Annotated in this window: 46 protein-coding genes, 1 tRNA gene and 1 pseudogene; 31 read left to right on the forward strand and 17 right to left on the reverse strand. The window is 62.3% G+C overall.

Going from position 1 to position 49,723, the window contains the following annotated elements; genetic code table 11:
- From WEB61_RS13770 to WEB61_RS13785, 4 genes are all read left to right on the forward strand, one after another.
- A partial coding sequence (locus WEB61_RS13770; protein ID WP_368064911.1) for a crotonase/enoyl-CoA hydratase family protein occupies positions 1-700 on the forward strand: 700 nt, incomplete at its 5' end.
- A 130-nt stretch (positions 701-830) separates the two neighbouring features.
- Positions 831-1,124 (forward strand): putative quinol monooxygenase, encoded by a 294-nt coding sequence (locus WEB61_RS13775; RefSeq protein ID WP_368064912.1) that lies wholly within the window; start codon positions 831-833, stop codon positions 1,122-1,124.
- Between the two features lie 12 nt (positions 1,125-1,136).
- A complete protein-coding gene (locus WEB61_RS13780; protein WP_368064913.1) occupies positions 1,137-2,345 on the forward strand; it encodes an acyl-CoA dehydrogenase family protein in 1,209 nt (402 codons plus the stop codon).
- Positions 2,342-2,827: an N-acetyltransferase family protein gene (locus WEB61_RS13785; protein WP_368064914.1), complete on the forward strand. Its 486-nt coding sequence runs from the start codon at positions 2,342-2,344 to the stop codon at positions 2,825-2,827. The genes WEB61_RS13780 and WEB61_RS13785 overlap by 4 nt, the downstream gene beginning before the upstream one ends.
- Here the strand turns inward: WEB61_RS13785 and WEB61_RS13790 are convergent.
- The 3 genes and pseudogenes from WEB61_RS13790 to WEB61_RS13800 form a co-directional block, all read right to left on the reverse strand.
- On the reverse strand, positions 2,824-3,633 hold the full coding sequence (locus WEB61_RS13790) for an ABC transporter permease (RefSeq protein WP_368064955.1): 810 nt from the start codon (positions 3,631-3,633) through the stop codon (positions 2,824-2,826). The two genes, WEB61_RS13785 and WEB61_RS13790, sit on opposite strands and share 4 nt — an antisense overlap.
- A 144-nt stretch (positions 3,634-3,777) precedes the next feature.
- Positions 3,778-4,875, reverse strand: a pseudogene (locus WEB61_RS13795) (ABC transporter substrate-binding protein); the annotation flags it as partial.
- Positions 4,805-5,710 carry an SDR family oxidoreductase gene (locus WEB61_RS13800; RefSeq protein WP_368064915.1) on the reverse strand — a complete coding sequence of 302 codons (906 nt, stop codon included), beginning with the start codon at positions 5,708-5,710 and terminating at the stop codon, positions 4,805-4,807. The pseudogene WEB61_RS13795 and the gene WEB61_RS13800, both read right to left, overlap by 71 nt.
- Positions 5,711-5,936: 226 nt before the next feature.
- On the opposite strand from WEB61_RS13800, the gene WEB61_RS13805 reads away from it, so the two are divergent.
- From WEB61_RS13805 to WEB61_RS13860, 12 genes are all read left to right on the forward strand, one after another.
- Positions 5,937-7,229, forward strand: coding sequence for a NupC/NupG family nucleoside CNT transporter (locus WEB61_RS13805; protein ID WP_368064956.1), 1,293 nt, complete (start codon positions 5,937-5,939; stop codon positions 7,227-7,229).
- A 36-nt stretch (positions 7,230-7,265) separates the two neighbouring features.
- Complete coding sequence (locus tag WEB61_RS13810) at positions 7,266-7,877, forward strand: glutathione S-transferase family protein (protein WP_368064916.1); 612 nt, start codon at positions 7,266-7,268, stop codon at positions 7,875-7,877.
- A 240-nt stretch (positions 7,878-8,117) separates the two neighbouring features.
- The gene (locus WEB61_RS13815) at positions 8,118-9,542 is read left to right on the forward strand and encodes an MFS transporter (RefSeq protein WP_368064917.1); all 1,425 of its coding nucleotides are present in this window, start codon (positions 8,118-8,120) and stop codon (positions 9,540-9,542) included.
- Between the two features lie 94 nt (positions 9,543-9,636).
- Positions 9,637-11,124: a flavin-containing monooxygenase gene (locus WEB61_RS13820; RefSeq protein ID WP_368064918.1), complete on the forward strand. Its 1,488-nt coding sequence runs from the start codon at positions 9,637-9,639 to the stop codon at positions 11,122-11,124.
- A gap of 191 nt (positions 11,125-11,315) precedes the next feature.
- Positions 11,316-11,702, forward strand: a complete 387-nt coding sequence (locus WEB61_RS13825) for an ArsR/SmtB family transcription factor (RefSeq protein WP_368064919.1) — start codon at positions 11,316-11,318, stop codon at positions 11,700-11,702.
- Positions 11,699-12,040 carry an SRPBCC domain-containing protein gene (locus WEB61_RS13830; protein ID WP_368064920.1) on the forward strand — a complete coding sequence of 114 codons (342 nt, stop codon included), beginning with the start codon at positions 11,699-11,701 and terminating at the stop codon, positions 12,038-12,040. The genes WEB61_RS13825 and WEB61_RS13830 overlap by 4 nt, the downstream gene beginning before the upstream one ends.
- Before the next feature lie 89 nt (positions 12,041-12,129).
- A complete protein-coding gene (locus WEB61_RS13835; protein WP_368064921.1) occupies positions 12,130-12,480 on the forward strand; it encodes a DUF1428 domain-containing protein in 351 nt (116 codons plus the stop codon).
- Between the two features lie 56 nt (positions 12,481-12,536).
- Positions 12,537-12,770, forward strand: a complete 234-nt coding sequence (locus WEB61_RS13840) for a hypothetical protein (protein WP_368064922.1) — start codon at positions 12,537-12,539, stop codon at positions 12,768-12,770.
- A 32-nt stretch (positions 12,771-12,802) separates the two neighbouring features.
- Complete coding sequence (locus tag WEB61_RS13845; RefSeq protein WP_368064923.1) at positions 12,803-13,561, forward strand: DUF899 domain-containing protein; 759 nt, start codon at positions 12,803-12,805, stop codon at positions 13,559-13,561.
- Between the two features lie 45 nt (positions 13,562-13,606).
- Positions 13,607-14,101, forward strand: coding sequence for a VOC family protein (locus WEB61_RS13850; RefSeq protein WP_368064924.1), 495 nt, complete (start codon positions 13,607-13,609; stop codon positions 14,099-14,101).
- A gap of 111 nt (positions 14,102-14,212) precedes the next feature.
- On the forward strand, positions 14,213-15,139 hold the full coding sequence (locus tag WEB61_RS13855; RefSeq protein ID WP_368064925.1) for an ABC transporter ATP-binding protein: 927 nt from the start codon (positions 14,213-14,215) through the stop codon (positions 15,137-15,139).
- Positions 15,136-15,897, forward strand: a complete 762-nt coding sequence (locus WEB61_RS13860) for an ABC transporter permease (protein WP_368064926.1) — start codon at positions 15,136-15,138, stop codon at positions 15,895-15,897. Before WEB61_RS13855 ends, WEB61_RS13860 begins: the two co-directional genes overlap by 4 nt.
- 13 nt (positions 15,898-15,910) lie before the next feature.
- Here the strand turns inward: WEB61_RS13860 and WEB61_RS13865 are convergent, their stop codons facing one another.
- The 4 genes from WEB61_RS13865 to WEB61_RS13880 form a co-directional block, all read right to left on the reverse strand.
- Positions 15,911-17,788 carry an SLC13 family permease gene (locus tag WEB61_RS13865; RefSeq protein WP_368064927.1) on the reverse strand — a complete coding sequence of 626 codons (1,878 nt, stop codon included), beginning with the start codon at positions 17,786-17,788 and terminating at the stop codon, positions 15,911-15,913.
- A 49-nt stretch (positions 17,789-17,837) separates the two neighbouring features.
- Positions 17,838-20,069 (reverse strand): acyl-CoA dehydrogenase, encoded by a 2,232-nt coding sequence (locus tag WEB61_RS13870; RefSeq protein WP_368064928.1) that lies wholly within the window; start codon positions 20,067-20,069, stop codon positions 17,838-17,840.
- A gap of 103 nt (positions 20,070-20,172) precedes the next feature.
- Positions 20,173-21,561, reverse strand: a complete 1,389-nt coding sequence (locus tag WEB61_RS13875) for a mechanosensitive ion channel family protein (protein WP_368064929.1) — start codon at positions 21,559-21,561, stop codon at positions 20,173-20,175.
- 100 nt (positions 21,562-21,661) lie between these two features.
- The gene (locus WEB61_RS13880) at positions 21,662-22,699 is read right to left on the reverse strand and encodes an LLM class flavin-dependent oxidoreductase (RefSeq protein WP_368064930.1); all 1,038 of its coding nucleotides are present in this window, start codon (positions 22,697-22,699) and stop codon (positions 21,662-21,664) included.
- A gap of 210 nt (positions 22,700-22,909) precedes the next feature.
- On the opposite strand from WEB61_RS13880, the gene WEB61_RS13885 reads away from it, so the two are divergent.
- Positions 22,910-23,470: a PAS domain-containing protein gene (locus WEB61_RS13885; protein ID WP_368064931.1), complete on the forward strand. Its 561-nt coding sequence runs from the start codon at positions 22,910-22,912 to the stop codon at positions 23,468-23,470.
- Positions 23,471-23,479: 9 nt separating this feature from the next.
- Here WEB61_RS13885 and WEB61_RS13890 read toward each other — a convergent pair whose 3' ends face one another.
- Positions 23,480-23,923, reverse strand: coding sequence for a PaaI family thioesterase (locus WEB61_RS13890; RefSeq protein WP_368064932.1), 444 nt, complete (start codon positions 23,921-23,923; stop codon positions 23,480-23,482).
- 170 nt (positions 23,924-24,093) lie between these two features.
- Between WEB61_RS13890 and WEB61_RS13895 the strand changes: the two genes are divergently transcribed.
- Positions 24,094-24,618 carry a PAS domain-containing protein gene (locus WEB61_RS13895; protein WP_368064933.1) on the forward strand — a complete coding sequence of 175 codons (525 nt, stop codon included), beginning with the start codon at positions 24,094-24,096 and terminating at the stop codon, positions 24,616-24,618.
- Between the two features lie 67 nt (positions 24,619-24,685).
- Positions 24,686-25,837 carry an acyl-CoA dehydrogenase family protein gene (locus tag WEB61_RS13900; protein ID WP_368064934.1) on the forward strand — a complete coding sequence of 384 codons (1,152 nt, stop codon included), beginning with the start codon at positions 24,686-24,688 and terminating at the stop codon, positions 25,835-25,837.
- On the opposite strand, the gene WEB61_RS13905 is transcribed toward WEB61_RS13900, so the two are convergent.
- On the reverse strand, positions 25,803-26,375 hold the full coding sequence (locus WEB61_RS13905) for a TetR/AcrR family transcriptional regulator (RefSeq protein WP_368064935.1): 573 nt from the start codon (positions 26,373-26,375) through the stop codon (positions 25,803-25,805). The genes WEB61_RS13900 and WEB61_RS13905 overlap by 35 nt on opposite strands.
- Before the next feature lie 194 nt (positions 26,376-26,569).
- Between WEB61_RS13905 and WEB61_RS13910 the strand changes: the two genes are divergently transcribed.
- From WEB61_RS13910 to WEB61_RS13920, 3 genes are read left to right on the forward strand one after another with little or no spacing between them, the layout of a single operon-like run.
- Positions 26,570-27,298 (forward strand): CPBP family intramembrane glutamic endopeptidase, encoded by a 729-nt coding sequence (locus WEB61_RS13910; protein ID WP_368064936.1) that lies wholly within the window; start codon positions 26,570-26,572, stop codon positions 27,296-27,298.
- 37 nt (positions 27,299-27,335) lie between these two features.
- Positions 27,336-27,944: a uracil-DNA glycosylase family protein gene (locus tag WEB61_RS13915; protein WP_368064937.1), complete on the forward strand. Its 609-nt coding sequence runs from the start codon at positions 27,336-27,338 to the stop codon at positions 27,942-27,944.
- Positions 27,941-28,948, forward strand: coding sequence for a lysophospholipase (locus tag WEB61_RS13920; RefSeq protein WP_368064938.1), 1,008 nt, complete (start codon positions 27,941-27,943; stop codon positions 28,946-28,948). Before WEB61_RS13915 ends, WEB61_RS13920 begins: the two co-directional genes overlap by 4 nt.
- A 3-nt stretch (positions 28,949-28,951) precedes the next feature.
- Here the strand turns inward: WEB61_RS13920 and WEB61_RS13925 are convergent, their stop codons facing one another.
- Positions 28,952-31,462, reverse strand: coding sequence for a patatin-like protein (locus WEB61_RS13925; protein WP_368064939.1), 2,511 nt, complete (start codon positions 31,460-31,462; stop codon positions 28,952-28,954).
- 237 nt (positions 31,463-31,699) lie between these two features.
- Positions 31,700-31,775, reverse strand: a tRNA-Val gene (locus WEB61_RS13930).
- A 142-nt stretch (positions 31,776-31,917) separates the two neighbouring features.
- Between WEB61_RS13930 and WEB61_RS13935 the strand changes: the two genes are divergently transcribed.
- Positions 31,918-33,117: a DUF3047 domain-containing protein gene (locus WEB61_RS13935; protein WP_368064940.1), complete on the forward strand. Its 1,200-nt coding sequence runs from the start codon at positions 31,918-31,920 to the stop codon at positions 33,115-33,117.
- On the opposite strand, the gene gph is transcribed toward WEB61_RS13935, so the two are convergent.
- Both gph and WEB61_RS13945 read right to left on the reverse strand, forming a co-directional pair.
- Positions 33,086-33,766: a phosphoglycolate phosphatase gene (gene gph, locus WEB61_RS13940; RefSeq protein WP_368064941.1), complete on the reverse strand. Its 681-nt coding sequence runs from the start codon at positions 33,764-33,766 to the stop codon at positions 33,086-33,088. The genes WEB61_RS13935 and gph overlap by 32 nt on opposite strands.
- Before the next feature lie 43 nt (positions 33,767-33,809).
- A complete protein-coding gene (locus WEB61_RS13945) occupies positions 33,810-34,406 on the reverse strand; it encodes a GNAT family N-acetyltransferase (protein WP_368064942.1) in 597 nt (198 codons plus the stop codon).
- Between the two features lie 134 nt (positions 34,407-34,540).
- Here WEB61_RS13945 and WEB61_RS13950 point away from each other — a divergent pair, with 134 nt between their 5' ends.
- On the forward strand, positions 34,541-35,002 hold the full coding sequence (locus WEB61_RS13950; RefSeq protein ID WP_368064943.1) for a GNAT family N-acetyltransferase: 462 nt from the start codon (positions 34,541-34,543) through the stop codon (positions 35,000-35,002).
- A gap of 1 nt (position 35,003) precedes the next feature.
- On the opposite strand, the gene WEB61_RS13955 is transcribed toward WEB61_RS13950, so the two are convergent.
- On the reverse strand, positions 35,004-36,146 hold the full coding sequence (locus tag WEB61_RS13955) for a M14 family metallopeptidase (protein ID WP_368064944.1): 1,143 nt from the start codon (positions 36,144-36,146) through the stop codon (positions 35,004-35,006).
- Between the two features lie 95 nt (positions 36,147-36,241).
- Here WEB61_RS13955 and WEB61_RS13960 point away from each other — a divergent pair, with 95 nt between their 5' ends.
- From WEB61_RS13960 to WEB61_RS13975, 4 genes are all read left to right on the forward strand, one after another.
- Positions 36,242-37,702 (forward strand): NAD-dependent succinate-semialdehyde dehydrogenase, encoded by a 1,461-nt coding sequence (locus WEB61_RS13960; protein WP_368064945.1) that lies wholly within the window; start codon positions 36,242-36,244, stop codon positions 37,700-37,702.
- 3 nt (positions 37,703-37,705) lie between these two features.
- Positions 37,706-38,404 carry a ribose-5-phosphate isomerase RpiA gene (gene rpiA, locus WEB61_RS13965; protein ID WP_368064946.1) on the forward strand — a complete coding sequence of 233 codons (699 nt, stop codon included), beginning with the start codon at positions 37,706-37,708 and terminating at the stop codon, positions 38,402-38,404.
- A 17-nt stretch (positions 38,405-38,421) separates the two neighbouring features.
- Positions 38,422-39,807 carry a glutathione-disulfide reductase gene (gene gor / locus WEB61_RS13970; RefSeq protein ID WP_368064947.1) on the forward strand — a complete coding sequence of 462 codons (1,386 nt, stop codon included), beginning with the start codon at positions 38,422-38,424 and terminating at the stop codon, positions 39,805-39,807.
- Positions 39,808-39,962: 155 nt separating this feature from the next.
- Entirely contained in the window at positions 39,963-41,357 is a 1,395-nt protein-coding gene (locus tag WEB61_RS13975; protein WP_368064948.1) for a class II 3-deoxy-7-phosphoheptulonate synthase, read from the forward strand.
- Between the two features lie 59 nt (positions 41,358-41,416).
- Here the strand turns inward: WEB61_RS13975 and WEB61_RS13980 are convergent, their stop codons facing one another.
- From WEB61_RS13980 to WEB61_RS13990, 3 genes are all read right to left on the reverse strand, one after another.
- Positions 41,417-42,430, reverse strand: coding sequence for an NADP-dependent oxidoreductase (locus WEB61_RS13980; protein WP_368064949.1), 1,014 nt, complete (start codon positions 42,428-42,430; stop codon positions 41,417-41,419).
- A gap of 126 nt (positions 42,431-42,556) precedes the next feature.
- Complete coding sequence (locus tag WEB61_RS13985) at positions 42,557-43,582, reverse strand: NADP-dependent oxidoreductase (protein WP_368064950.1); 1,026 nt, start codon at positions 43,580-43,582, stop codon at positions 42,557-42,559.
- Positions 43,583-43,731: 149 nt separating this feature from the next.
- The gene (locus WEB61_RS13990; RefSeq protein ID WP_368064951.1) at positions 43,732-44,730 is read right to left on the reverse strand and encodes an NADP-dependent oxidoreductase; all 999 of its coding nucleotides are present in this window, start codon (positions 44,728-44,730) and stop codon (positions 43,732-43,734) included.
- 173 nt (positions 44,731-44,903) lie between these two features.
- Between WEB61_RS13990 and WEB61_RS13995 the strand changes: the two genes are divergently transcribed.
- The 3 genes from WEB61_RS13995 to cimA all read left to right on the forward strand — a co-directional run.
- Positions 44,904-46,568 (forward strand): NAD+ synthase, encoded by a 1,665-nt coding sequence (locus WEB61_RS13995; RefSeq protein ID WP_368064952.1) that lies wholly within the window; start codon positions 44,904-44,906, stop codon positions 46,566-46,568.
- The gene (gene gltX / locus WEB61_RS14000; protein WP_368064953.1) at positions 46,565-47,926 is read left to right on the forward strand and encodes a glutamate--tRNA ligase; all 1,362 of its coding nucleotides are present in this window, start codon (positions 46,565-46,567) and stop codon (positions 47,924-47,926) included. The genes WEB61_RS13995 and gltX overlap by 4 nt, the downstream gene beginning before the upstream one ends.
- A gap of 208 nt (positions 47,927-48,134) precedes the next feature.
- Positions 48,135-49,723, forward strand: a 1,589-nt coding sequence (cimA, locus tag WEB61_RS14005) for a citramalate synthase (RefSeq protein ID WP_368064954.1), incomplete at its 3' end; no start/stop codon positions are given.

Here is a 49,723-nt window from a genome sequence, read left to right on the forward strand (position 1 = left end):
TAACTTCACCGCCGCCGCCGCCCGCATCAATGCCGACAGGGGCGTGCGCTGCGTGATCCTGACCGGTGCCGGCAAGGCCTTCTCGGCCGGCGGCAATGTCAAAGCCATGCGCGAAGGCGGCGACGGTTTCGGCGGTCCGGGGGTCCATATCCGCGAACGGTACCGGAACGGCATCCACCGCATCGTCAAATCGGTATGGAATATCGAGGTGCCGGTGATCGCTGCCGTCAACGGCCCGGCCATCGGGCTGGGCAACGATGTCGCCTGCCTCGCCGACACGCGGATCGCTGCTGACAGCGCCATTTTCGGCGCGACCTTCCTGAAGATCGGCCTGATCCCCGGTGACGGCGGCGCCTGGCTCCTGCCGCGCATTATCGGTATGGCCCGCGCCTCGGAGCTTCTCTACACCGGCGACACCATCGACGCAGCAACGGCGAAGGATTGGGGCCTCGTATCCGAAGTGGTTCCAGCCGCTTCCTTGATGGACAGGTCCAGGGAAGTCGCCGCGAAAATCTGCAACCAGCCGCCCGACGTGCTGCGCATGACCAAGCAATTGCTGCGGCAGGGCATGCTGACCTCCTTCGACACCGTGATGGAGCTCTCGGCCTCGATGCAGGCACTCGCCCACCACACCAAGGACCATCGCGAGGCGCTGGATGCCTTTTTCGACAAGCGGGCGCCGAACTACACGGGCGAGTGAAAGGTTCGATTTTGAACAGGAACGGCTCGCTAGCCGAACAGGGGACGGCCGGGTGACGATTGATGCAGCCGGGCTTTACCCCTAAAGTCCCGGCAACAACAAGGCAGACAATCTGAAACGGGAGCGGAACATGAGTGTCATCGGCGTCGTGGCGACCCTGAAAGTGCAGCCGGGCAAGGAAGCCGAATTCGAAAAGGTTTTCGGCGCCCTGCGCGACAAGGTGAAGTCCAACGAGAAGGGCTGCCTGCAATATGATTTCTTCAAGTCGAAATCCGAAGCCTCGACCTATGTCGTGATGGAGCAATACGCCTCCCAGGCCGACCTCGACGCGCATGGCAAGACGGAATATTTCCGCGCCGCCGGCCCGTCGCTGGGCGCGGTGATGGGTGGCGCGCCGACGCTGCTCTTCCTCGACAAGGTGTAAGCGGGAAACATCATGGATCTGTCGTTCAGCAAGGAAGACGAAGCGTTCCGCAAGGAAGTCCGTCAGTTCATCGAAGAGAGCTACACACCCGTAATGCGCGCGAAACATGCGCGCTCCAAGCATGGCTATATCGACAAGGAAAGCCATGTGCAGTGGCAGAAGGCACTGGCAAAGAAGGGCTGGCTGGCGCCCAACTGGCCGGTCGAATATGGCGGCCCGGGCTTCACCCATTCGCAGAAATACATCTTCGACGTCGAGATGGGCCGCGCCGGCGTGCCGCACACGGTTCCCTTCGGGCCGACCATGGTGGCGCCCGTCATCATGAAGTTCGGTACGCCCGAACAGAAGAAGCGTTTTCTGCCCGATATCCTCGAAACCAACGTCCTCTGGTGCCAGGGCTATTCGGAACCGGGCGCGGGCTCGGATCTCGCCTCGCTGCAGACCAAGGCCGAGAACAAGGGCGACCACTATCTGGTCAACGGTTCGAAAATCTGGACTTCTGTCGCGCAATGGGCCGACTGGATTTTCTGCCTTGTGCGCACCTCGAAGGAAGGCAAGCCGCAGGAAGGCATCTCGTTCCTCCTCATCGACATGAAGACGCCGGGCGTCAAGGTCGAGCCGCTGGTGCTGCTCGACGGCACGCCGGCGCCGCATCAGGAAGTCAATCAGGTCTTCTTCACCGATGTGAAGGTGCCGATCGAAAACCGCGTCGGTGAGGAAAACAAGGGCTGGACCTACGCCAAGTATCTGCTCGAATTCGAGCGCGGCAATCCCTATTCGGCCGGCCTCACCCGCGCCATCGGCAAGGTCAGGAAGATCGCCGCCGACACGGAAGCGGGCGGCAGGACGCTGGCCGAGGATCCGGGTTTCCGCGCGAAGATTGCCGAAATTGAAGCACAAATCACCGCGCTGGAATTCACTGAACTGCGCATCTTCTCGGCGCTATCGACCGGCGGCAATGTCGGTCCGGAATCCTCGCTGCTGAAGTGCCGAGGCACGGAGTTGCAGCAGGCGATCTCGGAGCTCGCGGTCGAGGCGGTCGGCTTCTACACCATGCCCTTCGTCGAGGACGGCATGGTCGAGACCAACGAACCCAATATCGGCCCCGACTACGCGATGACGACGGCGCCTTATTATTTCTCGCTGCGCAAGGCATCGATCTATGCGGGGTCGAACGAGGTTCAGCGCAACATCATGGCAAAAGCCGTGCTCGGCCTTTGAGCACCGCCAACGACATAACGATCAGACGGGCGGGCGCCGGAGACATTCCGGCGCTCGCGCGCGTTTGGCACGACGCCTGGCACGCGGGCCACGCGCATCTCGATCCGGAGATAGCGGTGGGGCGGCCTTTCCCGTTTTTCGAACAGCGCATGGGCAGCACGCTCGAACGCTGCATCGCCGCGCTTGTCGGCGATGAGATCGTCGGCTTCGCGGGCTGGGAAGGGGATGGCATCGGACAGGTCTTCGTCCTGCCCGCATGGCACGGCCGCGGCGTTGCGGCGCCATTGCTCAAGGCGGCGGAGGATGTGCTGCGTGCGGATGGCCATGTCCGTATCTGGCTCCAATGCCGCGTCGGCAACGATCGCGCACGGGCTTTCTACGAAAAGCACGGCTGGTCCATCGCCGCGGTGGTCGACGCCGATATCGGCACCGTCGCCGGCCGGGAACCGATCCTGGTCTGGCGCATGGAGAAAGCGCTCTAGCGCGGCATCGCTGCATCTTTGCGGTTCACGCGGCCATAAGCCTGCGTGATCCGGTCGAACACGATGGCAAGCGCAACGATCGCGATCCCCGCTGCCAGCCCGCGCCCGATATCGAGCCGCTGGATGCCGAGCAGTACTTCCTCGCCGAGTCCCCGTGCGCCGATCATCGAGGCGATGACGACCATGGAGAGCGCCATCATCGTCGTCTGGTTGACGCCTGCCATGATGTTCGGCAGCGCCAGCGGCAGTTTGATGTCGACGAGCTGCCGCCACTTGTCGGCGCCCAGATCGGCCGCCATCTCCACCAGTTGCCGGTCCACGCTCCGCAAGCCCAGATCGACCAGCCGGATCAGCGGCGGCGTCGCGTAGATGACGGTCGCGAAGAGAGCCGGCACCTTGCCGAGCCCGAACAGCATCAGCGCCGGAATGAGATAGACGAAGCTCGGCAGCGTCTGCATCGCGTCAAGCACCGGCAGCACGATTCGTCGCGCAAGATCGCTGGCAGCAATCGCGATGCCCGAAGGCAGTCCGATCAGCACAGCGAAAAACACCGACACGAGCATCAGCGCCAGCGTCTGGATCGCAAGCTCCCAGAGGCCGAGAGCACCGATCAGGAACAAGAGGGCCGCCAATGCGACGGGCAGCACGATCCGCCGCGAAGCGTGCCAGGCGGCACCGGCCACCGCGAGGATGATTAGCCACCAGGGCAGGGCGCCGAGGCCTGCCTCCAGCGCCACGATGACGGTGAGGAGCCAGCTGCTGGCTGCGTGGAAGGCGTTGCCGTAGTCCGCGACAAAATTCTTCATCGCGCGATTGACCCATGCCTCGACGGGAAATTCGAGCACCACCGGAAAGCTTCGGGCTTCTGCCTCCCGTTCGCCGGTCACCCGCTCCGCGATCTCGGGCGTCACCCATTGCCGCCAGACATCGGATCGGGTCTCGATGAAATGAAGCGCGGCGTCACGCGCCGATGCCTCCTTGTGCGCCTGCATATAGGCGAGCGCTTCGCTCACCATCTGCCCGGTGGTTTCGTAAGCCCGCAGGAAGGCGGCGATTTCCGGCGCCCTCTCCACGAAGTTTGCATTCGCGCCGACGATGACCTCGACGGTCGGGAAGGCGACGGGCGGGTGGCGCTCGGGGTCGGCGTTAAAGGCGTTCCATGCTTCTTCCGAGTAGGGCGGTTCCCTGAGCATCACAAGGTCGAACGCGCCCAGAACCCATGTCGGTCCCCAGTAATAGGCGACGACAGGCTCGCCGCGCTCATAGGCGGAAGCGATAGCAGCGGCGAGCGCCGCGCCGGTTCCGGGCCGGAAGTTCGTATAGAAACGGTCGAGCCTGTATCCCTTGAGCTTGCGCGTACTCTGCTCCTCGCAGCTCCAGCCGAGAATGCAATTGTAGAACCGCCCCTTGCCCGGCTGCTCCGGGTCGCGAAAGAGTGGCGCGTGCCGCTTGAGGTCGGCCACGGAGCGGAGATCGGGCGCCATCGGCTCAATGCCGCGCGTGGCGTCCCCCTCGATCACGTAGCGCGGCACATACCAGCCTTGCACGGCATCCGGAAAATTCGTGCCGAGCGAAACCACGGTCCCCGCTTCCAGCGCCTCGTTCCACGGCTCGGTGACATTATCGCGCCAGACTTCCATCAGTACGTCGATGTCGCCCTGTCCGAGCCCGGTGACGAGCGGAAGCGTCGAGCCCGGCAACACGTCCGTTTCGCAGCCATAGCCGCGTTCGAGGATGATGCGCGCGAGTTCGGTGTGAAAGGCGTTGGAGTCCCAGTCGAGCCCGCCGAACATCACCGGCCGGTCGATCTCGCATGCTTGCGCGGCCGCTGGGCCGGAAAAGATGCCGCAGGTCGAAATGAGAAGCGTCGCGAAAGCGAAAAGGGCGCGGGTCAGCATCGCAGCACTATAGGCGGCGCCAAAGAAAAAGGGGAACCCGGAAGGTTCCCCTTTTTGTTTTCCCCTCCGGCGGAGAGGCTTACTTGCCGCCGGTCGCCAGCTTGAAGAATTTGCCGGTCTGCTCGCCGCCCATGAAATAGGGCGTGGCATTCGAGAAGTCGGAAATCTTCGCCCAGTTCTCGGCGACCTTTTCCGCCGTGAGGCCTTCCCGGCCGAGGAAGATGCCTTCGGCTTCTTCCATGCGTGCCGCGGCAAAGACGCCGGCGCCCGCGCAAAGGATCATACCCGTCGGCGCGTCTTCCGAGACGAGGAACATGACGCCCGGCGACACGCTGTCCGGTGTCAGCATCTGTTCGGCTTCCGGCGGCATCAGGTCCGACGTCATGCGCGTATAGGCGACGGGCGCCAGCGCGTTGCAGTGAATGTTGTTCTTCTGACCTTCGAGCTTCAGCGTATTGATGAATCCGACGACCGCGAGCTTCGCCGCGCCGTAATTGGTCTGGCCGAAATTGCCGTAGAGGCCTGTCGAGGACGCGGTGACCATGATGCGGCCGTAGTTCTGCTCTTTCATGATCTCCCAGACGGCTTTGGTCGGCTTGACGGTGCCCATCAGATGCACGTCGACGACAAGCTGGAAGTCTTCCATCGTCATCTTCGAGAACGACTTGTCGCGCAGGATGCCGGCATTGTTGATCAGGATGTCGATGCGGCCGAACTTGTCCATGGTCTGCTTGACCATGTTCTGGACGCCCTGATCGTCCGTCACCGACGAACCATTGGCGATTGCCTCGCCGCCCAGCGCCTTGATTTCCTCGACCACCTTGTTGGCCGCATCGGACGAGCCGCCGGCGCCGGTCCGGTCGCCGCCGAGGTCGTTGACCACCACTTTGGCGCCGCGGCGCGCAAGCTCCAGCGCATGGGAGCGGCCGAGTCCGCCGCCTGCGCCGGTGACAATGGCAACCTTGCCGTCAAATCGAATGCTCATCGGTAATTCTCCAGTTGAACTGCCGGCCGTCGAATGGGGCCGGAAGGGAAGGGGCCGCAGCCGCCCGCGCCGCTCTTTCGGAGGGGGAAATGGGCCGTCCTTGCGGAAACTGGGAGGACTTTGTGCATGAGAGGGGGGCAGGGGTCAAGGGAGCGAAGTGTCGCCGAAAGACGACCCGGCCCGTTGCGTGCGGACCCGTCGCCCCTATGATGGCCGCACCCGCCGGATCCCCGCCCTAGAGACCGTTTCATGCCCTTTTTTATCCCTGCAGAGCGCCCTTGGGCTCGCCGCGATAGTCGGCCTCGCCTGGATCCTGAGCGAGAACCGTCGCGCCGCACGCAGCTCCATCCTGAAGGACGCCGCCGTCGCCATTGCGCTGCAACTCGTGCTTGCTCTGGCGCTGCTGAAACTGCCCCTGGCGCGCGACGCCATGCTGGGCCTCAACAGCGTCGTCGAGGCCTTGATGGCGGCAACGGGCACTGGCACAGGCTTCGTCTTTGGCTATGTCGGTGGCGGCGATGCGCCTTACGAAATCGCCCATCCGCAGAACAGTTTCGTGCTGGCCTTTCAGGCGCTGCCATTGGTGCTGTTCATGTCGGCTCTATCCGCGCTTCTCTGGTACTGGCGCATCCTTCCGGCTGTCACGCGCGGCTTCGCCTTTCTCTTGCGCAAAACCATGGGCATCGGCGGAGCGGTCGGCCTGTCGTCGGCCGCCAACATTTTTGTCGGCATGGTCGAGGCGCCGCTCCTCGTTAAACCCTATCTCGAAAAACTCTCGCGCTCCGAACTCTTCGCGGTGATGACGGTCGGCCTCGCTACCGTCGCAGGTACCGTGCTCTTTCTTTATGCGAGCATCATCGCTTCCGTCGTGTCGGGCTCGCTCGGACAGATCATCACGGCCTCCCTGATCTCGCTGCCCGCCGCGCTGCTGATCGCGCGCCTGATGGTGCCGGAAGAGCATGGCAGGATCCCGACCGGCGTCGGCGACGACGTGCCCGCCGTCGAATACGAAAACAGCATGGATGCCTTGACGCGCGGCACCTTCGATGGCCTGAACCTGTTGCTCAACATCATCGCCATGCTGATCGTGATGGTGGCGCTGGTGGCTCTCGTCAATATTCTGCTCGCGTTGCTGCCCGACATATTGGGCACGCCGCTGAGCTTGCAGCGCATTTTCGGCTGGGTCTTCGCGCCACTGGTCTGGCTGATGGGCGTGCCGGCATCGGAAGCGGCTGCTGCTGGCCAGATCATGGGGATAAAGACGATCCTCAACGAACTGCTCGCCTACATTGCGCTGGCGGGCGAGGCGGGCGCAGGCTTGAGCGACCGTTCGCGCCTCATCATGGTTTATGCGCTGTGCGGCTTCGCCAATCCGGCCAGCGTCGGCATCATGATCGGTGGTCTTGCCGCCATCGTCCCTTCGCGCCGTTCGGAGATTGTCGAGCTGGCGCCGCGCGCGCTCATCTCCGGCACGCTGGCGACCTCGATGACCGGCGCGGTGATCGGCCTCATTACCTGAATTCGAAAACGGGAAAACAGAACGGAAGGGAATCCGATGAAGCTCTTCAATTCGGCCATGCCGGCGCCCAATCCGCGCCGCGTGCGTATTTTCGCTGCCGAAAAAGGCATCGACCTCCCGCTTGAGGAGGTGTCGCTGATCAAGCGCGAACACAAGTCCGACGAATACCGGCAAAAGAATTCGCTCGGCCAGACGCCGGTACTTGAACTCGACGACGGCACGACCATTTCAGAGAGCGTCTCCATCTGCCGCTACCTGGAGGAGACGCACCCGGAAAAGCCGCTCTTCGGACGCACCGCCCTCGAGCGCGCACAGGTCGACATGTGGCTCCGCCGGGTCGAGTTCGTGCTGATGGGCCCGATCGGGAATTTTTGGCGCCATGCCCATCCCTACACAGCAAAGATCGTGAAACAGTTCAACGATTTCGGCGAATCGAACCGCGAACAGACCGAGGCCGCCTTCCGTTGGCTTGATCGGGAACTGGCGGACCGCAATTTCATTGCCGGCGCCGACTTCTCGGTTGCGGACATCACGGCTCTCTGCACGGTCGATTTTGCGGATTTCGCGGGGCTGAAAATGCCGGAAGATGCCGCGCATCTGCGTGCCTGGCATGCGCGCATCTCGGCGCGGCCGAGCGCGGCGGCCTGAAAAAAGAAAGGCGGCGTCCACGGGGTACGGAATGGACGCCGCCCAACGTTTTCCCGTACTCGACAAAGTCTGGGTGAAACGTGACCGATGGCCTCTCGAACCATCGGCTGAGAACGAGAATGACGTTTTCAACCTGAACGCAGGCTGAACCGGGAAAAGTGCAAATTGAGCCTATGCGTCGCGCCATTAACTCGTAAAATGAATTTACTAAGTGACGACGGAGAACCCGGGGAGGGGTGAATGGAGACGAAGGACGGCGAGACACCGCGGCTGACGCCATGGCAGCTCATCGCCTATGGCCAGCTGGTGATGCCGCTCGCCGTTATCGGCCTGCCGGTTGCCGTCTACATCCCGCCTTTTTATTCGAGCACACTCGGTCTCGATCTGGCGGCGGTTGGCTTCATCTTGATGCTGGCGCGGATCACCGATGTCATCACCGATCCGCTGATCGGCCGCCTGTCGGATCGGACGCATACGCGCTGGGGCCGCCGTCGCCCCTGGGTCGCGATGGGTGTGCCGCTGATGGTCGTCTCCGCACTGATGCTTTTCGTGCCGCAGGGGGAGGTGACCAACCTCTATCTGTTGATCTGGATCGCCGCGATCTATTTTGGCTACACGCTGATCACCATTCCCTATGGTGCCTGGGGTGCGGAGCTTTCGGGCGACTACAAGGAACGCAACCGCATTTCCGGCAGCCGCGAAATCTTTCTGTTGATCGGCCTGCTCGTCGCCATCACGGCGCCCATTGTCGGCGCCTATATGAGCGGTGAGGCGGCCGACGGCGAGAGCGGCGCGGCGAGCCGCAGCGCTGTCGGCGTCCTGGGCTGGCTCACCGCCGGTTTGCTGCCGCTTTGCGCGCTCGTGATGTTTACATCGGTGCCGGAGCCGAAGGTGCCTCTGACCGGGATGATTCCGTTCCGGCGCGGCCTGCGCGTTGCGATGAAGAACGGACCGTTTCGTATCGTGTTGTTCAGCTCTGCGCTCGGCGCGCTGGCAGGCTCGATCAATATCGGCGTCGTCATCTTCTTCTTCGACCATGTGGCAGGCATCGGCGCCGCGGGCACAATCCTGATTTTTGTGCTTTTTCTGGCCGGCGTCGTCGGCTCGCCCTTCTGGGTCTGGATGGGCGGGCGGATCGGCAAGCACAAGGCCATCGCGGTTGCGGGCTTCGCCTCGATGTTTGCCTTCACGCTGGTGCCTGCCGTCATCTATCTCGTCAAGCCGGTCGCGCCCGACGCCGTCTTCTGGTGCCTCCTGGCGATCAATCTGGTGCAGGGTCTTGCGCTGGGCGCCGCACCCATTCTCGGTCCTTCGATCATGGCCGACGTCGTTGATCTCGACACGATCAAGAGCGGCGAACCGCGGGCGGCCTTCCTGTTTGCCTTTCTCGGCATGGTCCGCAAGACCTTCGAGGCGATGGGCGTCGGCCTCGCGCTGCCGCTCCTCGCCTGGGCGGGCTTCAATGCCCAATCGAAGGACAACTCGCCCGAGGCGCTTTTTGCGCTGTTGGCCATGTACTGCCTGGTGCCGCTTGTCCTCTGGCTGATTTCGATCGCCATAATACTGCGCTACCCGATCACCCACGCGCGGCAACGCCGTTTGCGGGCAGGACTGGAGCGGCGGACCGCCCGCAGACGGGAGATCCGGACCCAAACGGCCGACTGACGCAGCGGCCGGTTGGCCGGAAATGCCTGCTGGATTGATACCCTGAAGACTGATAAATTGTCAGCAATAACAAAATTTGTGAGGACGCGGGTCAATGACCATGGAACATTTCGACGTGCTGGTCGTCGGTGCGGGCATATCGGGTATCGGCGCGGGGTATCACCTGCAAACCTATAGCCCGAAGCGGAGCTACGCCATTCTCGAAGGCCGCGCGCGGCTTGGCGGGACATGGGATCTCTTCCGCTATCCAGGTATCCGTTCCGACAGCGACATGTATACGCTCGGCTATTCGTTCCGCCCCTGGAAAGAGGCCAAGGCAATTGCCGACGGGCCGTCGATCCTCAACTATCTGGAACAAACGGCGCGCGATCATGGTATCGACAAGCACATCCGCTACCACCATCAGGTGAAGCGGGCCGCCTGGTCGACCGACACGGCGACATGGACGGTCGACATCGAGCGTGGACCCGAGAAGGAACTGGTGCAGTACAGCTGCAACTTCCTTTTCATGTGCAGCGGTTACTACAACTACGCCGAAGGCTACACGCCTGAATTCGCCGGCGCCGATCGTTTCAAGGGCGACATCGTCCATCCCCAGTTCTGGCCGGAAAATCTCGACTACAGCGGCAAGCGCGTCGTTGTGATCGGCAGCGGTGCCACCGCTGTAACGCTGGTCCCGGAGATGGCCAGGGAGGCCGCGCATGTCGTCATGCTGCAGCGCTCACCGACATATGTCGTCTCGCGTCCAGCCGAAGACCGCATCGCCAATTGGCTGCGCCGCCGCCTGCCGGCGATGATGGCCTACGGCATTACACGCTGGAAAAATGTCCTTCTCGGCATGTATTTCTTCAACATGTGCCGCAAGAAGCCGGAGCGCGCCAAGGAATTCATTCTGAAAGGTGTGCGCGAGCAGTTGGGACCCGACTACGACGTCGACACGCATTTCACGCCGAAATACAACCCGTGGGACCAGCGCCTTTGCCTGGTGCCGAACGGCGACCTGTTCGAGTCGATCAAGAAAGGCGAGGCATCGGTTGTCACCGACCATATCGACACCTTCACCGAAACCGGCATCAAGCTGAAGTCGGGCAAGGAGCTCGAAGCCGATGTCATCGTCACCGCCACCGGCCTCAAGCTGCAGCTTCTGAGCGGCCTCGAAGTGACGGTCGACGGCAAGCGGATGGATCTGTCGAAGACCTTTGCCTACAAGGGCATGATGTACAGCGACGTGCCGAACCTCGCTTCCGCCTTCGGTTACACCAATGCCTCATGGACGCTGAAAGCCGATCTGACTTCTGCCTATCTCTGCCGCCTGCTCAACCACATGGACAAGACGGGGATGCGTCAGGCGACGCCGCGCGTCGCCGATCCGTCGCTTGAAGAAGAGCCGTGGCTGGATTTCACCTCGGGTTATGTGCAGCGCTCGATCAACGAGTTCCCGAAGCAGGGCACCAAAGCGCCGTGGAAACTTTACCAGAACTACGCGCTCGACATCGTGTCGCTGAAGTTCGGCAGCATCGAAGACAGCGCGATGGAATTCACGAACCCCGCGCCGGAACAGCCGTTGAAATTGGCGAGCTGACCCGCGCGACATAACGCCTGAGAACAAAGAGCAGGGGACGGAGACGTCCCCTGTTTCTTTTTTTGAATGTTCGCGCATTGAAGTGCTTGACAAAGCGACGTCGCGCTTCAATACTTTACTACATGGTTAAGTATCAAGAAGCTGTTCTCGACCGGACTTTCGCGGCATTGGCCGATCCGACGCGGCGCGCGTTGCTGGCGCGGCTCGAGGGAGAAGACGCCCTGTCGGTGAGCGAACTTGCCAGGCCGTTCAAGATGTCCTTGCCGGCTGTGATGAAGCATCTCGATGTGCTGTCGGATGCTGGTTTGATCGAGAAAACCAAAACAGGGCGCACCGTCACCTGCGAAATAAACGCGGCGCCCATGGAGGAAGCGATGCAGTGGCTTATCCGCTATCAGCGCTTCTGGTCCGGCGCGCTCGACAGGCTCGCCGCTTTTCTGGAGGAAGACGAATGTCCGCCAACGCCAACATCCAAGATCATTCAGCTCCCGCGGCGCGACCGAGCCTCACCATCAAAAAGCGGCTCCGGGCGTCGCCCGCCCGCGTCTACGCCGCCTGGACGGACGCCGCGCAAATGATGCAGTGGTTCGGCCCGGAGAATGTGGTCACGAAAGAGGCCGAATGCGATCCGCGCGTCGGCGGCCACTTCCGTGCTGTGATGATCGAGAACACCGGCGATCGGCACGAGGTGAGCGGCGTCTATCGCGAGGTCGTGCCGAACGAAAAGCTTGTTTTCAGTTGGGCCTGGATCACCACACCGGAGCGCGAGTCGCAGGTCACCGTGACGCTGAAGGCCGACGGCGATGAAACGATCCTGACATTGCATCACGAGCAGTTGTTCGACGAGGCCTCCCGCGCCGGCCACGAACACGGCTGGACCGGTTCGCTCAACAAGCTCGAGGAATTCTTCGCCTGAGGCAGGGGAGAGCGAAACCCGCCCCGCGCATCTTTTCCGATTTCTTGACATCGGCCTATCAGGCTATCGACGACTGAAGGAGAGACGAAATGACCTATGTGGATGGATTTGTTGTGCCGATCCCGAAGAAGAATGTCGAGGCCTACAGGCGCATGTCGCGCAAGGCCGGCAAGATATGGATGGAATACGGCGCGCTCGACTATAAGGAATGTGCCGGCGACGACCTCAACATCAAGGGTGTTCTGACCTTTCCGAAGGGCATCGGGATCAAGTCCAGTGAAACCGTGATCTTCGCTTTCATCACCTACAAGTCTCGCGCGCATCGCGACAAGGTGAACGCCAAGGTGATGGCTGACCCGCGCCTTCAGATGCCATCCTCCATGCCGTTCGATCCGAAACGCATGATGTATGGCGGCTTCAAGGCGATTGTCGATCTGTGAAACGGTCCCAAACCCGCAGGTGACCCATGTTGTGCTGTGTCGCGAGCATATTGGCGATGACCGCTCTTCCAGCGTGGTGGAGCCACATTCGCGGCGTGCTGGGCCTGTTCGGTGTCGCCGCCGTCGCGGTTGGCCTTTCGGTGCTCGTCGGACAGCATCTCGATCACTACCTGACGCGGGCAAATGAAAACGGCCGCACCGTCATTGCGGAAATTCTGGCCCAGCCGCTTTGCACCGGCACACCGCCACCCGTAACGACCGCGAAACGCGAAATATTCGCGCACCTGTGAACCCGCAATCTCTCAATCTGGAGGAAGCAGTCATGACAAATCTCGCTGGAAGCATGCAAATGGCACAACACCGCGTCGTCTCCCGCGAAAAATGGTTGGACGCGCGAAAGGCGTTACTGGTCGAGGAACGGGCCCTGACGCATGCACGCGACAGGGTCGCCGCGCTTCGCCGCGATCTGCCCTGGGTGAAGATCGAAAAGGACTATGTGTTCGAGGGCGCGCGCGGCAAGGTGCGGCTCGCCGACCTCTTCGGGCCACGCAGCCAACTCGTCGTCCAGCATTTCATGCTGACGCCGGGCTCCGATCATATCTGTCCGGGCTGCTCGCTCGGCGCCGATCATGTCGATGCGGCGCGGCAACACTTCGAACAGGCCGATCTGTCGTTCGTCGCGGTTTCGCGCGCCACGCTGCCTGAGATCGAAGTCGTGAAGAAGCGCATGGGTTGGTGCTTCGACTGGGTGTCGTCGCACGGAACATCGTTCAATTACGACTTCGGCGTTTCTTTCACACCTGAGCAGGTGGCGCGCGGCGACGTTGGTTACAACTACGGCACAACCCCCTATGTCGCTGAAGAGTTGCACGGCATGAGCATCTTTGCGCGCAATGACGCGGGTGAGGTCTTCCATACCTACTCGACCTATGCGCGTGGCTCGGAAACCACCGTTGCCGCTTTCGCCTATCTCGACATGGTGCCGAAAGGCCGCAACGAGAACGGCACCATGAGCTGGGTCAAGCTTCACGACGAATATGAAAACGTCAGCGACGCCGGGTCCTGCTGCGCGGCGGAATAGCGTCCACGCTTTCACTGTATTCATGCGTATCGAAGGAGAAATCCGATGAAACTGCCCGCTCGAGAGATCACCTCGTGCCTCTGGTACGATTCCGAGGCCGAAGAGGCCGTGAACTTCTATATGTCGGTCTTCAAAGACGCGAAAATCGGCAACATCACGCGCTATGGCGAGGAAGGACACGATATCCACGGCCGGGAGGCCGGCTCGGTCATGTCGGTCGATTTCGAAATCGCCGGCCGGAAATTCGTCGCCATCAATGGCGGTCCGATTTTCAAGTTCGATGAGGCGATCTCGTTCCAGATACATTGCGACACGCAGGAAGAGATCGACTATTTCTGGTCGAAGCTTTCCGAAGGCGGCGAAGAGAGCGTTTGCGGCTGGCTGAAGGACAAATTCGGATTGTCCTGGCAGGTGGTACCGGCCGTTCTGCCCGAAATGCTGCTCGATGCCGACACCGCGAAGTCGCAGCGCGTCACCAAGGCCTTCATGCAGATGAAGAAGTTCGACATTGAGGCGCTGAAACAAGCCTACGCCGCATAGGGTTTTCCCGCCCAACAGCGTCTGCGAAAACCTTCGTTGAAAATCAAATCCGGAGGGCCCATCTTCCAGGGCTCACCGGAAACAGGTCTTGTGAGTCGGAACCGGCGCCCCATGCAGCCCATCATTTCCATCGCCAATCTCTCGAAAATCTATGCCGGCGGCTTCCAGGCGTTGAAGAACGTCGATCTGGAAATCCGCAAGGGCGAAATCTTCGCGTTGCTGGGCCCGAACGGCGCCGGCAAGACGACGCTCATCAGCATCGTTTGCGGCATCGTCAATCCGGGCGGCGGCCGGGTGCTGGCGGGCGGTCACGATATTGTCCGCGAATTTCGTGCCGCGCGTTCGCTGATCGGCCTTGTGCCGCAAGAGCTGACGACGGATGGTTTCGAGAGCGTCTGGGCGACGGTAACCTTCAGCCGTGGTCTGTTCGGCAAACCGCCAAATCCCGCCTATATCGAGAAACTGCTGCGCGATCTCTCGCTCTGGGACAAGAAGGACAACCGCATCATGACGCTGTCCGGCGGCATGAAGCGCCGCGTGATGATCGCCAAGGCCCTCAGCCATGAACCCGAGATCCTGTTCCTCGATGAGCCAACGGCCGGCGTCGATGTCGAGCTCAGGCGCGACATGTGGCAGATGGTCCGTCGCCTGCGCGAAAACGGCACCACGATCATTCTGACGACCCACTACATCGAAGAGGCGGAGGAGATGGCCGACCGCATCGGCGTCATCAGCAACGGTGAGATCGTTCTGGTGGAAGAGAAGGACGCGCTGATGGCGAAGCTCGGCAAGAAGCAGCTGACGCTGCAACTCCAATCGCCGCTGGAAAGCGTGCCCGACGGATTGAACGGCTATCGCCTTGATCTCGCGGAAGACGGCGGCTCTCTTGTCTACACATTCGATGCGCAGAGCGAACATACCGGTATTCCGGCGCTGCTGAAGCGCCTGGGTGATCTCGGCGTCGATTTCAAGGACTTGCAGACAAGTCAGAGTTCGCTTGAGGATATCTTCGTGAGTCTGGTGAGGGCGAGACCATGAACCTTTATGCCATTCGCGCGATCTACGTTTTCGAAATGTCGCGTACGTTTCGCACGCTCCTTCAAAGCATCGTGTCGCCGGTCATCTCGACATCGCTCTATTTCATCGTCTTCGGCGCGGCCATCGGCTCACGCATCACCGAGATCGACGGAATCCCCTACGGCGCCTTCATCATCCCCGGCCTGCTGATGCTGACCATGCTGACCGAGAGCATTTCCAACGCCTCCTTCGGCATCTACATGCCGAAGTATTCAGGCACGATCTACGAGGTGCTCTCCGCGCCAGTCTCCGGCCTCGAGATTGTCATCGGGTATGTCGGTGCGGCGGCCTCCAAGTCGATTATCCTCGGTGTCATTATTCTGATCACGGCGAGAGCTTTCGTGGACTATGAGATTGCGCACCCCTTCTGGATGCTGTCGTTCCTTGTGCTCACGGCGCTGACATTCAGCCTGTTCGGCTTCATTCTGGGCGTGTGGGCTGACAGTTTCGAGCGGTTGCAGCTGGTACCGATGTTGATCGTCCTGCCTCTGACGTTCCTCGGCGGCAGCTTCTATTCGATCACGATGCTGCCACCCTTCTGGCAGACGGTGACCCTGTTCAACCCGGTCGTTTATCTGATCAGCGGCTTCCGCTGGGCCTTTTACGGCAGCGGCGATGTCGGCCTTGGAATCAGTCTTGGCATGACGTTCGGCTTCCTCGCGCTTTGCATCGCGGCGCTGGTTTACATCTTCAAGACCGGTTACCGGTTGAAGGTTTGAGCGTTTTGCCGTCTCAGAGCGGCCAGATCAGAAGCAACATCGGCACGCCGACGGCAACGACAATCAGCTCAAGCGGCAAGCCAAGGCGCCAGTAGTCCCCGAAGGCAAAGCCGCCGGGACCGAGGATCAGCGTGTTGTTCTGATGTCCGATCGGCGTCAGGAAGGCGCAGGAAGCACCGACGGCGACCGCCATCAGAAATGGGTCGGCACTGGCGCCGAGCCGGTCGGCCGTGCCGATCGCAATCGGACACATGACCGCGGCGGTCGCCGCGTTGTTCATGAAATCGGACAATGTCATTGTGACGATCAGGATAAGCGTCAGCGCGACGACGGCATGACCCTGCGCAAGCGTATCCAGCAGGACGCGCGCGACAAGGCCGGCGGCACCGGTCGTCGCCATCGCACCGGCAACCGGAATGAGGGCTGCCAGCAGAACGATCACAGGCCAGTCGACCGCATTGTAGATGGTTCGCGGCGATGTTGCGCGCAGGACCATCGAGGCCAGAACACCGCCGGCAAAGGAAACCGCGGCAGGAACGAGTCCAAAGGCGGCACCGCCGACAGCCGCGGCCATGATGCCGCTGGCGGTCAGGGCCTGGCGGGGGTCGGGAATGCGCAACGCTCGCTCTGCCAATGGTACGCAGCCAAATTGCGAGGCGAATTCGTTCAACGTTTCCGGCCGGCCCTGCATCAGCAACACGTCGCCGGGCTGAACCATCATGGTGCGCAGTCGCGCCATCGACCGTTGACCCTGGCGCGAAATGGCGAGCAGGTTGATGTCGTAACGCGTGCGTAGACGAATACCGGTGGCCGATCGTCCGACAAAGGAAGAGTCGGGCAGTACCGCCAGCTCCATCAAGACAACTTCGTCTGACTGGATTGCCTTTCGATTGTCTTCGACGGCGGCGTTGTTTTCGTCCGCATGGGCGTCGTCGCCCTCTGTCGGGGTATCGTCGGTCGCGGCCGGTGCTTCATCCTCGCTTTCCGTCTTCTCGTCGCCGCGAACGTCTTCTTCCAGCTTGAGACCGAGCGCGGACAAGGCGGAAACGAGGCCCTCGGGTTCCACTTCGATAACAAGGATATCGCCTGCTTGGACCTCGCGGAAAGGGCTCGGAGCCGGTATGCGCGCCTCGTTGCGCACAAGCCCGATGACCTGCGCATCTGCTTTTTCCAGCAGATTGTCGATCTCGCGCAAGGTCATGCCGACGGCCTTGCTTTTTGCAGGAACGCGCGCCTCCGTGAGGTAAGCGCCGGTTTCGAAGCCTTCCGCGCCGGCGCGCTCACGTGTTGGAACGAGCCAGCGGCTGAAGATGATGACAAAGATCAATCCGGAAATCGCAACCGCAATGCCGACCGGCGTGAAGTCGAACATGCCGAAGCTGCCGGCGTCGGTCCCGGCCCGGAAACCTGAGACGATCAGATTGGGCGGCGTACCAATCAGCGTCGTCATGCCGCCCAGGATCGACCCGAAGGCAAGCGGCATAAGGACCTTGCCGGGCGGTAGACCCTGACGTGCGGCGATCTGCACGGCAACCGGCATCAGCAGCGCCAGCGCGCCGACATTGTTCATGAACGCCGAAAGCACCGCGGCAAGTCCCGTCAGCGCCGCGATCGTCACCAGGGCGCCGGCGGATTGTGGCAAGGCAACGCGAGCGAACGCATCAACGGCGCCCGACTGCTGCAAGCTACGGCTGAGGATCAGCACGCAGGCAACAGTGATGACCGCCGGATGTCCGAATCCGGCAAAAGCCGCCGCGCTCGGTACAAGGTCGGCGAGCACACAGGCCAGCAGCGACCCCATCGCCACCATGTCATGGCGCCAGCGGCCCCACACGAACATCGCGATAGTGCCCGCCAGTATGGCGAGAATGACAACCTGGTCCTGAGTCATGCGTGGGGCGTCCAATGAGAAGGCCGGAAGAACGATTCTCCTGGAAAGCCTACACGACCCTGCGTTGCTGCGTCGCCCCCGGTGGCGTCTCCGCATGCTGCGGTGGTGAGAGTTCCTCGGCGTCAAAATCGTCGACCCCGATGACGATGCGCACCAGCCGATCGGCCTCGGCGAGCGTTCGTTCATCAGCCGCGCTCAGGGCCTCGCTCTTGCGCTGCCGCTCGCGCGCCCCGGCGGCCTCGTGAACCTGGTGGAAGGTGCGTGCGAGCAGAGCAACTTCGTCGTCGCCGCGCGGCTCATAGATGCCGCGGGTCAGGCGGTCGCGCGTTGCCGAGGGCGCCAGCAACAATTCGGCGCATTCGCGGGCAAGCGCATCCGGCGCCGGCCGCCGCCGCACGCCATAGGGGAAGACCGTCATCCGCATGAAAGCCGCCAGGAACCGGTTCGGGAAGTTCGCCAGAAATCCGTCGAGGCTTTGTTCGATCCGGTGGAACGAGCTGTCCAGCGACAGACGCGCGAGCGGAAGGTCGGCCTCGGGACGTCCGTCGTGCTCGAAGCGCGCTATGACGGCCGACGAGATATAGAGTTCGCTCAACACATCGCCGAGCCGCGCCGACAGGCTTTCCATTCGCTTCAGCGCGCCGCCGAGCGATATGAGCGTGACTTCGCTCACCAGCGCCAGCGCCGCTGAGTACCTCGACAATCGTTTCACATCCGCAGTCAGCGGTCCGGCGTCCGGCGTGGATGCCGAACCGCCCGCCGTCAGCGCCCGCAGCATCGCCCTGCCGAATGTCGCAAATACATGACCGATATGTCCGAAAATGGCTTTGTCGAAAGCCGCAAGGCCCCGCGCCTTGTCCTCGTCCTGTGCGGCCTCCATCTCGGTCAGCAGATAGGGGTGGCAGCGAATGGCGCCCTGTCCGAACACGATCAGGCTGCGCGTCAGGATATTGGCGCCCTCAACAGTGATGCCGATGGGAATGGCGCGATACGCCGATCCGAGATAATTCTTCGGCCCCTCGCAAATTCCCTTGCCGCCGTGCACATCCATCGCGTCGTTGACGGCATCGCGCATGCGCTCCGTCGCGTGATACTTCATGATCGCCGAAATCACCGCAGGCTTTTCGCCGGCATCGATCGCTTGGCAGGTCAACCGCCGCGCCGCTTCGAGTTCGTAGGCGATGCGCGCAATCCGCGCCAGTGCTTCCTGCACACCCTCGAACTTGCCGACCGGTAGGCCGAATTGCTCGCGGATACGCGCGTAGGCGCCTGTCGTATACGCCGCAAACTGTGCCCCACCCGTCGAGAGGGCAGGCAGCGAAATGCCGCGTCCCGCCGCCAGCGCGCCCATCAGCATGCGCCATCCGTCGCCGATGCGGTCACGCCCGCCGATCACGGCGTCCAGCGGAACGAAAACGTCCTTGCCCTCGATCGGACCGTTTGCGAAGGCGAGCATGCTCGGCAGGTGGCGCCGACCGATCGTCACACCTTTGGTGTCGGTGGGAATGAGTGCAACCGTAATACCGCGATCTTCCGCGCCGCCGAGCAGCCCATCCGGGTCGCGCAGCTTGAAGGCGAGCCCCATCACGGTCGCAACGGGTGCGAGCGTGATGTAACGCTTGGAAAATGTCAGACGTATGCCGAGCACCTGCTCACCGTCGATTTCGCGGCGGCAGACGATGCCCTCATCTTCCATGGATGCGGCGTCGGAGCCGGCAACCGGACTGGTGAGCGCAAAACAGGGTATCTCCTCGCCGCGCGCCAGCGGCTCCAGATAGCGTTTCTTCTGGGCATCCGTTCCATACATCAGCAGAAGCTCGCCGGGCCCGAGCGAGTTGGGCACCATCACGGTAACGGCAGCAGTTATGCTGCGCGTCGACAATTTCGCGACGATGGCCGATTGCGCTGCAGCCGAAAAGCCGAGACCGCCATGTTCCTTCGGGATGATCATTCCGAAGAAGCCCTTGGTCTTCATGAAGTCGAAGGCGTCTTCCGGCAGCTCGAACGCGCTCGAGATACGCCAGTCGTCAAGCATCGTGCAGAGCTCGTCGGTCGTATCGTCCAGAAAGCGTTGCTCTTCGTCGCTAAGCCCGGCAGGCGCGGTGTCGAGGATCGTCCGCCAGTCGGGGTTTCCGGAAAAGAGGGCGGCGTCCCACCAGACCGTCCCGGCGTCGAGTGCGGCCTGCTCGGTTTCGGATATGGCCGGGAGAACGCGCTTCACGAAAGACAGAAGCGGTGCGGCAACAAGGTGTTTACGAAGCGAAACCAGAGCGTTGGCCATGATGCATCTCCTTCTGTGCCGCGCGGAGCAATCTCCAAAGGCAGATAGGGCGCCGGGGGCCGAGGGCGAGCTTTCGTCTCGCCTGCCTCGGTGTCAAGTTGGCTCAGTCGCCCGAACGCCCCGAGCCGGTCGGGTCGAGGCTGCCGGCATCCCCGGCTTTTTCCAGCCTTTTCGCCAGGTCCTCCAGACCTTTGGCCGAGGAAATATGGAGATCGCGCTGCGGAAACGGGAATTCGATGTCATTGGCGTGAAACGCGTCCCAAATGGCGAGGCGAATGTCGCTGGTGACGTTCACAACGCCCTTTTCCGGGTCCAGCACCCAGATGCGGAGCTCGAGATCGACGGAGGAGTCCCCGAACTCGACCAGACGCGCCTGTGGTTTATGCACCTCGTCTTGCAACACGCGCGGCAGCGCCGATGTCGCCTCGACCATCAGGTCCATCGCCTTGCGCACATCCGACCGGTAGGAAACGCCGACGCCGATCCGGATGCGGACGGCACGGTTGCTGTACGACCAGTTGACGACCTGTTGCGTAATGATGTCTTCGTTGGGGATCAGATATTCCTTGCCGTCGCGTGTCGCGACCGTGATATAGCGCGCGCCCATCCGCTCGATCCAGCCATAGGCGTCGCCGACCTCAATGACATCGCCGGGCTTGAGAGAGCGGTCGAGCAGCAGCATGATCCCGCTCAGCAGGTTGGAGACGACCTTCTGCAAGCCGAATCCGACGCCGACACCGACCGCGCCGGAGAATATGGCGATGGCCGTGAGGTCGACGCCGACGGAAGTGAGCGCGAAGATTATCGCGGCAATGATGAAGGCGATGCGCAGTATTTTGACGATCAGGACACGCGCCGCTGCTGAAACGCCTTCCAGCCGCGCCATGCGGTCCTCGGTAAGGCGCAGCAGAAAATTGGCGGCCAGTATGAATATACCGAAGAGAATGATGCTGTTGATGATGCCAAGCAGCGAGATGCGGAACGCGCCGATGCTGAACGCGGCCGAGTCGAGAAGTGCATAGAGGGGTTGCAGCAGGTCCAGCAATGCGAGGGCCGTTATGCTCCAGACGATAGCTGCGACGAGCGACGCCCAGCCGGGCTGGCGGATAAGGCTTGTCGCGAGCCGTATAACGACCCATGCGGTCAGCAGATTGGCTGCAATCCGGAGAATCTCACCCGGAAGGCCGACCGAGCGTGCCAATGCATAGACGAGCCACACGGCCAGCGCAGCCACCAGCGCCGGCACGACAAGCCGCAGCCGCGCCAATGGGCGGTTGAGAACAGGGCTATGGACGGTCCGCTCGGTGAACCGGTCGAACGACGGAGCAATTCGCCGCTGGACGATAAAGGCGGCGAAGAGAATGCCGGCAAGCACGGCCGCTTGCGCGAAAGCAGACCACGTGAACATGTGCAACAACGCCCAACCCTCGAGAGAGGAGACCATGCTGCTGAAATCCAGCGTTGCTTGTGGAGTGTTTGCTGCGCCGTTCATTCTGAACCGCTTCGTTGCTCGGCGATTGAGCGCCTATACTAGGCGTGCACCTCCGCTGCGGCCAGTATCATCCTGCGGGCACTGAAGAATAGATCGCCGCTCAGACGGTTTTCGATACCATGGTCTCCGCCAGCAGCTCGTAGGAGCGCTCCCGGTCCTTCTGGTCGTAGGTGATGGTAAGAACGACAAAATCGTCGACGCCATGGGCTTCACCCATTGCCAGCAAGCGCCCGCGCACCTGTTCGGGCGCGCCGGTGATGCCCCGCTGTTCGATCGTGCGCAGCATGGCGCGGTCCTGGTCCGTATAAGGGTAGGCGAGCGCTTCCTCGATCGAGGGGAAGGGACCGGCACGGTTCTGCAGGAGCTGCATGACCCAGAGATTGCGCGAAGCGGAGATGCGCTTGGCCTCCTCCTCGGTTTCGGCCACGGTGACGGAAACGGCCAGTGATCCGCGCGGCGAGGAAAGATGCCGCGAAGCGCGAAAGTTGCGGCGATAGAGTTCCAGCGGTTGTGTGCCGGCATCCTGATTGATGAAATGGGCAAAACAGTAGGCCATGCCGAATTGCGCGGCGATGATTGCGCCGTCGCCGCCTGAACCCAGCATCCAGAGATCGGGCATGCCGGGTCCGCGCGGTGTTGCATGAAGGCCGACGTAAGGGTGATCGGTTGGAAAGCCACCGGCCTCGCCGGCGAGTCCTTGCGAGTCTTCGAGGAACTGTGCCAGCAACTCGACCTGCTGCGGAAAGACGCCGACGTCATAGGCCTGCGGCCCCGGCTGCAATGCGCGCGTTGTGCGCATGTCGCCGCCGGGCGCGCGTCCAAGGCCGAGATCGATACGGCCCGGATAGAGCGTTTCGAGAACACGGAAGCACTCGGCTACCTTGAGCGGGCTGTAATGCGGCAGCATGACGCCGCCCGAGCCGACGCGGATACGCGATGTCGCGGCGGCGACCGCGCCGATCAGCACTTCCGGCGCCGAACCCGCAAAGGACGATGTGTTGTGATGCTCCGCCAGCCAGTAGCGGCTGTAACCGAGCCGCTCGGCATGGCGCGCGAGGGCGATCGTGTTGGCGATGGCTTCGGCTGCTGTGCCGCCTTTTCGGATCGGCGATTGATCGAGAACGCTCAGCGTAACCATGGGAAAAATTTCCTCGCGCCGCGATTGTCGTCCGGGGACATGCCCCTTGCGCGCGCGGTTGTAGCAGGCGGAGAGGCCTTTCCAAGAGGAAATAGGCTGATTCGCGGTCGGCCTGCACCTTCGCCTCGTTAAAGGCGCGTTAATTCTCCACCCACATCATGCAGAATGACGGGAGAAGGCGCGAACGCCCGCCCGCGGAAGGAACTATTCATGGCAACCAAAGAGGAGATGATCAAGGCCGCGCGTGCGACGACGACGCGATTCATTCGGCTGTCCGAGCTTGAAGATCCGATGACGAAATTCATGCTGAATTACTGGACGGAGAAAAAAGGCGACCGTCTGATGCCCGCGCCAGCGGACATGAACCTCGGTGAATTTGCGCGCCACGCATCGAAGATTTTCGTGGTCCAGGTCGATCGCGATCCCTTCGACTTGTCCTTCAGGCTCGTCGGCGAGGATGTGATTTCCAATTTCGGTTTCAATCCCAAAGGCCGCACCTTGCTATCGCTCAACACGGAGCTTCCTGGGCTCGGAACTCTCCTGCATGAGTTTTTCACCTGGATGGTATCGGAGCGCAGGGCTGTCGGTACCGGCGGAACGCAGGACATGGTCGACAAGAGCTACAACAATTACGAAGCAATATATCTGCCTTTGTCGCAAGATGGTGAGCAGGTCGATCGGATTCTGGCGGCGACAGTTTACTATTCCAATTCGGCAAGGGAGGAGCGACCGACAACCGCCGCACAGCCGCGATTTTTATCGGGGGCATAGCGGGCCGCGTTAGTCCGCGAGTGGCCTTTTCTTCACGCGCTTCACGATACCCGAGAAGTTGAGGAGGACACGCTCGTCGGCGTCATGTCCGGTAAAAACCTGCCCGCGCAGGAAAACCATGCTTCCTGTATTTCGTACAATATCGCCACGCGCTTCGATGAATTCGCCGGCGCCCGCTGCCGCAGTGAACTCGCCATTGAGTGAGAGCGTTACAGATGGCCCCTGAAGGACGGAGCGGCCGATCGCAAAAAGCGAGAAATCGGCGAAGGTCAGCAAGAGCCCGCCATGCAGAAAGCCCCCGCCATTGCAATGTTGTGCTTTGGCCTCGAAGGCGCAGGTGACCCGCCCGTCGGCATGTTCACGGAAGAAAAAGGGCCCGGCATGATCCTCGAAAGGGTCGTGCCCCTCCCATGTCTGGTAGCCGGAAAGCCGATTCGGCGCTTCGATATTCATGAACGAATCCGCATGTTTTGATTTTCGAATGCGCGTTTCTATCAGGAAGGCTGCGTACTCCAAATCCGTTCCTTTATCCACAGCGTTCCGATGGAGATTCATATTCTGTTAGCAGCTTGGGCGCATTCTGCTTCTGGGCGCGGCGAGAGCTGCAGGCAGGGCGCGGACCAATGACGCAATCGACCGAAGACTACAGGGACGTCGTTGAACTGGCGGGCGCGGAAACGGTCGCGTTCCGTCGCCTGAAAGATCTGCGGGAGCCGCTCTGCATCCACATGCTCGAATACTGGAAGAGCGTGCGGGGCGCGCGTGCCATGCCGCGGCCCGACGAGATGGACCCGATTAAGTTTGCCCGTTTCATGCCCAATCTGCTGATGCTGCAGGTCAACTGGGAACCCTTTGATCTGACCTATCGCCTGCTGGGTGAGGATATTGTCTCTGCACATGGCGCCAATTTCCGCGGCCGGCGCGTGGTCGAAGTCGATGAGCACAAGCAGGGCTTCGGAACGATTCTCTTCGATTTCTACAAATTCGTGGCCGAGGCCGGCCGCCCCTATGCCGCCGCCGGCAGCATGGAATATGCAGGGCGAGGCCATGTGACATTCGAGGGCGTTTATATGCCGCTCTCGATCGGCGGCGAGCGCACGGACCGCATTCTCGGCGCCTCGGTTGCCCGACCCGTCGCAGGCGCCTGATGTTTTGACCCGCTGGCCTCGTATGGCCTAAATTCCCGCAGCCTTGTCACTGACCAGCGGGAATCCCATGGCCCTCGACGCCGAAACACGCGAACAGCTCATTTCCTCCGTCCGCCGCTTTGTCGATGAGCGGCTGCGTCCGATCGAGGACAAGGTGTCGGAAACCGATCAGGTACCGGACGAGATTGTGCAGGAAATGCGCGATCTCGGCCTCTTCGGCATATCTGTGCCCGTCGAATATGGCGGTCTCGGCCTCACCATGGAGGAAGAGTGCCTGCTGATGTTCGAACTTGGCCGCACTTCGCCGGCCTTTCGCTCGGTCATCGGCACCAATGTGGGCATCGGCAGCCAGGGCATTGTCATGCATGGCCGCCAGGACCAGAAGGAATACTGGCTGCCGAAGATTGCCAGCGGCGAAGTCATCGTCAGCTTCGCGTTGACGGAGCCTGAAGCGGGATCGGACGCCGCCTCGCTGAAGGCGACCGCCATTCGCGACGGCGACCACTACATCGTCAATGGCACCAAGCGTTACATCACCAACGCCAACAAGGCCCATGCCTTCACGCTGATGGCGCGCACCGATCCGAAGACACCGGGTGCGAAAGGCGTCTCTGCCTTTGTCGTGCCGCGCGATATTCCGGGCATTCATGTTGGCAAGCCGGAAAAGAAAATGGGTCAGCAGGGCGCACATATCTGCGACGTGATTTTCGAGGATGCGCGCATCCCCGCCGATTGCCTTCTCGGCGCGGAGGAGGGCAAAGGCTTCGTCACCGCCATGCAGGTGCTGGAGCGCGGCCGGCTCCACATCTCCGCCGTCTGCATCGGCGTCGCCGACCGTCTCGTCGAGGATTCGGTGAAATATGCCGCTGAGCGCAAGCAATTCGGCGCGCCGATCGGAAACCTGCAACTGGTGCAGGCGATGCTGGCGGACTCGAAAATGGAAGCCTATGCGGGGCGCTGCATGGTACTCGATGCCGCGCGCCGCCGCGATTCTGGCGAGGATGTCGCGACTGAAAGCTCCTGCTGCAAGCTCTTCTGCTCCGAAGCCGTCGGCCGCATCGCCGACCGCGCGGTGCAGGTGCATGGCGGTGCGGGCTATGTCGCCGATTACGGCATCGAACGCTTCTACCGCGACGTCCGCATCTTCCGCATCTACGAAGGCACCAGCCAGGTCCAGCAGGTCATTATCGCTCGGAACCTGTTGAAGGCGGTGAACTGAGCGCCATTTCGCGCATCACCAGAGCCGTCAGGTGATCGGCGAAGGCTTGCGGCTCCATCGGCCGTTCGGACGCGGTCACATAGCGGTGCACCATGCTCTCCACAAGCGTCGTCGCCACATACGCGCTGCGCGTCGGATCGGCACAGACACTGTGCGGGAAGTCGCGCAACATCGCCTCCAGCGCCGTCCGCATCCGGCGCTCAACCCGTTCCAGCGTCGCGCGGACATGGGGCGGGCGGGGGCAGTCCTCGAAAATGATCCGGTGAAGCTCGGGATCGGTGACATGCAGGTCGAGCGTCGCCTTCACAAGCGCGCCAACGCGCGCGCGTGGCGGCGCGGCGGCGGTCGCTTCCATGACGCTGCTTAGCGTCGTCACCGACTCGTCGATATGCTTTTCCATCAGCGCGACGAGAAGCGATTCCTTGTTGGGAAAATACTGATAGATCGAGCCGACCGAGACGCCCGCGCGTTCCGCGATCCGGTTGGTCGTCGCACCTTTTGCCCCATGCGCCCGGAAAATCTGAGCCGCCGCTTCCAAAATGGTATCGACCGTTGCCGCCGAACGGCGCTGAACGGGCCGTCTGACAGCCGTTTTTGACGATCGGCGGGCCACGGATTCGTCTCCTTGCGAACGCGAGTTGGGCGGGGCTTTCCCGAACATATAATCGGCGGTCATCCTGACGGTGCTGCTTCGGCGCTGTCAACGGGCCGGTTCGAAGGGAAGATATCGCGATGGACGACACATTTTCGATTCTGCTGGACTACAACGCGCGTATGGCGCCGGGAATGCTGGTTTTCACCCTTTGCCTTGTGCTTCTCCCCTTGCGCGCCGTCGGCATCCGCATTGCCCTCTACATCGCGATCTTCATCCTGGTCCGCGATGCCATGACGCCGGTCGGACTCTGGAATGTCGAAGGTCTGCGCATCGGCTTCTATTCCGACGGCGCCGTGCTTGCTCTGCTCGGCATATCGTCTGTCCTGGGCGTTGCCTTTCTCTGGTTCGTTGAGCGAGACATGCGCGCCCTCCTCGTCTGGCAAAAGGGAAATCTCGGGGCCGGCCTGGCCGCGGGCCTTGGTGCGGGCCTCGTCATCGGTCTCGGCGCCATGTCCCTCTCGGGCTTCTCCCCGCGCCTTACCGATTTTGCACCGGGCTTTGTCGCCGGGTTGGTCGTACTGGTCTATGGCGGCAATCTGCTCGAAGAAGTGCTCTTCCGCGGCTATTTGCAGGGTCGCCTCGAAACATATGTGACGCCCGTTCGAGCTGCATTGCTGAGCGGCCTCATCTTCGCCGCGTGTCATTCCTACCTCGCGCTCACGGTCACCGATGCGGGCTGGTCCATCCTCGCCTTCACCGCCGTCGAGGGTATCGCCTGCGGCTTCGTGCGCTTGCGCTATGGCATCTGGGCAGCCGCGCTGACGCACGGCACGGCGATCCTGCTGATTGCTATGCCGATGATGTGAATTGGCGTGCAGGCGGCGGCAATGCCACAATGCCCGGATGAGGAAGCTCGATCGTCTCGTCTGCGACATTCGCGCCTGTCGCATCTGTATAGAAACGCCGCGCAACAAACCCTTGCCGCATGAGCCGCGCCCTGTCTTGCGCGTATCGCGTACCGCGCGTCTCTGCATCGTGGGGCAGGCGCCGGGCACCCGCGTTCATGCTTCCGGCACGCCCTTTACCGATCCGAGCGGCGACCGGTTGCGCGACTGGATGGGCGTGACGCCGGACGAGTTCTACGACGTCTCCCGCATCGCCATCGTGCCCATGGGTTTCTGCTTTCCGGGCCTTGATGCCAAAGGCGGCGATCTGCCGCCGCGCCGCGAATGCGCCGACCGCTGGCGTCACGAGCTTTTCGAATTGATGCCGCAATTGGAGCTGACATTGCTTGTCGGTCAATATGCACAAGCTTGGCATCTCGAAAAGACCCGGAAAGAAAATCTCACCGCCACCGTTGCCGCATGGAAGGAATACCTTCCCCGCGCCCTTCCTTTGCCCCATCCTTCATGGCGCAACAATACGTGGATCAAGAAGAATCCATGGTTTGAGGCGGAGCTGCTGCCAATGCTGAAACGCGAAATACGACGCCTCGTTGGAGATGCCGCATGAGGCGGGCAGGGCGGCTTCTCCTCTCCGCGGCGATAGTGGTTGCCGGCATTGCCGCCTGCGCACCGCGCCTGATGGCGGTCGGCGATCCCGTTTACAATGCGCGTCTCGACATCGTCGCGGCATCGACCACGGCGATCATGGCGGACGGCGCCTCGCTCCCCATGCGCGTCTTCCTCGCGGACGAGCCCCACGCAGCCGTCGTCGCGTTGCACGGATTCAACGATTATTCCAATGCTTTCTCGGAACCAGGCCCCGGACCGTGGCTTGCGGAGCGCGGCATTGTCGTCTACGCGATCGACCAACGCGGCTTCGGTCGCGCACCGGGACGCGGGCTTTGGGCGGGCGACAACCGCATGGCGGAGGATGCGGCAAGCGTCGTGAAGCTCGTGCGTACCCGTCATCCGGATCTGCCGGTCTATCTTCTCGGGGTAAGCATGGGCGGCGCCGTCGCCATGCGCACCATGATGCTGCCGGAGCCGCCGGAGATCGACGGCCTCATTTTGGCGGCGCCTGCCGTCTGGGGCTGGCGGGTGATGAATGATTTCTACAGCGTCGTTCTCTGGGCCTCGGCCCACATCGCGCCGTCCTACACGCTGACGGGCCGCGGCCTTGAGATCATGCCGTCGGACAATATCGAAATGCTCCGCGCCCTCGGTCGCGATCCGCTCGTCATCAAGGAAACGCGGATCGATACGATCTACGGCCTCGTCAATCTGATGGACAGCGCCTATGCCGTTGCGCCCGATCTCGGCGTGCCGGTGCTGCTGCTCTATGGCGCGAACGACCGGATCGTCCCTGCGCCCCCTCTGGCCGATGCGCTCGCCGCCATGCGATCGGGCGCGGCGCCGGTGACGGCCCTGTGTTATCCGGAAGGCTGGCATATGCTGCTTCGCGATCTGCAGCGCGAGGCGGTCTGGCGCGATATCACGGCATGGATTTCCGGCGACGCAATCGTCTCGGGCCATGCCGACCTGCAGCCTTGCGGCGCGCTTGCAGGCGGCTGATGCTCAGGCCCGTTGCGGCACGGGCTGGTCCCGGTCGTCGTCATCGTCCTCTGTCGCCGGCAACTCTGCGGCAGGCGCCTTCTCTTTTGCAATCTCTTCGCCAAAACGGATCCCGATTTCACGCTCGAGATCGTCGAAAAGATCGGGAACGTTTTCGAGGAACGGTCGCTCGGCTTTGAGGATCGCACGGAACAGGCGCGCCTTCAGCTGGTGGAGATCGAGGTCGGAGGCATGAAGGGCAGCGGGTGCGGCGCTCGCGACGATATCGACCAGCCGATCTGCGGCATGAAGCCGGCCCCACAGATAGTCGTTCTCCCGTGCTCGACGGCTGAAAAATGCGGCGAAATAGCCGAGATCGCGTCCCATCAGCGTTGCCGGTGCACCGCCTTCGCGCAGCGCCTTGGCGTCTTCCGGGCTGATGCGGTCGACCAGCACCGTATCCACATCGTCCAGATCCTGCCACTTGTTCAGCGGCAGCGTCAGTACGTCGAAAAAGGGAAAGCCGACATAGGCCTGCACCAATTCGATTCGGGCCTCGGGCGGCAGGCAGGTTGCGGCCATAAGTGCGAATGTTTCGTCGGTTTCGCGGTCGAGCCCCACGAGATCGAGCTTCGGTGCGACGAAGGAAGCAAAGCGGTTGACCTCGTGCGGTTCCGCTACACCATCCTCGTAGATTGCCTTGCAGATGGCGCGTACTTCGTCGGTTCTCAGCCGCAGCGCCGATTCCGACTGCAAACGTTCGAGACTTTTGTAGAGGCTCGCCTTGAAGTCGTCGAGCGCGTCCGGATCGCAGTCGTTGCCTTCAGCTTCGCCATTGCGCGCATATAGCTCATTGAGACGGCGTATAACGAAGCGCAGCCGGCGCACGCGGAAATTAACATCGAACTCGCGCAGAAACCGAACCCAGGAATCTTCCTTGCTGGGTTCGGCGCCTTCGCTCGCATGCTGTGCCCATAGCACCGGGAAAATATGACGATCCTTCGCCCATGTCTCGACGGCGCGCGACAGCGCCAGCCGGTCGCTGGGGTGATGCACTGCTTCCGACAGATCGGCGACGACGTCCGTGATCTGGTCGAGCACTGAGCTGACCTTGAGCTGGATATAGGCGTCGTAGGCATAGCCGGCCTCTACAGCCGATTGCGCGTTGGCCTTGTTGCGCAGTTTGGCGAGAAGTTCCGGGGTCGGTGGCGTCTCGGCGTCGCCGTTGAAGAGTTGTCGCACGCGCTCGGTGACATGCGGACGCGTCGCCGTGACGATCTGCCGGTAGCGGCGCACACGCTCGGAAAAGTCGTGCAGGGATTCCAGTTCGTCCCGCACCGGCTGGTTGCGCGGAATGTCGGACAGCGCGCCGCGAATGGTCTGGAAGAAGCCCGGGGCCATGCCACCCGCTTCCACATGCCCGCCTTTCGGATCCGGGTCGATATAGACGACGCGGCGATCGACTTCGCGATAGGCGGGGCGCCCGCGAATGGAGGCTATGGCTTCGGCGAAGGGCTTGTTGTTGAGAACGCTGCCGTCGATGAACGACGACTTCGCAGGATCGGCGCCGGCGGCGATCAGGGGTTTGAAGTTTCCATGCAGGAATTCGTCGCGCGTTTGCCAGGTCTCGCCGCGCGCCTTCAGAACCTTGTCGATCTCGCCGATTTGCACCGCCGGAAAGGCGCCCGGAAACGACGATGTTGCGCGGGCGGCGAAGACAAGACCCGGAACATGGCTGTGGTCGAAATCGCTTTCCACCAATCCGCTCGGATGTCGGAAATAGCTGAACTTCAGGATATGTCGATGCTCGCGCTCGCGGATCGATGATGGATCGTGCAGGGGAATGTTCTGGCTGTAGCCGTGAAAATCGGTCACCGACACCATCAGGTCGAGCCGGTGCCCTCCGGGAAGCAGCGAATTTTTCGGTGCGGTATTCTTCTCCATCGCCATACAGGCGTCGAGCAACATGCCGCTCATGATCTCACCCGAAAAGGGCGGTTTGAACCAGCGCGAACGCGTGAAGAGCTGAAGTTTCTGGCGCATCTCGACATCGGGCGCATAGCGGGCGAGCCATTTGTCGGTGATGCCCCAGAAGAGCGGCTTCATGAAAAGCTTGTCCCAGCGCTTGGCCAGATGCGCTTCGTCCATCAGCGCGACGATGTCGGCCTGCTCAAGCCACATCTTGCGATGCGAATCCATCGGCAGATCGTGAGCGAGCGCGCGGGCGAGCAGCACGCCGTTGATGCCGCCCGCGGACGCACCGGCTATCGTGTCGACGAATATTCTGAGTTCGACGGTTTCGCCGATCGCCTGAATGAGCTCAAAGTAAAGTTCTTCGGTGTCCGTCTCGCGTGCGTCGCCATGGTCGATGTCGCTGTACGATGCCGATGGTCGGTGCGAGTGGGCGAGATCCTGATGATAGACGCGCGAGGCGCGCACAAGCTTCAGGATTTCCTTGGTCACGCCATGCATATAGACGGCGAGCGAAACGCCGCCGTAGCAGACCAGCGCGATCCTGAGTTCCTTTTCTTTCATCGTCCTTCGGTCCGTCGGGCGGTCCGGCACCGGAGCGGCGACAGGACCTTGTGTGGCAGTCTAGGGTCGCACTTCCTCACGACCAATTAACGATGTTGTGGACGGCCTCCGTTGCTTTATTAACACATATTTGTTGTGAATTTTAAGAATGACCTTCCCCGCCTGTGCGGCTGACCTTTCCATGAAGGGCAGGCTGATCCCCTGGCGGGCTGGAAGGCGGAAATTTTGGGGAAGTCATGGTGGACGGTACTGGACTCGAACCAGTGACCCCTGCGATGTGAACACAGTGCTCTACCAACTGAGCTAACCGTCCGTCCGAGGTGCCCGTCTATAGGCTTTGCCCTCGCGCCAAGTCAAGCGGCAGTAAGCCCGGCTTTCATGGTTGTCCGTGCGCGTTATGCTCTGATGCAAGGTACCCCGGCGCACCGAAAAACAAGAACAGTGGAGAGACAATCATGGCGGAAAAGCTGGGCCTGCGGGCTGTGACCACACTGACGCGTCTGGCCGTTCGCAGTCTCGTCCGTGGTCTGAAGCCGCATCTGCTCGGGCCCGAGGCGGGCCGGCCCTTCGAGCAGGCGCTGTCGGCATTGCTGGCCGACCCCGCTGTTGCGGGATCCTTCCGCGAAGCGCGCTTCATCACGCTCGCCCCCGATGGCGGTTGGCTTCCCGCGGGCCTTGAAGTCGCGCCGGGCGACGAAGTGACGGTGCTGGCAGCTGGCGGCTTCTGGGCGTCGAAGTTGCTCAATCTCGGCTTCGGGGCGCGGATCGGCGTCTGGCTCCGTGCCGGGGGGGCGGGCACGATCCTGAAAACCCCCTCCAATACCTCGACGGTGAGACTTGACGAGGGCGGCCCGCTCCATGTCGTTGCGAAGCCGCCGGGTGAATGGGTGGATGATCGAGGTACCTTCGATCCTGCGTTCCCGCGCGGCGGCGTCAAGGGAGAGATCGGCGTCTGCCTGATCGTCTGGAAGGGCGGGGCGCTTTCCGGCCTTGAGGCTTTGGCGCGCGCCGGCGATTACGAGGGGCTCGTCGCGCAGGCACTCCGCCGCACGCGCGATCCTGTGCCCGCGCCTTCGGGCTGGCGCTATCTCTGGCGCCTCGGCGACGGCGAGATTTTTCGCGATGCGAAAGCGGGAGAGGGGCACACCATATGCTGCCACACGCGAGAAGACGTCGGCATCTTGCAATTCCCGGTGGATTTTCCTCTGACGGAGACTGCGCGCCTCCGCTGGCGCTGGAAAGTGGAGACGCTTCCCTGTGACTTGCCGGAAGATATCCAGCCGACGCATGACTATCTTTCCATCGCGGTCGAATTCGAGAACGGTCAGGACCTGACCTATATGTGGTCCTCCTCACTGGCGGAAGGCACGATCTTTCGCTGCCCCTTGCCCTTCTGGGACAAGGTGGAGACGCATTGGGTCCTGCGCTCCGATCCGGCCGCCCTCGGCCGCTGGCTTGCCGAGGACCAGCCGCTGAAGGCGGATTATGAGAAGGCAATTGGCGCGCCGCCGCAGCGTGTCGTGAAGGTCTGGCTCATCGCCGTCAGTATTTTTCAGCGCAAGGAAGGCATTTGCGAATATGCCGATATCGAGCTCGTCGATGGCGATCGGGTGCTGAAGTGCTCTAGCCGAAGTGATGCGGAAGCAGCGCCTTGAGCGCCTCCGGAAACTCGTCGAAATGGTCGATCACCAGATCGGCCCCGAGTTCCATCACAGGCACCCGCGTGTAGCCAAAGCTGACACAGATCGACGGCATCCGCGCGTTTTTCGCAGCCTCGATATCGGCCTCCGAGTCGCCCACCATTAGGGCATGGCCGGCATCGCCGCCCAGCCGGCGGACCGCTTCGAACAAATGTTCGGGATCGGGTTTCTTGACCGGCAGCGTGTCGCCACCGATGACGACCGGGAAATAGCGATCGATGCCGAGCAGCGTCAGCAATTGCCGCGACAGGTGTTCAGGCTTGTTGGTGCAGACGCCGAGCAACACGTCGCGCTCGGCAAGTCGATCGAGCTGGTTGCGAACGCCCGGCCACAGCTTCGTGTGGTCGGCGATGTGATTGCTGTAATAATTCAGAAATTCCTCGAAGCTGCGATCGAGCAGTGCTGCGTCCGCCGGCTCGCCCGTTTCGCGAAAGCCACGCTCCATCAGCAGCCGCGCACCGCCGCCGACGAGATGCCGGACGCGCTCCTGCGATACGCGACCCCGTCCGTGCAATTCCAGTATGACGTTCATCGTCTCGCAGAGATCCGCCGCTGTGTCGGCCAGCGTACCGTCGAGATCGAAAAGCAGGGTGGGGCTGGGCATGATCGTCCGGGTAAATATGGGCCCGGTCTGTCTCGCACGGCCCTCACGCGCTGGCAAGCCTCTCCTCGAGCCGTGCCTTTACGACGGGCCACTCGTCGCGAATGATCGAGAAATAGACCGAATCGCGGATATGCCCGTCGTGCAAAACCATATGGCGGCGAAAAACGCCCTCCCGCGTCGCGCCGAGCTTGGCGATGGCGGCCTGTGAGCGGGTATTGCGCGCGTCGGTCTTGAATTCGATCCTGTTGAGGCCGAGCGTTTCGAAGCCATGGGCGAGCAGCATCAGCTTGCATGCCGGATTGATATGACTGCCCCAAACGATGGGTGCATACCACGTGCTGCCGATTTCGACGCGCCGGTCACGCGGCGCGATGTTCAGATAACGGGTAGTGCCGACAATCGCGCCGTCGGCAAGGTTGCGGACGACCCACACCGCTTCCCGGTTCTCGGCATTCAAATTGAGAGACCAATCGAAAAACCGATCGAAGCCCGGTCCCCTGCCGTCGAACGGCATGTAGTCCCATATTTCCGAAGCGCTGGCGGCGGCGGCGAGTCCCGCACGGTGCGTTTCATCAAGCGGTTCAAGCCGCGCACCGCCATATTCCAGCGGCACGGCACAAATCGGTCTGGTCCTGGTCATGGCGGTCCCCGTCTCTCAAGAGACCTTCAATAAGGCCGGGCAGCTATCCGCGACAGGTCCATTTCGCATTCGGCAAGGGGCCGGTTTTGCGGCATAATTTTCAAATGAACGTTCTGCACCGATATCGGATGCGTATGGCGCGGCCCGGCGCCGACGAGGCGGCGATTGCGCGCCTGAAGATTACCTGCTGGCGCGAAGCCTATCCGGGAGTTCTGCCGCAGCCGATCCTCGACGGTCTCGACCTTGGCCGCTCAACGGCCGAATGGCGAGCCGCACTCAACGAAGGTATCGCATGGATCGCCGCACAGGGGGCAGCGCCGGTCGGGTTTGGCCACATGCGGAACGCCGAAGTGACAACGCTCTATGTACGGCGGGACGATCACGGGCACGGCGTCGGCCGCGAAATTCTGCGGCACCTCTTTGACGAAATCGGCTGTCTCGGTCATCGCATCGGTCATCTGTGGGTGCTGGAGGAAAACGCGAAGGCGCGCCGCTTCTACGAGCGCATGGGCGGCTGCCTTGTCGCGCGCCGTCCGGTCGGCTTCGCTCGCTATCCGCACATCATGGAAGTTCGCTACGATTTCGCGCTGGATTGAATCAATCCGCCGCTCTGAGGCCTTCGCGCGTCCATTGACCGAGGCCGGCAAGTGTTGTCGCGTAGCAATCAAGCGCATTCGCAACGACGTTTTCCCGCCATGATTGCCGGCGCGGCGCATAATCGTCGCGAATTTCCTCGAAGTAGCCGGGGGCCTCCGGCGCATCGAAACCGCCGACGAAGCGAAGCCATCGTTCCAGCATCGGCACGCGCATTGCCTTGGCCGCATTGCCCTTCGTCTGCGCTGAGCGAAACTCGATGACGGCGCCGGCGAATTCGGCCCGGAGCTGCAATTGCTCTTCAAGCCCCCAGAACATGACGCCGCGCCGTGTCGGTCGCTTCGATCCCCACATCGCATCGATCGTCTTCGGGTCGAGGGCCTCACGCCCCCACCATGAAGCGGCGCGCGAAAAGCCTGGACTGTCTGGATCGGAAAAACAGAGGTGGATCAACTCGCCATCGCCCGCTGGCCCTGAATGCCAGTCGATGAAGCCGACGCGATGAGCATGCGCAAGCTCGTCGCGCACGATGCGCCGCATGGTGAGGTTCGACCATTCGGGCGCGAGCCCGCCGAAATGATAGCCGTCGGGATGGCTGTATTGCCCGCGGCTGATCGCGTCTTCAAGCGCCCATTGCCCGTGCTTCTCGATGAAGCGCGCGCCCGCCGTCAGCATTCTCTGGATTGCGGCGTCGTCGATCCGCTCAGGGCAGAGCAGCGGGTGCAGCTCGTCGTAAAACGGGTTGTCGGGATGCGGTTGACGGTGATCGAGAAAATTGCGATTGAGATCGACATTGTTTTCGGTGCCACGCAGGCCCCAGGCGAAGCCGAAGGGGTTGACCGCATGCACCATCAGCATGGCAACGCCCGGCGGCAGGTGCGCCGGCCCGCCTTCGCTGATCCAGGCTATTTGCGCCGCCGATCCGCCATAGCCCTCGGCCCCGTGTGTGCCGCTTGTATTGAGCAGTACGGTTTCGGCATCCGCCGGGCCGAACCACGCCGTATCGGCAAAAAGCGGTGTATCGCCGGGCCCCCGGGCATGAGAATTTTCATAGTTCACGATACGCGCACCCGCCGCGTCCGCTGCGGCCAGAAAGCGCGCACGGGCCTGCGGATAGGTCTCTGAAAAGAACGCGTTGGCCTTCATGTGCGGGGGCTTTCCGGCCTCTTTCCGGCGCGGGGCCGGAGTGCTAACAAGGAACAAGGATATATCGTTGCGACGGCCATTCCAAAGGACTTCTTATGACACTTGCCGATCGTCTCAAGGACAAGAGCCTGTTGAAAAGCCTTTGCTACATCGATGGCAAATGGCTGGGTGACAAAGCGCCGCAGATTGCCGTCACCGATCCGGCGACGGGCAAGTTGATCGTGACGGTGCCCTCGCTCGGTGAAGCCGAAACGCGCATGGCTGTTGAAGCGGCCACGCGCGCGCAAAAGGAATGGGCCGCGCGGCCGGCAAAGGAGCGTTCGGCCGTTCTCCGGCGCTGGTTCGACCTGATGATGGCAAATCAGGACGATCTCGGCGCCATTCTGACATCCGAACAGGGCAAGCCGCTTACCGAAGCAAAAGGCGAAATCGCCTATGCCGCTGCCTTTGTCGAATTCTACGCGGAGGAAGCCAAGCGCGTTTACGGGAGCATCGTACCCGCGCCGACGTCGGATCGCCGCATTGTCGTGCTGAAGCAGCCCATCGGTGTTTGCGCTGCGATCACGCCATGGAACTTCCCGGCCGCCATGATCACGCGCAAGGCCGCGCCGGCGCTTGCCGCCGGTTGCGCCATGATCGTAAAGCCCGCAACCGCCACGCCGCTAACGGCCTTCGCGCTGGCCGAACTCGCGGATCGTGCGGGCCTGCCGGCGGGCCTGCTTGGCGTTATTACCGGCAAGGCCGGCATTATCGGCGGCGAAATGACATCGAGCCCGCTGGTGCGCAAGCTGACGTTCACAGGCTCCACCGAAATCGGCAAGGAGCTGATGAAGCAGGCGGCCTCCACCGTCAAAAAGATTTCGCTGGAACTTGGTGGCAACGCACCCTTCATCGTTTTCGACGATGCCGACATCGACGCAGCGGTCGAAGGCGCGGTCGCTTCGAAATACCGCAACACCGGCCAGACCTGCATCTGCACCAATCGTTTTCTTGTTCAGGACAAGATTCATGACGCTTTTGTCGAGAAACTTGCGGTGAAAGTGGCGGCGCTGAAAGTCGGGTCGGGTTTCGACGAAGGTGTCGTGCAAGGTCCGCTGATCGACATGGCGGCGGTCGAAAAGGTCGAGGAACATGTGGCTGACGCGGTTGCGGGCGGCGGGCGCATCCTCACCGGCGGCAAGCGTCACGCGATGGGCGGCACCTACTTCGAGCCGACGGTCATCGTCGGTATGACACAGAGCATGAAGGCCGCGCGGGAAGAGACATTCGGGCCTATGGCGCCGGTCTTCAGGTTCAAGACCGAGGAGGAGGCGGTGAAGCTTGCCAATGATACGCCTTTCGGCCTCGCCTCCTATTTTTACAGCCGCGACATCGGTCGCGTCTGGCGCGTCGCCGAGGCACTGGAATGTGGCCTTGTCGGCGTCAATGCCGGTCTGATCTCGACCGAGGTCGCGCCTTTCGGGGGATACAAGGAATCCGGGCTCGGTCGTGAAGGCGGACCTTGGGGTATCGAGGAATTTCTCGAAGTGAAGTATGTGGCGATGGCGGGGCTCTGAGGCATGAACGTGGACGAACAGAAGAAGGCGGCGGCAACCCGCGCGCTCGATTTCATCGAGCCCGGCATGACGCTCGGCCTTGGAACGGGCTCGACGGCGGAACATTTCGTGCGGGCGCTCGGCGCGCGCGTGAAGGATGGCCTCAAGATCGTCGGTGTGCCGACTTCGGAGCGCACGGGGAAGCTTGCCGAAAGTCTCGGCATCCCGCTGACCAATCTCGACGATACGCCCCATCTCGACATCACGGTCGACGGCGCCGACGAACTCGATATTGAGCTGCGGCTCATCAAGGGCGGCGGCGGGGCGCTGCTGCGCGAAAAAATTGTGGCGACGGCGTCCGACCGCATGATCGTCATTGCCGATGCCTCGAAGCTGGTCTCGAAGCTTGGCGCCTTTCCGCTCCCCGTCGAGGTCATCCCCTTCGGCTGTACGGCGACGGCACGCAAGATGGCGGATATCGCGGCCGCCTTCGGCTGCACCGGCAAGATCGTCCGCCGCGCCGACGACTATGGCGAACCGTTCTTCACAGACAGTGAAAATTTCATCTTCGACTGCGCCTTCGGAGAAATTCCCGACCCCGATGGACTTGCCGCGGCGCTCAACCGCATCGCCGGCGTCGTCGATAACGGATTGTTTATCGGCATCGCCGCGATGGCCATTGTGGGAACGCCTTCGGGAACCAATATCATCGAGGCAAAATAAGGTTTCGGGAGCGAAATATGGCCGGCAAATACGACTATGACCTTTTCGTCATCGGCGCGGGCTCGGGTGGCGTACGTGCGTCGCGCATTGCCGCCGGCTACGGCGCGAAGGTCGCCGTCGCCGAGGAATATCGTGTCGGTGGCACCTGCGTCATTCGCGGCTGCGTGCCGAAAAAGCTCTTTGTCTATGCGAGCCATTTCTCGGAAGATTTCGAGGAAGCGGCCGGCTTCGGCTGGACCGTTGGCGAGACTTCTTTCGACTGGAAGACCCTTGTTACAAACAAGGACAAGGAGATCGACCGCCTGAACGGCATCTATATTCGTAATCTCGAAAAGGCAGGCGTCGAAATCATCGCCAGCCGCGCGGTGCTGAAGGACAGGCACACGGTCCATCTTGCGGGCGAGCACCGCGACGTGACGGCGGACAAAATCCTGATCGCCACCGGTGCGGCGCCGTTCCTGCCCGATATTCCGGGCATCGAGCACGCGATCACCTCCAACGAGGCTTTTCACCTTGAGGAATTGCCGAAGCGTGTCGTCGTCATCGGCGGCGGCTACATTGCGGTTGAATTCGCCGGGATTTTCAATGGTCTCGGGGTCGAGACGGTGCAGCTCTATCGCGGATCGCTTTTTATGCGCGGTTTCGACGACGACCTGCGCGATCTTCTGGCGGAAGAAATGCGGAAGAAGGGCGTCGACCTCCGCATGAATTGCGACATCGTCGAGATCGCAAGAAAGGATGGCGAGCTCCGTCTGAAACTCACTGACGGGGACCTGATAAAAACCGATTGTGTCATGTATGCGACCGGCCGCAATCCGAACACGACGGATCTGGGGCTTGAGGCCGCCGGCATAAAGCTGGGCAAAGCTGGTGAAATTATTGTCGACAAATATTCGAAGACCTCCATCGACAATATCTATGCTGTTGGCGATGTGACCGACCGCGCCAACCTGACGCCGGTTGCGATCCGCGAAGGCCACGCCTTTGCCGATACTGTCTTCGGCGACAAGCCGATCGCCGTCGATCACTCGGTCATTCCGACTGCGATTTTCTCGCAGCCCGAAATGGGAACCGTCGGCCTCACCGAAGCGGACGCCCGCGACCGATATGATGAAGTTGACATCTACAAAACTGCTTTCCGCCCCCTGAAGGCGACGCTTTCCGGCTCGCGGGAAATGATCATGATGAAGCTCGTCGTCGATCCGAAATCCGACAAGGTTCTCGGGGTCCACCTGATGGGGCCATCTTCCGGAGAATTGATTCAGGCTGTCGGCATCGCGGTGACGCTCGGCGCCACCAAGGCCCAGTTCGACGCCACCATCGCCGTCCACCCGACGGCGGCGGAAGAACTCGTCACCCTCAAGGACAAGTGGCAGGCTCCGGTCGTCAAGGCGGCAGATTAACCTCACTTTCCCGGTCGCCGAGCGGGATCAAGGACTTAGGCTTCCCTTTAGAGCCCTTGTGGCCTATAACTCCGCTTTCCATATGAGGAGCGTGCGACGCCGCCGGGCATGAGCCCCGAAGCGCGCGCGCCTTCTTGCGTTTCGGAGAGAAGACGATGGCTGATACCTGGAAACCGGAGAGCTGGCGCGCAAAGCCTGCGAAGCATCTCCCGAGCTACCCGGATGCGGCAGCGCTGGCCGCTGTTGAAGAGCGCCTGCGCTCCTATCCGCCGCTCGTTTTTGCAGGTGAGGCCCGCAAGCTGAAGGCAGACCTCGCCGATGTCTGCGAGGGCCGTGCTTTCCTCCTCCAAGGCGGCGATTGCGCCGAGAGCTTCGCCGAATTCTCCGCCGACAATATCCGCGACACCTTCCGCGTGCTGCTGCAGATGGCGGTCGTGTTGACCTTCGCCGCCTCCTCGCCGGTCGTGAAGGTCGGCCGCATCGCCGGCCAGTTCGCCAAGCCGCGTTCTTCGCCCACCGAAACCATCGGCGACGTGACGCTGCCGTCCTATCTCGGCGACAATATCAATGGCATCGACTTCGACGAGAAGTCGCGTGTGCCCGATCCGGAGCGGCTGTTGCGAGCCTATTCGCAATCGGCTTCGACGCTGAATCTGATCCGTGCCTTCGCGCAGGGCGGCTACGCCGACCTCGACTTCGTGCATCGCTGGAACCTTGGTTTCGTCGCCGACAGTTCGGAAGGCGCGCGCTATGAGGAGCTGGCGAACCGCATCACCGAAGCGCTCGACTTCATGCGTGCCTGCGGCGTCGACAGCGCGACGCAGCCGCAGCTTCATACGACCGAGTTCTACACGAGCCACGAAGCGCTGCTGCTCGGCTACGAGCAGGCGATGACGCGTGTCGATTCGACGACGGGCGAATGGTACGACACCTCGGCCCACATGCTCTGGATCGGCGACCGCACGCGTCAACCCGATCACGCCCATGTTGAATTCCTGCGCGGCGTGAAAAACCCGATCGGCATGAAATGCGGCCCCTCGCTCGATCCGGAAGAACTGATCCGTCTCACGGACATTCTCAATCCGAAGAACGAAGCCGGCCGTCTCACGCTGATCTGCCGCTTCGGTGCCGAGAATGTCGAAAAGCACCTGCCGCAGCTCATTCGTGTTATCGAACGCGAGGGCAAAAAGGTCGTCTGGTCCTGCGATCCGATGCATGGCAACACGATCAAGGCCTCGTCGGGCTACAAGACGCGGCCCGTGGATCGTATCCTTGCCGAGGTGCAGGCCTTCATGGCGGTTCACCGCGCCGAAGGCACGCATGCGGGCGGCGTCCATTTCGAGATGACCGGCCAGAACGTCACCGAATGCATCGGCGGCGCGCAGGCGATTTCGGAAACCGAACTCGGTGACCGTTACCACACCCATTGCGACCCGCGTCTCAACGCCAGCCAGTCGCTGGAGCTCGCCTTCCTGATCGCCGAAGGGCTGAAGAAGGAACGCATCGAAAACGCACGCGCGCAACCTGTTGCCGCTCTCGGCGCCTGGTAAGACCGCGCACGGACAAAACGAAAAGGCCCGGTGAACAGCCGGGCCTTTTTCTTTGTTCGTCAGCTCACCTTGATGAGCCGCCGCCCGAGATTCTCGCCCTCGAACAAGCCGATAAAGGCCGCCGCCGAGCCCTCGATCCCGTCCGAAATGTCTTCGGTGTAGACGAGTTTGCCGTCATGGATCCAGCCGGCCATCTCGGCCTGCGCCTCGCGGAACTGCTTGAAGTAGTCGAAGACGACGAGCCCCTCCATCCTGAGCCGATGCGTGATGAAGCGCGTCACGTTGCGAATGCCGCGGAGTTCGTTTTCGGCGCGGTTATATTCGCTGACCTGACCCGAAACGACGATGCGCCCGTGTTCCTTCATGTTCAAGATCGCGGCGTCGAGCATTTCGCCGCCCACATTGTCGAAATAGATATCGACGCCGCCGGGGCACGCCGCGCCGATCGCCGCCTTGAGGTCGGCGCCGCGATAGCTGAAGCATTCGTCGAAGCCGAGCCCTTTGACATAGTCGCACTTCTCCCGGGAACCGGCGATGCCGACGACATGTGCGCCCTTCATCTTTGCGATCTGGCCGGCCGTCGCACCCACAGGGCCCGCCGCCGATGAGATCAGCACCATGTCGCCTTCTTTCGGTTGCCCGAGATCGAGCAACCCGAAATAGGAGGTGAGGCCCGGAATGCCGAGCACCCCGATGGCCGCGGTCGGCCTGAGCTTGCCGTGATAGAGCGCGGGATCGAGCTTCTGGATGCCGCGCCCGTTCGAGATGGCACGCGTGACCCAGCCGAAGCCGCCGGTCACGCGGTCGCCAACGGCGAATTTCTCGTTGTTCGACGCCTCGACGATGCCGACCATCGCGCTGTCGATGGTATCGCCCACGGGCAGCGCGGCGGTGTAGCTGTCGCCCGAAAGCCACCCGCGCATCCCCGGATCGACCGAGTGATGCTCGGTGCGAATGAGGAGTTCATGCTCGCCGATATCCGGCAGCGTAACCGCCTCCAGCCGGAAATTTTCAGGCCTCGGTTTGCCCTCGGGCCGCGAGGCCAGCACCCAGCGTTGCGCCTTTGTCGGCATTGTTCTTCCCCGCAATCTTTACGTCATTGCGAGGAGCGAAGCGACGAAGCAATCCAGCTCTTCATCTGTCGCTTTCTGGATTGCTTCGCGTTCGCTCGCAATGACGTTTCTCGATGAGCCGGCGTCTCAGACGACTTTGTCAGGTCCGATTTTCACCAGCATCTTGCCGAAATTGCCGCCGGAAAAGAGCTTGAGAAAAGCCTTCGGCGCGTTTTCGATGCCGTCTTCCACCGTCTCTTCCCAATGCATTTTTCCGCCTTTGATGAGCGGGCCCATCTCGGCAAAGAATTCCGGCAGGTGCTGGAAATAGTTGGAAACGATGAAGCCCTGCAGCCTGAGGCTCTTGCCGACGATCTGTATGAGATTGGTCGGGCCGGGCCGGGGCTCGGTGTCGTTATACTGTTCGATCATGCCGCACATGGCGAGCCGCCCGTTCGGCCGCATCGAATTGATCGCCGCTTCGAGATGAGCCCCGCCGACATTTTCGAAATAAACGTCGATGCCCTTGGGGAACGCCTTGGCGACGGCCGCGGTGAGATCGCCGCAGGTCTTGTAGTTGATGGCCTTGTCGATGCCCGCGGTCTTTTCGAGCCACTTGCATTTCTCGTCCGAACCGGCCGAGCCGACGACATAGCAACCATGTGCCTTGGCGAGCTGGCAGACGACGGAGCCGACGGCGCCCGAAGCGGCGGAAACGAAAACCGTCTCGCCGTCTTTCAAATCCGCCACCTTGAAGAGCCCCGCCCATGCCGTCATGCCGGGCATGCCGAGCGTCCCGAGAAACGCCTCGATGGGTCCGAGCGAGGGATCGACCGGCGAGAAGCCCGCTGCCGGTGCCGTCGCATATTCGCGCCAGCCCAGCATGTGGTTGACATAAGTGCCGACCTTCAGCTTGTCGCTGTTCGAGGCCACCACCTGGCCGATCGCGCCGCCTTCCAGTGCCTTGCCGATCTGAAACGGCGGCACATAGCTCTCCCGGTCCATCATGCGCCCGCGCATATAAGGGTCGACCGACATCCATATATTGCGCACCAGCACCTCGCCGTCGCCCGGCTGCCGGGCTTCGGCGCTGGCCAGTTCGAAATCGCTCTCCTTGGGCGTGCCGACCGGCCGCGCCTTGAGGCGGATTTCCTTCGAGATGAGATTTTGCATGGGGGCGTTCTCCATTGAGTTTTCGTTGGAGGGACAGTAGCGGCCTTTCCGGCGGGGCGAAAGCCGCGCATGTGCCGGCGCTGCACAACGGGTTGTGAGGAATTGGACGGGCGCGCTTTCGCCGCGCCCGTCGCGTCATGCGCCTGTTTTCAGTCGAGCTGGATCATGCGTTTGCCGACATTGTCGCCGGCCAGAAGCCCGACCAGCGCCTTGGGCGTGTTTTCGAGCCCGGTCATGATGTCTTCCTTGACCTTGAGCTTGCCGGACGCGACCCAGCCCTGCAGCTCGGCCAGCGCCTTCTCGTGCTGGTCCTGGTAATCCATCACGATGAAGCCGCGCATGGTCAGCCGCTTGACGACAATGAGGCCGGGCACGCCGCGCGGCCCATGCGGCGGCGCTGCCCCGTCATATTGCGACACCGCCCCGCAACAGGCGATGCGGCCGAAATTGTTCATGCCGAACAGGCAGGCTTCCAGAATGTCGCCGCCCGTATTGTCGAAATAGACGTCGATGCCCTTCGGCGCCGCTGCCCTGAGCGCCTTGCCCACGGGCGCGGCCTTGTAGTCGATGGCGGCGTCGAAACCGAGTTCGTCGGTCAGCAGCTTGCACTTCGCCGCTCCGCCCGCGATGCCGATGACGTGACATCCCTTGATCTTGGCGATCTGCCCCACGATCGACCCCACCGAACCCGCCGCCGCCGACACGACGACCGTCTCGCCCGCCTTCGGCTGGCCGACATCGAGCAGCCCGAAATAGGCGGTCAGCCCGGCAATGCCATAGACGCTGAGGAGATGCGACAACGGCTCGAGCTTCGGCAGTTTGTTGACGGTCTTCGCCTTCAGCGCCGCATATTCCTGCCAGCCCGTATCGCCGAACACGAGGTCGCCCTTGGCAAATCCCGGTGCCTTCGATTCGACGACTTCCGACACCGAACCCCCGGCCATCACCGTCCCGGCTTCCACCGCCGCCCGGTAGGTCGCGCCCTGCATCCAGGCCCGGTTGGCCGCGTCGAGCGAAATGAGCCGCGTCTTCACCAGCACCTCGCCATCCTGCGGCGCGGGCACTTCGCCCTCGTGCAGCCGGAAATGGCTTTCGGCGAGCTTGCCGCTGGGGTTTTCGACCAGCAGAATCTGGCGGTTGACGGTCATGACGTGCTCTCCCTCGGAAATTGGCTGTTGGCGGGAAGCCTAGCGTCACGGATCGCCCGGCGCACCCCGAAAGCCCGTTCATCCGCGTACTATTGTGAGTGCGTCTCTCAACCGCTAGAAACACCGTTCCCGGCCCTATATATCCCCACAGAAGCTCCGGATTCCGCCACCCCATGACCGACAAGCTCCGCATTGCGCTCGCCCAGTTGAACCCCGTCGTCGGCGACATCGCGGGCAATGTCGAAAAGGCCGTCGAGGCGCGCCGCGTCGCGGCGCTCGAAGGCGCGGACCTGATCGTCTTTTCCGAACTGTTCCTGACCGGCTACCCGCCGGAGGACCTCGTCCTGAAGCCGGCCTTCCAGCGAGCTGCGATGGCGGCGGCGGCCGAGCTTGCCCGCCACACGGCGGACGGCGGCCCGGCCATGTTGATCGGCACCCCCTGGGTCGAGGGCGGCAAGCTCCACAACGCGGTCCTCCATCTCGACAAGGGCGAGATCAAGGGCCACCGCTTCAAGGTCCACTTGCCGAACTATTCGGTCTTCGACGAGCCGCGCGTTTTCGCCGGCGGCCAGATGCCGGGCCCCTTCGACATTCGCGGCGTCCGCATCGGCGTGCCGATCTGCGAGGACATCTGGTATCCCGACGTCGTCGAATGCCTTGAGGAATCCGGCGCCGAATTGCTGCTGGTCCCCAACGGCTCGCCCTTCGACTTCGACAAGTTCGATGCCCGCATGCAGCTCGCCCTCGACCGCATTCGCGAAAGCGGTTTGCCGCTGGCTTACGTCAATCAGCTCGGCGGGCAGGACGAACTGGTGTTCGATGGCGCAAGCTTCGTCCTCAACGCCGATTTCTCGCTGGCGGTTCAGCTGCCGGCCTGGGAAGAAAGGATCGCGCTCACCGACTGGACGCGCACGGACAAGGGCTGGGTCTGCGCGCCCGGCGAAAAGGCCCTGGTGGAGGAGGGCGACGAAGCGCTCTATCTCGCCGTCGTCCAGGGCCTGCGCGACTATGTGCGGAAGAACCGCTTTCCGGGCGTCGTGCTCGGCCTTTCGGGCGGCATCGATAGCGCGTTGGTCGCCGCCATCGCGGTCGATGCGCTGGGCGCCGAAAACGTCCACTGCGTCATGCTGCCCTACCGCTACACTTCGTCGGAAAGCCTGACCGATGCCGAGGCTTGCGCGAAGCTTCTCGGCACCCGCTACGACATCGTCCCCATCGAAGCCCCGGTCGCGGGTTTCACCACGGCGCTCGAAAATCTCTTCGAGGGCCGTCAGGCCGACACGACGGAGGAAAATCTCCAGTCGCGCACGCGCGGCGTCATCCTGATGGCGATCTCCAACAAGTTCGGCTCGATGCTGCTGACGACCGGCAACAAGTCGGAAGTCTCGGCCGGCTACGCGACGATCTATGGCGACATGAACGGCGGCTTCAATCCGATCAAGGATCTCTACAAGTCGCGTGTCTTCAGGCTGGCGCAGTGGCGCAACGAAAACATGCCGAAAGGCTGCGTCGGGCCGAAGGGCAGGGTGATCCCCGAACGCATCATCACGCGGCCGCCTTCCGCCGAATTGCGCCCCGACCAGAAGGACGAGGATTCGCTGCCGCCCTATGACGTGCTCGACGACATTCTCCATTGTCTGATCGAGGAGGAAATGTCGGCGCGCGAAATCGTCGAGCGCGGCCACGACCGCGATCTGGTCAAGCGGGTCCAGCACCTCCTCTACATCTCCGAATACAAGCGCCGTCAGGCCGCGCCGGGCGTGAAAGTCACGACACGCAATTTCGGCCGCGATCGCCGCTACCCGATCGTCAACGGCTTCCGGGACGTGGACCTGTGAGCGGCACATCCCCTGAAAACATCACCGTCCGCTTCGCGCCGTCGCCCACCGGCCGCCTGCATGTCGGCAATGCCTGCGCCGCGCTTTTCAACTGGCTCTTCGCGAAAAAATCCGGCGGCAGGTTCATGCTGCGCCTGGATGACACCGATGACGAACGCTCGACGGCGGCATTCGCCGCCGCCATCGAGGAAGACTTGCGCTGGCTCGGCTTGCGCCCCGACATTTTCGCCCGCCAGTCCGACCGGCTGGCGGCCTATGAAGCTGCCGCCGGCAAGCTGAAGGCGCAGGGCCGCCTCTATCCCGCCTACGAGACGGCGGCGGAGCTCGACCGCAAGCGCAAGCGCCAGATGGCGCGCGGGCTTCCGCCGGTCTATGACCGCGCCGCGCTGGCGCTGACCGATGAGGACCGCGCGAAGCTCGAAGCCGAAGGCCGCAAGCCCCATTGGCGCTTCCGCCTCGACCAGGTCCACACCGCCTTCGACGATCTCGTGCGCGGCCATGTCGAGGTCGACGGCGCCTCGCTGTCGGACCCCGTGCTGATCCGCGAGGATGGCCGTTTCCTCTACACGCTGCCGAGCGTCGTCGACGACATCGACTTCCGGATAACCCATGTCATTCGCGGCTCCGATCACATCACCAACACCGGCGTGCAGGTGCAGTTGATCCGCGCGCTGGGCGCCGAGCCGCCGGCCTATGCCCATTACGCGCTCTTGAACGGCCCGGACGGCAAGCCGCTCTCGAAGCGCGAGGATGCCGAACGCTTCTCGCTCGTCGCTCTTCGAGACGCCGGTTACGAACCATTGGCGCTCGATGCGCTGCTCGCCCGGCTCGGCATGCCCGACACGGCAGACGCCTGCATGCCGCTCGAAGCCCTTGCCGAAGCCTTCGATATCGCGCGCCTCGGCCGCGCCGACATCCGCTTCGATCCGGCGGACCTCGCCCGCGTCAACGCCGCCTGCCTCCATTTGATGCTCTATGCCGACGCCAAGCCCCGCCTCGCCGCGCTCGGCTGCGATCTCGGTGAGGATTTCTGGAATGCAGTGCGCCCCAATCTGGCGCTCTTCGCCGAAGCGGCGGACTGGGCCCGTATCGTCGAGGGCCCCGTCACGCCCGTCATCGAGGACAAGGCCTTCGCCGAAGCCGCCGCCGCCGCCCTGCCGCCCGAGCCCTGGGATGAGGCGACCTGGGGCCTTTGGACCGGCGCCGTGAAGCAGGCGACGGGGGCCAAAGGCAAGGCTCTCTTCATGCCGCTGCGCCTGGCGCTGACCGGCCTGCCGCATGGACCGGAACTGAAAAACCTGCTACCTCTGATCGGGCGGAAGCGGGCCGGTGCCCGCCTTCATGGTCTAACGGATTGATTTCGTTAGGGTTTTTTAACGGCGACCAGCGAGGATACCGGCATGAACCCGGCTCTCTCGATCATTCAGGGTCTGATTATTAGCGGCTGATTTTTATCCGCCGCCGCCGTACAAACACGCCTGCAGACATTGTGGAACACGGACCGGTCGGTGGCGAATGTCACCCGATATCGGCGTCTTTGCGCCCTCCACGATGCGGAACCGAACCATGAGCAAGGCCAGTAAAGACCGCCTCTACCTCTTCGACACCACGCTGCGCGACGGCGCGCAGACGACCGGTGTCGATTTCAGTGTCGAGGACAAGCGCCTGATCGCGACCCTCCTGGACGAGCTCGGCCTCGATTACATCGAAGGCGGTTACCCCGGCGCCAACCCCACCGACACCGCCTTTTTCGGCGACCCGCCGAAGCTCGCCCATGCCAAATTCACCGCCTTCGGCATGACCAAGCGCGCCGGGCGCTCGGCCTCCAACGATCCGGGCCTCGCCGCCGTGCTCGAGGCCGACACCGCCGCCGTCTGCCTTGTCGCGAAAAGCTGGGATTTCCATGTGAAGGTCGCGCTCGGCATCACGAATGAGGAAAACCTCGAAAGCATCGACGAAAGCGTCCGCGCCATCGCCGCGCGCGGCCGTGAACCGATGATCGACTGCGAACATTTCTTCGACGGCTACAAGGCCGATCCTGTCTTCGCGCTCGCCTGCGTCAAGACCGCGCTCGATGCCGGCGCGCGCTGGGCCGTGCTCTGCGACACCAACGGCGGTGCGCTGCCGGATGAAGTCGAGCGCATCGTCGGCGAGGTGATTGCCTCAGGCGTACCGGGCGAAAAGCTCGGCATCCATGCCCACAACGACACCGAAAACGCGGTCGCGAACTCGCTGGCCGCCATCCGCGCCGGCGTCCGTCAGGTGCAGGGCACGCTGAACGGTCTCGGCGAGCGTTGCGGCAATGCCAACATGGTCTCGCTGATCCCGACCCTGCTGCTGAAACCTCTCTATGCGGATCGTTTCGAGATCGGCGTCACGCTGGAGCGCCTGAAAAGCCTCACCCATGTCTCGCGCACGCTCGACGAAATCCTCAACCGCGCGCCCGACCGCTATGCGCCTTATGTCGGCGAAAGCGCCTTTGCCTCGAAGGCCGGCATCCATGTCTCGGCGATCATGAAGGATCCGAAGACCTACGAGCATGTGCCGCCGGAATCGGTCGGCAACAAGCGCAAGATCGCGGTCTCCGATCAGGCCGGCAAGTCGAACATCCTGGCGCGCCTCGAAGAAGCGGGTATCGCCGCCGACCCCGACGACCGCCGCATCGGCCGCCTGCTCGACGAGGTGAAGGAACGCGAGTTTCTCGGCTATTCCTATGACGGCGCCGAAGCCTCCTTCGAATTGCTGGCGCGCCGCATCCTCGGCGAGGTGCCGGAATATTTCGACGTGGAATCGTTCCGCGTGCTGGTCGAACGCCGCTACAACGCCATCGGCGATCTGGTCACGATTTCGGAAGCGACCGTCAAGGTCGTCGTCGACGGCGAGAAATTCATCTCGGTGGGCGAAGGCAACGGTCCCATCAACGCGCTCGATCAGGCGCTCCGGAAAGACCTCGGCAAATATTCGCCCTTCATCGAGGATCTGCGTCTTGTCGACTTCAAGGTCCGCATCCTGACCAGCGGCACCGAAGCCGTCACCCGCGTCATGATCGAAAGCGTCGACGGCAAGGGCCTGCGCTGGTTCACCGTCGGCGTCTCCCCCAACATCGTCGACGCCTCCTTCCAGGCGCTGACGGATTCGATCACCTACAAACTCCT

The sequence above is a fragment of the Parvibaculum sp. genome, assembly GCF_040882025.1.
In the GTDB taxonomy this organism is placed as follows: Bacteria; Pseudomonadota; Alphaproteobacteria; order Parvibaculales; family Parvibaculaceae; genus Parvibaculum.

What these genes read in the sequence shown, in the direction of transcription:
- WEB61_RS13995 (WP_368064952.1), top strand. Translation starts at nt 44,904, where the DNA reads ATGACCGACAAGCTCCGCATTGCGCTCGCCCAGTTGAACCCCGTCGTC.
- WEB61_RS13885 (WP_368064931.1), top strand. Translation starts at nt 22,910, where the DNA reads ATGGCAACCAAAGAGGAGATGATCAAGGCCGCGCGTGCGACGACGACG.
- WEB61_RS13840 (WP_368064922.1), top strand. Translation starts at nt 12,537, where the DNA reads ATGACCGCTCTTCCAGCGTGGTGGAGCCACATTCGCGGCGTGCTGGGC.
- WEB61_RS13945 (WP_368064942.1), bottom strand. Translation starts at nt 34,406, where the DNA reads ATGACCAGGACCAGACCGATTTGTGCCGTGCCGCTGGAATATGGCGGT.
- WEB61_RS13845 (WP_368064923.1), top strand. Translation starts at nt 12,803, where the DNA reads ATGACAAATCTCGCTGGAAGCATGCAAATGGCACAACACCGCGTCGTC.
- WEB61_RS13875 (WP_368064929.1), bottom strand. Translation starts at nt 21,561, where the DNA reads ATGAACGGCGCAGCAAACACTCCACAAGCAACGCTGGATTTCAGCAGC.
- WEB61_RS13960 (WP_368064945.1), top strand. Translation starts at nt 36,242, where the DNA reads ATGACACTTGCCGATCGTCTCAAGGACAAGAGCCTGTTGAAAAGCCTT.
- WEB61_RS13900 (WP_368064934.1), top strand. Translation starts at nt 24,686, where the DNA reads ATGGCCCTCGACGCCGAAACACGCGAACAGCTCATTTCCTCCGTCCGC.
- WEB61_RS13955 (WP_368064944.1), bottom strand. Translation starts at nt 36,146, where the DNA reads ATGAAGGCCAACGCGTTCTTTTCAGAGACCTATCCGCAGGCCCGTGCG.
- WEB61_RS13810 (WP_368064916.1), top strand. Translation starts at nt 7,266, where the DNA reads ATGAAGCTCTTCAATTCGGCCATGCCGGCGCCCAATCCGCGCCGCGTG.
- WEB61_RS13910 (WP_368064936.1), top strand. Translation starts at nt 26,570, where the DNA reads ATGGACGACACATTTTCGATTCTGCTGGACTACAACGCGCGTATGGCG.
- WEB61_RS13775 (WP_368064912.1), top strand. Translation starts at nt 831, where the DNA reads ATGAGTGTCATCGGCGTCGTGGCGACCCTGAAAGTGCAGCCGGGCAAG.
- rpiA (WP_368064946.1), top strand. Translation starts at nt 37,706, where the DNA reads ATGAACGTGGACGAACAGAAGAAGGCGGCGGCAACCCGCGCGCTCGAT.
- WEB61_RS13895 (WP_368064933.1), top strand. Translation starts at nt 24,094, where the DNA reads ATGACGCAATCGACCGAAGACTACAGGGACGTCGTTGAACTGGCGGGC.
- gph (WP_368064941.1), bottom strand. Translation starts at nt 33,766, where the DNA reads ATGCCCAGCCCCACCCTGCTTTTCGATCTCGACGGTACGCTGGCCGAC.
- WEB61_RS13855 (WP_368064925.1), top strand. Translation starts at nt 14,213, where the DNA reads ATGCAGCCCATCATTTCCATCGCCAATCTCTCGAAAATCTATGCCGGC.
- WEB61_RS13815 (WP_368064917.1), top strand. Translation starts at nt 8,118, where the DNA reads ATGGAGACGAAGGACGGCGAGACACCGCGGCTGACGCCATGGCAGCTC.
- WEB61_RS13850 (WP_368064924.1), top strand. Translation starts at nt 13,607, where the DNA reads ATGAAACTGCCCGCTCGAGAGATCACCTCGTGCCTCTGGTACGATTCC.
- WEB61_RS13975 (WP_368064948.1), top strand. Translation starts at nt 39,963, where the DNA reads ATGGCTGATACCTGGAAACCGGAGAGCTGGCGCGCAAAGCCTGCGAAG.
- WEB61_RS13860 (WP_368064926.1), top strand. Translation starts at nt 15,136, where the DNA reads ATGAACCTTTATGCCATTCGCGCGATCTACGTTTTCGAAATGTCGCGT.
- WEB61_RS13830 (WP_368064920.1), top strand. Translation starts at nt 11,699, where the DNA reads ATGATGCAGTGGTTCGGCCCGGAGAATGTGGTCACGAAAGAGGCCGAA.
- WEB61_RS13890 (WP_368064932.1), bottom strand. Translation starts at nt 23,923, where the DNA reads ATGAATATCGAAGCGCCGAATCGGCTTTCCGGCTACCAGACATGGGAG.
- WEB61_RS13985 (WP_368064950.1), bottom strand. Translation starts at nt 43,582, where the DNA reads ATGCAAAATCTCATCTCGAAGGAAATCCGCCTCAAGGCGCGGCCGGTC.
- gor (WP_368064947.1), top strand. Translation starts at nt 38,422, where the DNA reads ATGGCCGGCAAATACGACTATGACCTTTTCGTCATCGGCGCGGGCTCG.
- WEB61_RS13935 (WP_368064940.1), top strand. Translation starts at nt 31,918, where the DNA reads ATGGCGGAAAAGCTGGGCCTGCGGGCTGTGACCACACTGACGCGTCTG.
- WEB61_RS13870 (WP_368064928.1), bottom strand. Translation starts at nt 20,069, where the DNA reads ATGGCCAACGCTCTGGTTTCGCTTCGTAAACACCTTGTTGCCGCACCG.
- WEB61_RS13950 (WP_368064943.1), top strand. Translation starts at nt 34,541, where the DNA reads ATGGCGCGGCCCGGCGCCGACGAGGCGGCGATTGCGCGCCTGAAGATT.
- WEB61_RS13865 (WP_368064927.1), bottom strand. Translation starts at nt 17,788, where the DNA reads ATGACTCAGGACCAGGTTGTCATTCTCGCCATACTGGCGGGCACTATC.
- WEB61_RS13820 (WP_368064918.1), top strand. Translation starts at nt 9,637, where the DNA reads ATGACCATGGAACATTTCGACGTGCTGGTCGTCGGTGCGGGCATATCG.
- WEB61_RS13980 (WP_368064949.1), bottom strand. Translation starts at nt 42,430, where the DNA reads ATGCCGACAAAGGCGCAACGCTGGGTGCTGGCCTCGCGGCCCGAGGGC.
- WEB61_RS13925 (WP_368064939.1), bottom strand. Translation starts at nt 31,462, where the DNA reads ATGAAAGAAAAGGAACTCAGGATCGCGCTGGTCTGCTACGGCGGCGTT.
- WEB61_RS13990 (WP_368064951.1), bottom strand. Translation starts at nt 44,730, where the DNA reads ATGACCGTCAACCGCCAGATTCTGCTGGTCGAAAACCCCAGCGGCAAG.
- WEB61_RS13920 (WP_368064938.1), top strand. Translation starts at nt 27,941, where the DNA reads ATGAGGCGGGCAGGGCGGCTTCTCCTCTCCGCGGCGATAGTGGTTGCC.
- WEB61_RS13880 (WP_368064930.1), bottom strand. Translation starts at nt 22,699, where the DNA reads ATGGTTACGCTGAGCGTTCTCGATCAATCGCCGATCCGAAAAGGCGGC.
- WEB61_RS13915 (WP_368064937.1), top strand. Translation starts at nt 27,336, where the DNA reads ATGAGGAAGCTCGATCGTCTCGTCTGCGACATTCGCGCCTGTCGCATC.
- WEB61_RS13790 (WP_368064955.1), bottom strand. Translation starts at nt 3,633, where the DNA reads ATGAAGAATTTTGTCGCGGACTACGGCAACGCCTTCCACGCAGCCAGC.
- WEB61_RS13780 (WP_368064913.1), top strand. Translation starts at nt 1,137, where the DNA reads ATGGATCTGTCGTTCAGCAAGGAAGACGAAGCGTTCCGCAAGGAAGTC.
- WEB61_RS13835 (WP_368064921.1), top strand. Translation starts at nt 12,130, where the DNA reads ATGACCTATGTGGATGGATTTGTTGTGCCGATCCCGAAGAAGAATGTC.
- WEB61_RS13800 (WP_368064915.1), bottom strand. Translation starts at nt 5,710, where the DNA reads ATGAGCATTCGATTTGACGGCAAGGTTGCCATTGTCACCGGCGCAGGC.